At 38.9% G+C, this 54599-nt stretch carries 55 protein-coding genes, 1 pseudogene and 2 riboswitches (1 of these 58 only partly in view); of the genes and pseudogenes, 17 read left to right on the forward strand and 39 right to left on the reverse strand.

Annotated features, from left to right (window positions below):
- From AR334_RS06560 to AR334_RS06580, 5 genes are all read right to left on the reverse strand, one after another.
- A protein-coding gene (locus AR334_RS06560; RefSeq protein WP_066307085.1) for an SRPBCC domain-containing protein crosses the window boundary here: on the reverse strand, positions 1-121 show its start. The gene continues 416 nt to the left of window position 1, outside the view; the window shows 121 of its 537 coding nt (coding positions 1-121); its start codon is at positions 119-121; the stop codon falls past the left edge of the window.
- A gap of 71 nt (positions 122-192) precedes the next feature.
- Entirely contained in the window at positions 193-570 is a 378-nt protein-coding gene (locus AR334_RS06565) for a VOC family protein (RefSeq protein WP_066307087.1), read from the reverse strand.
- A 25-nt stretch (positions 571-595) separates the two neighbouring features.
- Positions 596-922 carry a helix-turn-helix transcriptional regulator gene (locus tag AR334_RS06570; protein WP_066307088.1) on the reverse strand — a complete coding sequence of 109 codons (327 nt, stop codon included), beginning with the start codon at positions 920-922 and terminating at the stop codon, positions 596-598.
- A 270-nt stretch (positions 923-1192) separates the two neighbouring features.
- The gene (locus tag AR334_RS06575; protein WP_066307089.1) at positions 1193-2170 is read right to left on the reverse strand and encodes a ring-cleaving dioxygenase; all 978 of its coding nucleotides are present in this window, start codon (positions 2168-2170) and stop codon (positions 1193-1195) included.
- 374 nt (positions 2171-2544) lie between these two features.
- Positions 2545-2931, reverse strand: coding sequence for an iron chaperone (locus AR334_RS06580; protein WP_066307091.1), 387 nt, complete (start codon positions 2929-2931; stop codon positions 2545-2547).
- Positions 2932-3088: 157 nt separating this feature from the next.
- On the opposite strand from AR334_RS06580, the pseudogene AR334_RS06585 reads away from it, so the two are divergent.
- Positions 3089-3325: pseudogene (locus AR334_RS06585) on the forward strand (hypothetical protein); the annotation flags it as partial.
- 123 nt (positions 3326-3448) lie between these two features.
- On the opposite strand, the gene AR334_RS06590 reads toward AR334_RS06585, so the two are convergent.
- The 3 genes from AR334_RS06590 to AR334_RS06600 all read right to left on the reverse strand — a co-directional run bounded on the left by AR334_RS06590 (position 3449) and on the right by AR334_RS06600 (position 6336).
- Positions 3449-4552: a threonine synthase gene (locus AR334_RS06590; protein WP_066307092.1), complete on the reverse strand. Its 1104-nt coding sequence runs from the start codon at positions 4550-4552 to the stop codon at positions 3449-3451.
- A gap of 62 nt (positions 4553-4614) precedes the next feature.
- Complete coding sequence (locus AR334_RS06595; protein ID WP_066307093.1) at positions 4615-4989, reverse strand: RidA family protein; 375 nt, start codon at positions 4987-4989, stop codon at positions 4615-4617.
- Between the two features lie 240 nt (positions 4990-5229).
- Positions 5230-6336, reverse strand: coding sequence for a D-TA family PLP-dependent enzyme (locus AR334_RS06600; protein ID WP_066307095.1), 1107 nt, complete (start codon positions 6334-6336; stop codon positions 5230-5232).
- Between the two features lie 325 nt (positions 6337-6661).
- Between AR334_RS06600 and AR334_RS06605 the strand changes: the two genes are divergently transcribed.
- On the forward strand, positions 6662-7309 hold the full coding sequence (locus AR334_RS06605) for a transcriptional regulator (protein WP_066307097.1): 648 nt from the start codon (positions 6662-6664) through the stop codon (positions 7307-7309).
- 156 nt (positions 7310-7465) lie between these two features.
- Here the strand turns inward: AR334_RS06605 and AR334_RS06610 are convergent, their stop codons facing one another.
- Both AR334_RS06610 and AR334_RS06615 read right to left on the reverse strand, forming a co-directional pair.
- Positions 7466-8125, reverse strand: a complete 660-nt coding sequence (locus AR334_RS06610; RefSeq protein ID WP_066307101.1) for a response regulator transcription factor — start codon at positions 8123-8125, stop codon at positions 7466-7468.
- Positions 8126-9319 (reverse strand): sensor histidine kinase, encoded by a 1194-nt coding sequence (locus AR334_RS06615; protein WP_066307103.1) that lies wholly within the window; start codon positions 9317-9319, stop codon positions 8126-8128.
- A 209-nt stretch (positions 9320-9528) separates the two neighbouring features.
- On the opposite strand from AR334_RS06615, the gene AR334_RS06620 reads away from it, so the two are divergent.
- Together AR334_RS06620 and AR334_RS06625 are read left to right on the forward strand one after the other, a co-directional pair.
- Positions 9529-10041, forward strand: coding sequence for a DUF1700 domain-containing protein (locus AR334_RS06620; protein WP_066307106.1), 513 nt, complete (start codon positions 9529-9531; stop codon positions 10039-10041).
- A 2-nt stretch (positions 10042-10043) separates the two neighbouring features.
- A complete protein-coding gene (locus tag AR334_RS06625) occupies positions 10044-11006 on the forward strand; it encodes a DUF4097 family beta strand repeat-containing protein (RefSeq protein ID WP_066307107.1) in 963 nt (320 codons plus the stop codon).
- Positions 11007-11057: 51 nt separating this feature from the next.
- On the opposite strand, the gene AR334_RS06630 is transcribed toward AR334_RS06625, so the two are convergent.
- Positions 11058-12632 (reverse strand): ATP-binding protein, encoded by a 1575-nt coding sequence (locus AR334_RS06630; RefSeq protein ID WP_066307111.1) that lies wholly within the window; start codon positions 12630-12632, stop codon positions 11058-11060.
- Between the two features lie 281 nt (positions 12633-12913).
- On the opposite strand from AR334_RS06630, the gene AR334_RS06635 reads away from it, so the two are divergent.
- From AR334_RS06635 to AR334_RS06650, 4 genes are all read left to right on the forward strand, one after another.
- Positions 12914-13429, forward strand: a complete 516-nt coding sequence (locus AR334_RS06635; RefSeq protein ID WP_066307114.1) for an RNA polymerase sigma factor — start codon at positions 12914-12916, stop codon at positions 13427-13429.
- A 185-nt stretch (positions 13430-13614) separates the two neighbouring features.
- A complete protein-coding gene (locus AR334_RS06640) occupies positions 13615-14022 on the forward strand; it encodes an ATP-binding protein (protein ID WP_172799168.1) in 408 nt (135 codons plus the stop codon).
- Complete coding sequence (locus AR334_RS06645; RefSeq protein ID WP_066307120.1) at positions 13982-15544, forward strand: ATP-binding protein; 1563 nt, start codon at positions 13982-13984, stop codon at positions 15542-15544. The genes AR334_RS06640 and AR334_RS06645 overlap by 41 nt, the downstream gene beginning before the upstream one ends.
- Before the next feature lie 135 nt (positions 15545-15679).
- On the forward strand, positions 15680-16375 hold the full coding sequence (locus tag AR334_RS06650; RefSeq protein ID WP_066307125.1) for a DUF421 domain-containing protein: 696 nt from the start codon (positions 15680-15682) through the stop codon (positions 16373-16375).
- Positions 16376-16418: 43 nt separating this feature from the next.
- Here the strand turns inward: AR334_RS06650 and AR334_RS06655 are convergent, their stop codons facing one another.
- Positions 16419-16868 (reverse strand): C40 family peptidase, encoded by a 450-nt coding sequence (locus AR334_RS06655; RefSeq protein ID WP_066307128.1) that lies wholly within the window; start codon positions 16866-16868, stop codon positions 16419-16421.
- 305 nt (positions 16869-17173) lie between these two features.
- Here AR334_RS06655 and AR334_RS06660 point away from each other — a divergent pair, with 305 nt between their 5' ends.
- The 4 genes from AR334_RS06660 to AR334_RS06675 all read left to right on the forward strand — a co-directional run bounded on the left by AR334_RS06660 (position 17174) and on the right by AR334_RS06675 (position 20330).
- On the forward strand, positions 17174-17851 hold the full coding sequence (locus AR334_RS06660) for an Ltp family lipoprotein (protein WP_066307129.1): 678 nt from the start codon (positions 17174-17176) through the stop codon (positions 17849-17851).
- A gap of 277 nt (positions 17852-18128) precedes the next feature.
- Complete coding sequence (locus AR334_RS06665) at positions 18129-19118, forward strand: DUF3231 family protein (RefSeq protein WP_066307130.1); 990 nt, start codon at positions 18129-18131, stop codon at positions 19116-19118.
- Between the two features lie 91 nt (positions 19119-19209).
- Positions 19210-19446, forward strand: coding sequence for a hypothetical protein (locus AR334_RS06670; RefSeq protein WP_066307134.1), 237 nt, complete (start codon positions 19210-19212; stop codon positions 19444-19446).
- A gap of 527 nt (positions 19447-19973) precedes the next feature.
- Entirely contained in the window at positions 19974-20330 is a 357-nt protein-coding gene (locus AR334_RS06675) for a VOC family protein (protein ID WP_066307136.1), read from the forward strand.
- A gap of 332 nt (positions 20331-20662) precedes the next feature.
- Here the strand turns inward: AR334_RS06675 and AR334_RS06680 are convergent, their stop codons facing one another.
- From AR334_RS06680 to AR334_RS06785, 22 genes are all read right to left on the reverse strand, one after another.
- Positions 20663-21619, reverse strand: coding sequence for a RimK family alpha-L-glutamate ligase (locus tag AR334_RS06680; RefSeq protein ID WP_066307140.1), 957 nt, complete (start codon positions 21617-21619; stop codon positions 20663-20665).
- Between the two features lie 15 nt (positions 21620-21634).
- A complete protein-coding gene (locus AR334_RS06685; protein WP_066307142.1) occupies positions 21635-22684 on the reverse strand; it encodes an LLM class flavin-dependent oxidoreductase in 1050 nt (349 codons plus the stop codon).
- Positions 22685-22795: 111 nt separating this feature from the next.
- A riboswitch (SAM riboswitch) is annotated at positions 22796-22899 on the reverse strand.
- A 209-nt stretch (positions 22900-23108) separates the two neighbouring features.
- Entirely contained in the window at positions 23109-24239 is a 1131-nt protein-coding gene (locus AR334_RS06690) for a cupin domain-containing protein (RefSeq protein WP_066307144.1), read from the reverse strand.
- A 24-nt stretch (positions 24240-24263) separates the two neighbouring features.
- Positions 24264-24764: a DinB family protein gene (locus AR334_RS29860; RefSeq protein ID WP_066307146.1), complete on the reverse strand. Its 501-nt coding sequence runs from the start codon at positions 24762-24764 to the stop codon at positions 24264-24266.
- The gene (locus AR334_RS06700) at positions 24761-25705 is read right to left on the reverse strand and encodes a fumarylacetoacetate hydrolase family protein (RefSeq protein WP_066307148.1); all 945 of its coding nucleotides are present in this window, start codon (positions 25703-25705) and stop codon (positions 24761-24763) included. The genes AR334_RS29860 and AR334_RS06700 overlap by 4 nt, the downstream gene beginning before the upstream one ends.
- Positions 25706-25725: 20 nt before the next feature.
- A complete protein-coding gene (locus tag AR334_RS06705; protein WP_066307150.1) occupies positions 25726-26826 on the reverse strand; it encodes a cupin domain-containing protein in 1101 nt (366 codons plus the stop codon).
- A gap of 14 nt (positions 26827-26840) precedes the next feature.
- A complete protein-coding gene (locus AR334_RS06710; RefSeq protein WP_066307152.1) occupies positions 26841-27680 on the reverse strand; it encodes a fumarylacetoacetate hydrolase family protein in 840 nt (279 codons plus the stop codon).
- 67 nt (positions 27681-27747) lie between these two features.
- Positions 27748-28548, reverse strand: coding sequence for an IclR family transcriptional regulator (locus AR334_RS06715; protein ID WP_066307154.1), 801 nt, complete (start codon positions 28546-28548; stop codon positions 27748-27750).
- An 85-nt stretch (positions 28549-28633) separates the two neighbouring features.
- Positions 28634-30088 (reverse strand): aldehyde dehydrogenase, encoded by a 1455-nt coding sequence (locus tag AR334_RS06720; RefSeq protein ID WP_066307156.1) that lies wholly within the window; start codon positions 30086-30088, stop codon positions 28634-28636.
- 16 nt (positions 30089-30104) lie between these two features.
- Entirely contained in the window at positions 30105-31331 is a 1227-nt protein-coding gene (locus tag AR334_RS06725; protein WP_172799169.1) for an NAD(P)/FAD-dependent oxidoreductase, read from the reverse strand.
- A 225-nt stretch (positions 31332-31556) separates the two neighbouring features.
- Positions 31557-32747, reverse strand: coding sequence for an amidohydrolase family protein (locus AR334_RS06730; protein ID WP_066307159.1), 1191 nt, complete (start codon positions 32745-32747; stop codon positions 31557-31559).
- 17 nt (positions 32748-32764) lie between these two features.
- On the reverse strand, positions 32765-33082 hold the full coding sequence (locus AR334_RS06735) for a hypothetical protein (protein WP_156431195.1): 318 nt from the start codon (positions 33080-33082) through the stop codon (positions 32765-32767).
- An 11-nt stretch (positions 33083-33093) separates the two neighbouring features.
- Complete coding sequence (locus AR334_RS06740; protein WP_066307162.1) at positions 33094-33456, reverse strand: Rieske (2Fe-2S) protein; 363 nt, start codon at positions 33454-33456, stop codon at positions 33094-33096.
- 5 nt (positions 33457-33461) lie between these two features.
- The gene (locus AR334_RS06745; RefSeq protein ID WP_066307164.1) at positions 33462-34667 is read right to left on the reverse strand and encodes an MFS transporter; all 1206 of its coding nucleotides are present in this window, start codon (positions 34665-34667) and stop codon (positions 33462-33464) included.
- 31 nt (positions 34668-34698) lie between these two features.
- Positions 34699-36429: a thiamine pyrophosphate-requiring protein gene (locus AR334_RS06750; protein ID WP_156431196.1), complete on the reverse strand. Its 1731-nt coding sequence runs from the start codon at positions 36427-36429 to the stop codon at positions 34699-34701.
- Between the two features lie 12 nt (positions 36430-36441).
- Entirely contained in the window at positions 36442-37890 is a 1449-nt protein-coding gene (locus AR334_RS06755; RefSeq protein WP_253701197.1) for an aldehyde dehydrogenase family protein, read from the reverse strand.
- A gap of 67 nt (positions 37891-37957) precedes the next feature.
- Positions 37958-39949, reverse strand: a complete 1992-nt coding sequence (locus tag AR334_RS06760; RefSeq protein WP_066307166.1) for a TRAP transporter fused permease subunit — start codon at positions 39947-39949, stop codon at positions 37958-37960.
- A 106-nt stretch (positions 39950-40055) separates the two neighbouring features.
- Positions 40056-41150 (reverse strand): TAXI family TRAP transporter solute-binding subunit, encoded by a 1095-nt coding sequence (locus tag AR334_RS06765; RefSeq protein WP_066307167.1) that lies wholly within the window; start codon positions 41148-41150, stop codon positions 40056-40058.
- A 781-nt stretch (positions 41151-41931) separates the two neighbouring features.
- A riboswitch (SAM riboswitch) is annotated at positions 41932-42034 on the reverse strand.
- A gap of 179 nt (positions 42035-42213) precedes the next feature.
- The gene (bla, locus tag AR334_RS06770) at positions 42214-43146 is read right to left on the reverse strand and encodes a class A beta-lactamase (protein ID WP_066307170.1); all 933 of its coding nucleotides are present in this window, start codon (positions 43144-43146) and stop codon (positions 42214-42216) included.
- 235 nt (positions 43147-43381) lie between these two features.
- Positions 43382-45436 carry a penicillin-binding protein 2 gene (locus tag AR334_RS06775; protein WP_066307172.1) on the reverse strand — a complete coding sequence of 685 codons (2055 nt, stop codon included), beginning with the start codon at positions 45434-45436 and terminating at the stop codon, positions 43382-43384.
- Between the two features lie 117 nt (positions 45437-45553).
- Positions 45554-47353, reverse strand: coding sequence for a BlaR1 family beta-lactam sensor/signal transducer (locus tag AR334_RS06780; RefSeq protein ID WP_066307176.1), 1800 nt, complete (start codon positions 47351-47353; stop codon positions 45554-45556).
- Entirely contained in the window at positions 47353-47742 is a 390-nt protein-coding gene (locus tag AR334_RS06785) for a BlaI/MecI/CopY family transcriptional regulator (RefSeq protein WP_066307178.1), read from the reverse strand. Before AR334_RS06785 ends, AR334_RS06780 begins: the two co-directional genes overlap by 1 nt.
- A 252-nt stretch (positions 47743-47994) precedes the next feature.
- On the opposite strand from AR334_RS06785, the gene AR334_RS06790 reads away from it, so the two are divergent.
- On the forward strand, positions 47995-48495 hold the full coding sequence (locus AR334_RS06790) for an aromatic acid exporter family protein (RefSeq protein ID WP_066307179.1): 501 nt from the start codon (positions 47995-47997) through the stop codon (positions 48493-48495).
- A 76-nt stretch (positions 48496-48571) separates the two neighbouring features.
- Here the strand turns inward: AR334_RS06790 and AR334_RS06795 are convergent, their stop codons facing one another.
- Positions 48572-48823 (reverse strand): DNA helicase, encoded by a 252-nt coding sequence (locus tag AR334_RS06795; protein ID WP_066307183.1) that lies wholly within the window; start codon positions 48821-48823, stop codon positions 48572-48574.
- A 282-nt stretch (positions 48824-49105) separates the two neighbouring features.
- Here AR334_RS06795 and AR334_RS06800 point away from each other — a divergent pair, with 282 nt between their 5' ends.
- A complete protein-coding gene (locus tag AR334_RS06800) occupies positions 49106-49717 on the forward strand; it encodes an FMN-binding negative transcriptional regulator (RefSeq protein ID WP_066307185.1) in 612 nt (203 codons plus the stop codon).
- Positions 49718-49779: 62 nt separating this feature from the next.
- On the opposite strand, the gene AR334_RS06805 is transcribed toward AR334_RS06800, so the two are convergent.
- A complete protein-coding gene (locus AR334_RS06805; protein ID WP_066307186.1) occupies positions 49780-50160 on the reverse strand; it encodes a VOC family protein in 381 nt (126 codons plus the stop codon).
- 255 nt (positions 50161-50415) lie between these two features.
- Between AR334_RS06805 and AR334_RS06810 the strand changes: the two genes are divergently transcribed.
- The 3 genes from AR334_RS06810 to AR334_RS06820 all read left to right on the forward strand — a co-directional run bounded on the left by AR334_RS06810 (position 50416) and on the right by AR334_RS06820 (position 52156).
- The gene (locus AR334_RS06810; RefSeq protein WP_066307188.1) at positions 50416-51291 is read left to right on the forward strand and encodes an alpha/beta fold hydrolase; all 876 of its coding nucleotides are present in this window, start codon (positions 50416-50418) and stop codon (positions 51289-51291) included.
- 290 nt (positions 51292-51581) lie between these two features.
- Positions 51582-51905 (forward strand): helix-turn-helix domain-containing protein, encoded by a 324-nt coding sequence (locus AR334_RS06815; protein WP_066307190.1) that lies wholly within the window; start codon positions 51582-51584, stop codon positions 51903-51905.
- Between the two features lie 20 nt (positions 51906-51925).
- Positions 51926-52156 carry a hypothetical protein gene (locus tag AR334_RS06820; RefSeq protein WP_066307194.1) on the forward strand — a complete coding sequence of 77 codons (231 nt, stop codon included), beginning with the start codon at positions 51926-51928 and terminating at the stop codon, positions 52154-52156.
- Between the two features lie 74 nt (positions 52157-52230).
- Here AR334_RS06820 and AR334_RS06825 read toward each other — a convergent pair whose 3' ends face one another.
- From AR334_RS06825 to AR334_RS06835, 3 genes are all read right to left on the reverse strand, one after another.
- Positions 52231-52695, reverse strand: a complete 465-nt coding sequence (locus tag AR334_RS06825; RefSeq protein ID WP_066307199.1) for an NUDIX hydrolase — start codon at positions 52693-52695, stop codon at positions 52231-52233.
- 117 nt (positions 52696-52812) lie between these two features.
- On the reverse strand, positions 52813-53307 hold the full coding sequence (locus AR334_RS06830) for an undecaprenyl-diphosphatase (RefSeq protein ID WP_066307201.1): 495 nt from the start codon (positions 53305-53307) through the stop codon (positions 52813-52815).
- A gap of 2 nt (positions 53308-53309) precedes the next feature.
- A complete protein-coding gene (locus AR334_RS06835; protein ID WP_066307205.1) occupies positions 53310-54098 on the reverse strand; it encodes an alpha/beta fold hydrolase in 789 nt (262 codons plus the stop codon).
- Positions 54099-54599 lie beyond the last annotated feature (501 nt).

Genomic DNA, 54599 nt, shown 5'->3' on the forward strand with positions numbered 1-54599 from the left:
TTTTGAGATGCTCAGGCTCTTTAAACATTGTAAATACGAGGTCGCGCGGTGCATTGAATATGCGCTCTAGAATTAATACCCGATCGTTCTCTACTCTCGTAATCATTGTATTATTTGACATTACAGCTCTCCTCCAATTGAAGTAGTATTGAAGTAATGCGGGCTAGATACAGCAGTTGTTGTTATCCCTTTTTAATTCCTTTCCATAACGGCGAAATAATGATCCTCATCGTCAGCAAAATTAAATACTTTTCCAGAAGGCATCTCAACAATATCTCCGACTTTGACATTTTTACTTTTTAAGTTCAAATGCAATTGATCGGCATTGTCGGTAAAGAACATCAAAGAAGGGGTACCCAAATTTAATTCTGGTTCCATTTGAGCGATGAAATCTTTATTGTGAATAACGATGCTTGTTGTTGCATTTTCTGGGGCAACTTCAATCCATCTCATACCTTGACCGTTATCCTCTTCTGCAATTACCTTAAAACCTGCTTTTTCCGTCCAAAAATCACGGGCTTGATCTTGATTTTTGACATACAACATAACTTGACCTAAATGACGAATCATTCATTTCACTCCTTAAAAATTTTCATTAATTCAATGGTTTTTTGCCCTGTAATACATTTAGATAATCGTCCAACCTATCCATCCTGTCTTCCCACAATCTCCTGTAGGAGTTAAGCCACTTATCCAGTTCTTGAAAAGGTTCCGGTTTTATCCTATAGATTCGGCGATTAGCGATCGGCTGAACCTCGACCAGTCCAGCGTCGCAGAGCACGCGAAGATGCTTGGAGGTTTGCGGTTGTTTCAATTCTAACTTCTTTGCTATTTCGCCAACCGGAAGCGGCCCTTCTCGCAGTAGGTCAATGATTTCAAGGCGGTTGGGCTCAGCCAGGGCACTGAAGGTGTCCGGGTTCATGTTGAATCCTCTCCCAACTTCTGTTTTTATTCATTAATTTCTCTGTTTGTTAAAATATACCTCATGAGGAATATTCCTGTCAAGGAATATTAATAAAAAATAAAAAAAGCTTTTGAAAGCGCTCAAGATTCAAGTCTGGTTGTATTTCAAAAGCTGGTGAAAAGGGACCCTATATTATGAAATACAATTTGCTAAGTAAGGCAAGTGAGAAACGAATAGCAAAAAAAGAACAGCAATCATATAAAATTGCTGTTCTTTGTAACATTCTTTTTATTCTTTTACAAATTCTTTTGTACTTCTTACAGTATCAATCGGGCGAACATACTTTTCGATTTCTGCACGTTTAGGCTCTAAGAATGGAGGTAAAGATAATTTTTCCCCAAGCGTTTCATAAGGTTCATCTCCCATAAAACCAGGGCCATCAGTAGCGAACTCAAATAAAATTTGCGGTGCAACCCTTGCGTACAATGACTCAAAAAAGTGACGGTTGACATAACCGGATGTAGCGAATCCAAAACTACCCATTCGTTCAATCCACTCTTCTAAAACAGCGCGATCCTCTACACGGAATGCCGCATGGTGAACCGTCCCAAAACCTTGTCGGGCTTGAGGAAGAATCGGATCATATTCCACAATGACCGAGGCACCATTCCCGCCTTCCCCCACTTCAAATAAATGGGATGATCCTTCTTTGGCAGTCTCTTTAAATAATAGGACTTTTTCCAGCATTTCTTTAAAGTAATCAAAGTTCGCAATCCGAACAAAGACAGGTCCTAAACCGGTAATGGCAAATTCGAGTGGGATTGGGCCTTTTTGCCATGGTGTGCCAGATTCAACCCCTTTATTGAATTCGTCAGAAATCAACTGATATTGTTGATCATCAAAATCAACGAAAGAGAGAGTTTTCTTGCCAAATTGTTCTTTGATGCCAGTATGTTTTACTTCTAGGCGATCAAATCGTTTTACCCAATAGTCTAATGCCGCATCACTTGGTACACGGAACGAGGTCTTTGAAATCTCGTTTGTCCCATGAACGCCTTTCGGAATGCCGGGGAAGTCAAAGAACGTCATGTCCGTTCCTGCACTGCCTTTGTCATCTGCAAAAAATAAGTGATAGGTTTGAATATCATCTTGATTGACCGTTTTTTTAACTAACCGCATCCCTAACACATAAGTGAAAAATTCATAGTTTTTTTCGGCACTGCTTGTTATAGCAGTTACATGGTGTATTCCTTTTAAATGGTTCATGATATATTCCTCCAAGTTCTTTAAATTTTTATCTCGAATTTGATTATCTTGAATCTGAGATAATAATACTACTTATACATATTCTTGTCAAATATCTTTTATTCTTATTTACCTTACTTGCCCCTTCATCGAAAATCCTCATCAATTCTAAGAACAAAGCAATTTTATTGGCTATTGGGGATCCTTTTTTATTGGATAGAGCAGTTTGGGTAGCCTATCATCGCTATTGGCGACCGGATTTTGCTGGCCAGAGCTGTTTGGGTAGCCAATCATGGCTATTGGCGACCGTATTTTATTGGATGGAGCAGTTTGGGTCGCCTAAGATCTATTATGGTATTTGTTGTTTGCCTCCCAAAAATAAACCCGTTATTAAATTATTTCTTCTTTTTTATTTTCTCTTCCGCTTTTCTTATGTTTTCAGCCACTCTAAATTTAACGATTTGACTAATCAATTCATAAGGGATGGGTTTTTCAAGAGGAAATTGGATTGCACCTTTTGAGGTCTTATATCCCGTTAATTCCTGTTTAAAAGCATTGATGCCGCTTGGAGTTGGATAGAACCCTATATGGTTCTTGAATGCAGCAAAATGCACCAAATTTCCATTTAAAACAAAAGTAGGCATTTGATAACTTATTTTTTCCACAGCATTTGGTGCTGCTTCCTTAATCACTCTTCTTATTGTTTTCAGTATTTCTTGAACTTCTTTAGGGTACTCCAAAATATACTCATCAATTAAATGAGGATTATTCGTTTGTTCCATAGTTATCTCTCCTTTTCATTTATCACTTTTAGATTCCCAAAACATGTTTTTTTTAAAAATAAGACATCCTAATAGTACCAAAGAAACAGGAAATAAGATTGCCTTTATTTCAAAAAGGCATGTAAGGTGTCCATCTGATTGAAAGGAGCTCTATTTCATGAATCTGTATCAAGTAAGAAAAGGACAATTTGTCTATTATAACAATGAATTACACAAGGTTTATGGGGTAAAGCCGATGTTCAAGCTTTCCGTTCATCTTATTCGACTACGGGACTTAACACAGCATTTAACCAATGCTGCCAGCGTGGAAAAATACAGACCAAAGGACCGTAACAGCTTTATATTTAATCATAAGGCCTATACGCTCAATGAAAATCGAAAAGCGGAAGTAGGGCCAATAGAAGAAGTATGCAACAATGATGCGGCACCTTACCTTTATCCTGACCGAAACAAAATAAAGCCCCTTAACCATGTAAGGGGTTTTTACAATTTACTTAAATACTCGATAGTAAAGTAATTATTTTGATTTAATGCCAGCTCCACAAAGAGGGATGATTATTTTTTCTTCTGGCGCTTTCTGATATTTTAAATAGCCAGCATAGTTTGCAGCTGTTGTCACTTCAACATAAAAACCTTTATCACTAAGTTTAGCACGTGCACTCAGAATCTCATTTTCTTCAATTTCAATAAACTCGCCATTGGTTTGACGAACAGCTTCCAAAATTTGTTTGGAACGTGCTGGTGCTGCAATTGATATTCCTTCTGCTAAAGTACCTGTATTCGTAACAGGTTCCGCTACTGTTTCACCATTTTTATAAGCTTTCACCAGAGGTGCACAGTTTGCAGCTTGGATCGCAATGATTTTCGGCATTTTTTCGATTAATCCGTTTTCAAATAATTCTTTGAAACCATAATATGCACCAAGGACAAGTGTACCGTTACCTACCGGAATAATTAATGCATCAGGCGCATCCTCTAAATGCTCGTAAATTTCATAGGCATATGTTTTGGTGCCTTCATAAAAATAAGGATTATACACATGGCTTGCGTAAAAAACCTTTTCTTCTTCTACCGCTTTTTGTGCAGCCGCTGCAATCTCCTCGCGGGTGCCATGAATTTGTTTAATCGTTGCGCCATGTGCTTTTATTTGAGCAATCTTTTTCGGGGATGTCTCATCACTTAGATAAATATCACATGCAATATGACAACGCGCTGCATAGGCTGCAACCGAAGTTCCAGCATTCCCACTACTATCTGCAATTACTTTTGAAACTCCTAAGTCTTTTGCCTTCGTCATTAAAACAGCGGCCCCTCGATCTTTAAAAGATAAGGTAGGCATCATATAATCAACTTTTACATAAGTATTAGGTTCTTGGGGGTCCAGAACGATTAAAGGCGTTTGACCTTCCCCCATTGTAACCGATGTCCACGTCTTCGAATCTTTTGCAAATGGCATTGTTTCAAAATAACGCCATATTGAGTTTGGATAATGACTCCAAGATGTAACATCTATTTTAGGTGTACTTTTTGCTATATCTAATACCCCGCCACATTCACATTTCCATCTATATGGTGTAATATCATGCTTTTTTCCGCAGCTGTTACAAATATATTGTTCCATCATGATCATCCTATCAAATTATTCACTATAATTTTTTATACAATGGAGGCAAAAAAATATGACTAAATATAAGCGATTGCATTAATTTCAATTTTGAATCCAAAATGTAATTCATTTGTTGGTACAACAGTTCGAGCCGGTTTGTGTTGACCAAAAAACTCTTTATAAACAGCATCTACTTTATCCCACAATTTCACATCTGGAATATATAGTGTCATACATAAAATTTGCTCTTTTTTACTTCCAGCTGCTTCTAAAATCATCACAACATTTTTAAGTGCTTGTAATGCTTCTTCTTCAATGGGGCCAAATTTCTTTTCGCGTGTCTCTGGATCAATTGCAAATTGCCCTGATACGTAAACTGTATCATGATGAACGGTTGCGAGTGCATAATGTCCATTTGACTTTAAATTTCCTACTTCAAAAATGCTTTTCATCTGGCTCTCCTGCCTAATTAGATTTATTGTTTATTTCATATGTTTCATTGCACATAGGTATATAATTTGCCGATATTTCCACTTCAACAACGACAACATCATCGGACTTCATTGGACATTTAAAAATATACTGGTTTATTGATTACCATCGGCAATATTTCGCTCAAGGTTGCAAATGATACTCGGAAGATATCCGAATTCACTGCTTACATTACTGTATAGGCACAGAAGAGAAATGATTTATTGCAGTTTCCCTTTACAATCAACTGGCAGCTCTTCTACTACTTCACCTTCAGAGATTAAGTACGCTTTTTCGTGTAAATTACAAACCGGGCAGATATGGTTCGGTATGATCTGCACTTTATCTCCTACATTTATTTGATTGCTGAAATCCTCATTGTAAATAATCGCATGTTCGTCGAAAACACCATGAATATAAACATCTTCAAATTCTTTAATACGGCCGAAGCCTTTTGTTGTAGTATGTCCTTTGCTCCTGCTTTGAGCTGTAATGCCTTTCGCCCCTACGTCTGTAATCACTCGTTCCTTTGTCGGCTTACTAATGATGGTCGTAAGAACCGATGCTGCACAACGGTCATAGGTACCGATGACATTGGCCTGTGAGGAATCCATGAGAATATAAGTTCCAGGTCTGATTTCGGTTATACCTTCCGGGATTTCAAAATTTAGCATGAACGGAGGGGTAGAACCGATACTGACAACTTTTGGCTTGAGCTCCATTTCCTCTGCAATTTTTGCAAAATCCAAGGTTCTTTTTACACTTTCAATAAAAAGCGCTTTGCATTCATCGATATTTTCTGCCTTATAGGAATGTCCGTCATGGGAAAAAACACCTCTGAATTCAACATTTTCACACCCCTTTACTACCTCTAGTAAAGTTCGGAAATCACTTTCTTCGATAATACCAGAACGTTCTTCCCCTACTTCAATTTCTATGAGTACTTGAGCCTTTTTCTCTGCGCCATTGAAAACTTCTTCTATTTCTCTAACTTGATAGGTATTATCGATCCCAAAAGAAATATCAATGGTCTCAGATAGTTTTCTAATTCGTTCAATTTTTGGTTTGCCGACAATCTCATTGGCTATAAAAATGTCCCTTAACCCATTTTTAGCCATTACCTCGGCTTCCCCGACTTTTGCTACCGTAATGCCTACAGCACCTAATTCCTCTTGCAATCTTGCAAGCTTGGGCATTTTATGAGTTTTGGTATGCGGGCGTAATTTGACTTTATTTTCGTTAGCATAATTTTGCATAAAACTAAGATTATCCATCATAATTTTTCTATCAATCAAAAGCGCCGGTGTATCTAACTCGAAATATTTCATTTTCTGTCCCCTTTTCAACTTCAAGATAAAAATTTTCATAAGGAATTAGGTATATAAATGTGCTACTACTCTAGTTGCTTTGAATTCTCCAGAACGTCATGGTATCCCCTCCTAATGCACATTCCCCCTCATGTTAAAGATAAATTCATACACAATTTCAGCTTGTAAATATAGAAAAAAATATATAATATTGTGTATAAAAGGATAAACTTAAGTAAATTATATAAAATTTTATATAAAAATCAATACATTTTCACAATTTCATATAAATAATTATATGAAATTGTTACACGGGAATGATTTTAACAAGAAGGTGGTAATCTTCATGAACATCGGCAATAAAGAGTTACAAAAGTACATTCCAATAGCAAATTTGATAGCTAAGACATTCGGAAAGAATTGTGAAGTTGTCATTCATGACTTAACCGTTCCTCAAAACTCAGTGATCTATGCCATTAATAACCATGTAACAGGGAGACAAGTGGGACAGGCTTTTGATCACTTGGTGAAGCAGGTATTGCTATCACGAAAATTTGGCGATGACTATGTTGCTGGCTATAAGACCCTTACCGAGGATGGCAGGGAAATTAAATCTTCTACTGCATTAATCAGAGATTCCCATGAAAAGGTAATAGGGGCACTATGTATAAATTACAATCTGGAAAACATGGTTAATTTCAAGGAATTTATAGACGAATTTATAGCGATTGATCAAGAAGACAAAGAAGACAAAGAAGAAAATATAGAGCTTATGGAAAATGTAGTAGAAATTGCAGATGATTTGATTGATAAAATTATCTCAAATTTTGCAAACGATGATTTGAAAAGAAAAGAGAAAATTAAATTAATCAAGTTTATGGATGAAAAAGGGATTTTTCTAATCAAGGGGTCTGTAGATAAAGTAGCAGAAAAGCTTGGCATCTCAAAAGTGACTGTCTATAGTTATTTAGATGAAATTAAAAAGACACTATGAAGCCTGTTATTATAGGTTTTTTTATGTTTAGAATGCGCATACAGCAACACCCATTTTATATATTTTTTTAAAAGGCATCCATTCATAAGGATGCCTTTTTCCTGAGACACAACGACTTTTTGATTGGCTGGAGGTGTGCCATAGCTGGAATTTCACTTATATTCCCCCTGTTAACCCCTCCTCCTTCGCCTTTAACGCCGCTTGGAATCGGTCCTTTACATCTAACTTATGGTAGATGCTAGAAATATAGTTCTTAACGGTTCCCTCCGATAAAAACAGCCTTTCTGCAATCAGCCGATTGCTTAACCCTTGGGCAATGCATTCCAGCACTTCTTCTTCGCGCTCGGTTAAGTCATAGTTGTTCTTGTTTTCTTGGGGGGCGTGCGGTTCAGGACTGTTTATTTGCTGAACGAGCAGCTTGGCCAAATCCTGTGGCAGCAGGGTGCCTCCCTTATGAATCAATTTAATGCCTGCAAGCAAGTCCTTTGGGTGAATCGCTTTTAACAAATAACCTTCTGCCCCGATGGCCAAAGCGTCTATCACATAATTGACCTCTTGGAAGGTTGTTAAAATAATTACCTTCGTCTCCGGCCAGCGTTGTTTGATGATTTTCGTTGCCGATATCCCGTCCATTTCCGGCATATTAATATCCATCAATACCATGTCGGGTTGTTGCTGCTGGCATAAATCAATGGCTTCAGCACCATTTTCCGCCAAACCTACGATTTCCATATCATCATCCATATCCAACACGATCGACAAGCTTTCGCGGATCAGCTCTTGATCATCTGCGATGACTAATTTAATGACACTCATTTAGGCCACCCCTTTTATCGGTACTGTAATCGTCAGCTTTACTCCCTGATGATTTCCACTTGTAATATCAAGATTTCCGTGCAGTTCACCAATTCGTTCCTTCATCGCGGTTAGGCCAAAACCAGGCTGCAAAGCATCGATTGGACTTCCATTGTTCTCAATGATTAAGACAACTTCCGAATCAGTAAACTGGTAATCAATCATAATTTCTGATGCACCACCATGTCTTTTAGCATTGGTCAACGCCTCTTGAAGACAACGGATAAATGCGAGTTTTATATTTTTGGAAATAGGAAATTCCTGCCCTTGCCTATGGAACTGGACAGCAGTATCTGTATTTTCTTTGAAATTAGTAACAATTTTATACAATAGCTCCGATAATGGCTGCTCATTTTCTGACGGAGCAATTTGATGGATGTGTTTCCGAATGTCCTCTAGGCCTTGACGGGAAACATTGGCCAGGTTTTCTACCTTCTTTTTAGCCCTTTCAATGTCTGTTTCTAGCAAATAAGAAACGGCATCAAGTCCCATTGTAACCGAAGTAAAGTGATGGCCAATCGTATCGTGCAGCTCTTGTGCAAGCCGGTTGCGTTCTTGGAGCAGCGTCACCTTCTCAATTTGATCTGCATACTGCTGAAGCACGCGATACTGTTCTTGGATTAATTGATATTGTTTATTATTTTCGGCGATGATTCGTTTTGTTTTCTGCTGCGATTGAATCACATAATTAAAGCAAGCTCCAAATCCTAGAAAAATTAAGATATCAATGTACTGAAGAAAATAAGTAACGGTGTCCAGGGTCCACAATGTAGGGATTGGAAATAAAATTAAAAACACGGGGAAGGTCCATTTGGCCGTCTGTTTTGTAGCAAGGTAACCTATCATTAAGATGGACATGAGGATCATGGCCCCACCAAGATTAACGTGCGATAGGACATTAAAATAGACAGAGGCTCCGCCTGCCACAATGAGCTCCGCAACGGGATAAAGGACAGGGTTCTTGTAGCCAGGTCTCCAAAAAATGTGCGGGACAATATAATAGACGGTTAATATCCCAACAAAAGCCAAATAGGAAAGGACGCTTTCACCTTTCACTTGAATAAAGAAAGAAAGAATGCCCGCCAGATACCAGCACAATCTTAGGAAAAAAATAAACCAGTCCACCCACATCCACTCATAATCTGTTTTCTTCAAACCTACACCTCCCCTTCTGCTACTATTTTCCTATACTTACCTATCTTACAAGAATTTAGGTAATTCTAATAGTCTAAAAATAAATAAATTTAATGGGTTTCCAGACGAACTCCAAAGGTAATGCAGAATTTCATGACTGACTTCACTACAGTCATATGACTTTTTCTTTGTATGATAAGGTCATAGGGTTACAGAAAGGAACGAAGGAAATGAAAAACGAAGAAATGCTGCAGGAGTTGGAAGAAAGATTAAAAGGGCTGCCACCGGACGATCGGGAGAAATTAATCGAACTGTATCAGGACCTTATTGAAGTGGCGGCGGAAAATCGCAAGGCTGATACACATTTGCCGGGAACGTTGACGGACCATTACCCATTACAGATTGAAATGAAAAATGATTCTTATCCCAATCTAGGTAGAGTCATCCTGGCATCCATCAGTTTATTTTTCTTTAATCTCATTTTTGTGCTAGGTCCGGTCATAACGGTTTTTGCCGTTTATCTGTCTCTTTGGATCGTCTCGGTCAGCTTTGTATTATCACCGCTTTTTGTCGTGACACAAGTATTGATTGGTGGCTTTACTATCATGGAGTTGTTTCTATCCCTGATTCTCTGCGGAGTGGGAATAGCGCTTGGGGCCGGTATGGTTAAGGCGGGAAAAGGCTTATACAAGATTTTTAGTACGTATGTAAATTGGAATATAAAATTAATAAAAGGAGAATAAAAATGAGAAGAATTATGTACGGGGCGTTAGGGCTCGTGGCCATTGGAATAATTGGTGTCATCATGTCAATCAACACATCAGGTGCAGAAGCTTTTACATTTAGTTCAGTAGATGTTCATCAAAATAAAGATATATCAGCAAAAGGAATTAGTAATATTGTCATTGACTCCCCTACTGTCGATGTAAACGTTCAGCCAACCAGCGGGGATAAGATTGAAGCTGATTTTTCAGGCCAAGTAGGAAAAAAGAGCAAAAATTTATATAAGCTGGATATCGATAAAGACGGTGAAACTGTTAAAATCACGATGGAAAAGAAAGATAAGTTTCAGTTTATGATGTTTAACTTTACAAAAGTCACCCTAAAGGTCAAAGTGCCTCAACAAGATTATAATTCAATTGAAATCAATGCGGCATCTGGAGATATCGCGTTAAATGAATTGAAAGCAAAGGAAGTAGCAGTCGAAACACAATCAGGTGATATTGAAGTCAGCGATGTTGCGACCGAGGATACGCTTGAACTGAAAGCTTCTAGCGGCGATATTGCGGCTAATGGAAACCGCACAAATCGGCTGGACATTGAATCGAGCAGTGGTGATATTAGGATGAAGGATAATGAAGCCAAGGAAACCGACGTCTATACTAGCAGCGGTAAAATCGTTTCAGATGATCTAGTCTCGGAAGATATCAAAATGAATACATCTTCTGGTGATATTGTCGTTACAGCAGAAGAAATGACTGGCCATGTATCATTGGAAAGCAGCAGCGGCGATCTTGACGTAAGCTTTGCAAAACCAGCCGCTTCCATGAAAGTGGATTACAAATCGAGCTCAGGCGATGGAACAGCAGAGTTGGATAAAATGAACTTTACCGAGAAATCCGAAAATCGGATTGTCGGCCAAATTGGTGACGGAAAATATAAGTTAACAGCAAGAACGAGTTCCGGTGATTTTAGCGTAAGAGACTGATGGTTATCAAAAAATGACTATAGATGAAAAAGCAGTTGATTCTAACCGAATTCAACTGCTTTTTTCATCTAAAAATCCTGATTCTATTGCACTTGGGCGGTCACCGCCACTTTGAGGGGTATCAAATGAGATGGTAAACGTGGTGCCTTGGTTTAGTTCACTCACAACATGAATCAATCCCTTATGGTTCTGAATGATTTTATAGCTTACCATGAGACCTAAGCCATTGCCATCCTGCTTTGTCGTAAAAAAAGGCTCGCCAAGACGCTTGATTTGTTCCGCTTCCATGCCCTTGCCTTCATCCTTTACCGTGATGACTACATTATGAGAGGTCCTTTCAACCACAACAGAAACATTGCCTCCACTAGGCATCGCCTCAATAGCATTTTTGATTAAGTTTATAAACACCTGTTTCAATTGATTTTTTTCTCCGGAAATCACGACTTCCTCAGTTGGAAATTGGCAGTCAATATTCACATTTTTAAGATTGGCTTCCGGCTCTAAAAATTTTATTACGCTGTGCAAAATACTTGTTATATTACAATCTCTGAACACAACCTGGTGAGGCTTGGCAAAGACCATCAATTCACTGACGATAAAATTAATCCGATCAATTTCATCAAGGATAGTGTCAGCATAGTATGGATTTATTCCATTATTATTTAGAAGCTGGACAAACCCCCTAATGGTGGTGAGCGGGTTTCGGATTTCGTGGGCAATCCCGGCTGCCAATTCTCCAATCATCGAAAGCTTTTCGGCTTTACGGATCATTTCTTCCGATTTTCTTTTTTCCGTAATGTCATATTGAATTGAGATATGTTTATAGTGCTCGCCGTTTGCATCCAAAAACGGAATAATCGTCGTATCCAGCCAATACTTTGTTCCGTCCTTTGCCTGATTTAGTATCTCCCCTTTCCAGGCTTCTCCACTTTGAATCGTTTCCCATACTTCATGGAAGAAGGAAGGGGGATGATAGTTAGAAGAGAATATCCTATGAGGTTTCCCAATTAATTCCTCTCTGCTATATTTATATAATTGGCACAGGTTATCATTTGCAAAGATAATTTTATCCTCGTGATCGGAAATGGCAAAAATCGTGGCTTCATTTAAGACTCGCTCCACGTCAGCAAGCTCTTTAAGGGTCATGGTTAAATCCTTTTCCGCATCATCTAAAGCAAGCCTGATAAAGGCAATTTCCTCGTTGTATATCTTCAAAAGCGTTTTGGACATCAGTTGGAATAATTGCTCAATCATTTTCATCACTTCAAAATAGCACTCTATTGATATCCTTTTTCCAAGTACTTCTTGTTGGAGTAAATCCAAGATGGAACCACGGGTTCTATAAAAAATATGGATCGATTGATTTAAAGTGGCATTCGTTATAATGAGCGACAGACCTAAATCTTTTACAAAAGCGATTAGATTTTGTTTATTTTCTGCGGTTTGGCTTATTAAACACTCCCCGACCAGAAGGCATAAGTTTGCCTCGACTTTCTTGGAACACTCCCGCTTATCCAAAAGAGGATTTATAAGTATTTCATTTGTAGCGGCCGAATTCAATCGTTGAACATGGTCTCCAGATAATTCTTTTATTTTTGCACCTATATACCCAATTTGATTATTCATCTTATCCCTCTTAACACAGTAATCTTCATACCTAATAATTTGACAAATTCCCACTAAGCTCCTGCATTTTGGAAAAATTATGACGAAATATAGGCTGGATCCGCATTTTTTTGGTGTAATGCCGCAGGATTTTTAGGCCAAAATTCCTATTTTAAATTTTTTCAGCCGTTCGCAAACTTTCCAGCCGTATCAAAGGTATATAGATATGTAATGTTCGCAGGAGCAACAGAAAAGGAAATAAACCGGCTCCCTTGCGATGAACAGGAATGGAGAGATGGACAATGAGCAGGATTGATATTGTGGAAGCATTTGAATTATATAGACAACGAATGTTTTATATCGGTTATTCGATTACAAACGATTGGCATTTGGCGGAGGATATCGTTCAGGAATCGTTTATAAAAGCATTTAATAAAATCGATACAATTGAGGACAACAGCAAATTAGGAGCATGGCTTTCCTCTATTACCACCCGAACCGCCATTGACTTTATCCGCAGAGAGCGGAAAAGAAAGGGGCTGCCGTTAGAGGCGGAAATGCTTGATATCCTAGGGAAACATACGGATCAGAATGTGGAGGCTGAAGTGGAGACAGTCATGCTGCAGGAACAGGTTCAATTCGCGATACAGGAAATGAATGATCACTATCGGGATGTACTTATGCTAAAGGTAAATCAGAGCTTAAACGAACAAGAAATCGCCAGCGTCCTTGGCCTCAACGTCAGTACGGTAAAAGTGCGAGTTCACCGTGGCAGAAAACAATTAAAGCTCTTATTGCATGATCAGCTTACCGCCTAGGAAAAACTTCATCAGAGAAGTCCGGATCCTATTAGACCGGCCTCTTTTTTATTCCAACAAAGGGACCCTGCCACATAAGCAAATTACTACAATAAAACAATCATAGCCTCAAATATAAGTATGTGAATCTTTTAATTTTTAAAAATATTATTTTCTACTATATCAATATGTTTTATAATCATAATATGATTAGAAAAATTACAATCACTTCCGAAAATGATATAAGGATTACCTTGAATGCCATCCGGATGTTAACCAGGTCCCTTCATTTTTCCGAAGTGGATACTCAAAAGTTAATTGTCGCCGTTTCTGAGCTTTCCAGAAATATTATTGACCATGCCGGCAGCAATGGATTTGTCTATTTCGAAGCATTAGAGAATAAAGGGATCAAAGTAATCGTGCAGGACTTTGGCAAAGGCATCAAACAAATAGATGAGATTCTTCAAGGCCAAACCAACTTTCAAAAAAAAGGATTGGGAATGGGTCTTGTGGGGGCTAAAAGATTGATGGATGATTTTAGCGTCGAAACTTCAAAGGAAGGAACGAGGATTATTGCCGTTAAGTGGAGAACCATACCATACAAACAAAGATAACAAGGATGACATAACACTTGATCGTTTAGCAGCAGTAGGACAAATCGCGGCAGGAATTGCTCATGAGGTTAGGAACCCTTTAACCACTGTTAAGGGTTTTTTACATTTATTGAAGGAAGAGCAGCCTCATTCCTACTTGGACATTGCGGTTGAGGAATTAGAAAATGCGCTACTAACCATGCAAAACCTGTTGAATGTATCGAAGCCTGACCTTGATGACGAAGGTCTTTCCGATATCAACCTATCGACTGAAATTGAATCCATCTTATACCTGTTTCAAAATCAAATCTATCATGTTTCCATTGAAAAGCAATTACAAGATACCCATGTAACCGTGTATGGCAAGCGGAATCAACTAAAAAAAGCGCTGTTTAACCTCATTAAAAATGCGTTTGAAGCGATGCCCGAATCCGGTACCATCACAGTTAAACACTATATGGAAAACGGGAAATTATTGCTATCAATCCAGGATACAGGAGTAGGCATACCGGAAGATAAACTTGGAATCCTTGGGACGCCGTTCTTCACTTCAAAAGACGACGGGACTGGTATGGGCTTAACCCAGGTTTATTCGACGATTTACGAACATAATGGAAAAATTACCGTTTCAAGCGAGGTAGGCTTAGGAACAAATTTTACGATGGAGTTTCCTGTTCGGAAGAAGAAAGATGTAGGGGTGTTGGAATTGAATCTGCCATATGTTGAAAATCAGACCTTTAGTGATTTTTATACTCATAATAAAGAGAACTTTATGGAACTGCTCAGAGCACAGGGAAAAACTTTGTTTGAACATATTAATGGGGTCAAGCATATTGATGAGCAGTATGTTTTAAATTCAGCGCATCAGATTGTCACATTGTTAAATGCGTCAGACGAGTTTGGCTTGGTCATGCACGCTAAGGAGCATGGAAAGACTTGGGCAAAATTGAAATTGGAGTTAATTGTTAAGCTGGAGTGGTTTCAAACTGTTCGCCAATGCTATTGGGATTTCCTATTTAATTATTATGATCATATTGACATAAGCAAAAAGAAATTCTTTGAAATCGAACGAAACATAAATTTTAACCTCGATACCTATGTAACACATTTCTCATCCAGTTATTCGGAATACAAAAGTTTTCTCATCGAGGCACAAAACGAGTTAATTGAGGATTTGATTGTTCCGATTATACCATTGACCGATACAATGGCGATTTTACCGATTATCGGAATGGTGGATACAAAACGGGCCAAAAATATTCAATTAAAGGTTTTGGAAAGAATCTATCAGCAGCATATCAGTTACATTATTATCGATCTTTCAGGTGTATCCTATATGGACACCGCTGTCTTAAATCATTTGTTTAACATCATTAACGGCATCCGGATTCAAGGCTGCGAGGCTGTGTTAACCGGGGTTCGCCCAGAAATAACCAATACCATTGTGGAATTGGGAATCGATTTGCACGCAAAAGTATCAACAAAAGCTACTTTACAACAGGCCATCCAGGACTATAACAAGCTGCATCTTGGAAACCAATAAATACATTCGTGTGATTAGGCTTTCGGCAATAATGCTGAAGGCCTTTTATTATATTGGGGAAACTGGAAGGAATAATTCACCTGCTGACAGAACATAATATTTCCAATTGCTTGTTTTTTACAAGGGAGAACCGTTATGTCAGTACCTTTAGAAATAATCTTTAGAACCCTTACATCCTTTATTCTATTATGGATATTTGTCCATATGCTGGGGAAGCAGGTCATTTTTCAAAAATCCTATCACCTCTTGATCGCGACAATCACGATGGGAACGATAGCAGGAAATCTAGCATTCAATCTAAATATTAAGTTCCGATATTTTATCCTGGCATTTATGATCATGGGCGCCATCATTTTCACGTTGAACACCCTGTCTGTCAAGAACCATCGTTTTAAGAGATGGATTGAAGGGGAACCAACCTTCTTAATCCAAGAAGGAAAAATCCTGGAGGAATCACTTAAGAAAATTGGGTATTCATTAGACATGCTGACACAGGCGCTACGCGGCAAAGACATCTTTAACATCGATGAAGTGGAATGTGCGATTCTAGAAGTGAACGGTTCGTTATCGGTATTAAAAAAGGCGGAATATCAAAACGTCCTGAGGAAGGATATCCATTTGACTCCATCCTCAAGCAAGGCCCCCGTAGAATTGGTGTTTGATGGAGAACTTTTGGAGGAAAATCTCTCTGATCATGCTCACAACAAGGAATGGTTCCTGGCCCAATTACAAAAGAGAACCCTTCAAGTATCTGACATTGCATACGCGGTCGTAGGATCGAATGGGAATTTATATATTGATTTATTTCGGGATCATGTAGATGAAAAATAAAAGCTGAAAACATACAAAAAAAGACCATCGATTCCGATGATCTTTAAATCCGCTTGGCTCCAATATATCTAGCATGCCAATATGGGTTGTTTGTGTTAGTTATAATAACACCTTTTGATGAGGATGCCATAATCATTTTGCCGTATCCCATATAGATCGCAACATGGGTTGGGGCACTTGCTTTATTCGGTGCATAGAATAGTAAGTCACCGATTTCCAAATTAGATGGTCGATATCCGTTTCCATAGTACATTTGGGCAGCAGTGCGATTTAGTGTAATTCCCGCTTTTCCGTAAGAATATTTCACGAGGCCTGAACAATCAAATCCGCTCGGCGAAATTCCGCCCCATTTATAAGGAACCCCTTGATTTGCTTTAGCAACCGAGATTGCTTTTGTATGATAATATGCCGCTTCTGCTATATCACCCTTGGCGGCGAACAAAGTGCCACAAGAAGCTAAAATGGTAAAGGCTATGATGAATTTCTTTAGCATGATTGTTTCCTCCTCGTGTGATTTGATAGTTTCACTATACTAGAAAGGTATAACAGACTCATCACAGCAATATGATAATTTCATTACAAAGTTATTCCGATATAATTTAAAGACAGTATACACTTAAACCAAGCATCACCTTGTATTCAGTAGGCAAATCTAATGATTAACAGAACCCCCCAAAAAAACGCTCTTCGCCAGATTAGGTAATATTTATTGTCGTTATCCTGTAAACGTAATACTTTCTTACGATAAATTACATGCTATAAATGTAATCAAACTGACATAAAGGGGACAAGTTGAAAATGGCAAAACAGGAAAAACAATCAAAGCCAAAAAAACCGTTCTATAAAAAATGGTGGGTATGGCTAATTGCAATCATCGTAGTTGTGAAGATTGCTTCTGGTGGGGATGATACTAGCGAGGATACCCAAAAGGAAAACAACACAGCTGATACTCAGACCGCGAAAGAAACACAAGAAGAGAATAAAGAACCAAAAGAAGAACCCCAGGCAGAGGATAATGTTCCAAGTGAATATAAGTCTGCTTTGAAAAAAGCCCAATCGTACGCAAAAACAATGAACATGTCCAAAAGTGCTATTTATGACCAATTAACTTCAGAATATGGTGAAAAGTTTTCTCCTGAAGCAGCTGATTATGCAATGAGCAAACTCGAATATGACTGGAAATCAAACGCTTTGAAAAAGGCTAAATCCTATTCAGATTCTATGCACATGTCAAAACAAGGCATCTATGATCAACTTATTTCTGAACAGGGAGAAAAATTTACTGCAGATGAGGCACAGTACGCAATTGACAATCTGAAAGCAGATTATAATAAAAATGCCTTGGCTAAAGCAAAAAGTTATCAGGAATCAATGAATATGTCACCTGCAGCGATAAGAGACCAATTAACCTCTGAGCACGGTGAAAAGTTTACACAAGAAGAAGCCAATTACGCAATTGAGAATTTAAATAAATAAAACGCAAAAACTCGCCCTCACCTTTTCTTTGGTAGAGGGCTTTAGAATTAGAGCTCCCTCCGCTAGTTGAAAAGAAAAATTAACGATTTTCAAATATCGTCTACTTTGATATGTGATGTTATCAAATCAACAAAAGTAACTTCTATATGGTAAACCCCATTTACCTTGTTTTGTCCATAACTCATATTTTTCTTAATCATTGTAGAAGCTAGGAGAGGATGAAAAAAATATTGGTGAGTGGTTTTTATTGAACAATGGTAAATTGGAGGTATTTCTTTTGGATTTTTTCAAGAAGACAAAAACTGACACTTTAACCGCTGCCGAAGTATCTGCTCTTTGGCTACAATATACAGGTGATAGTATGGCGATCTGTGTTTACAGATATTTTCTTACCATTGTTGAAAACGAAGAGATAAAACCCATTATGGAAATCGCATTACAGTTAGCTGAGAGCCATGTTACAAAAATCACCGAATTCTTAAAAAGCGCTAATTTCCAAATCCCATTGGGATTTACAGAGAATGACGTGAATGTTAATGCTCCTCGTCTTTTTTCTGACCAATTTTTACTTTTTTACTCCTATACTATGACCATACATGGTTTAACCGCATATAGCTTAGCTATTACGAATTCTGAGCGACAGGACATTCAAAATTATTTTTATGAATGTATGGGTTCTGCAAAGGACTTGTTTCAAAGAATTGTGGAATTGGCTAAAGACCAGCCAAAATATAAAAGTGTTCCCTCCATTCCTTCCCCTCATGGGGTGAAGTTTATGGAAACGCCAGGATTCATTTCTAATTTAATTGGAGACAAAAGACCATTAAATAGTTCGGAAATCAGCACTCTATTTTTTAATTCAACGAAAACTGGATTTATCAGTTCGTTAAGTTTAGCTTTTAGTCAGGTAGCAGTGCGTGAAGACGTTCGTAATTTCATGTTAAAAAATGTGAAATTAGCAGGGAAAGATGCTGATAGCTTTGATGCAATCTTACAAGAGGATCATTTACCAATCCCTGAGAAATGGGATGCCGAGATTACTGATTCTACCGTAAGCCCATTTTCTGACAAGTTAATCATGTTTCATGCAAGTTTTTTAGTCAATGCTGCCCTTACTTATTATGGTGCTTCATTAGGTTCTAGCTTCAGATCGGATATACTCTTAAACTATACGAAGGTATTTACCCACGCTATGGAGGCTGGTGCTATTTCTTACAATATTATGGTAAAACATGGATGGTTAGAAAAACAACCAGATTCCGACTAATAGAATGTTCACTGGTACAAGGATGATTTAACAAAGAGATGACAAATTAAACGAACAGGGCATATCTCTAACTGTAAAAGGAGATGAAGTAATGGAAAAGGTCGCTAATATTGTTCATATAGGTGAATTAATAGCTGTCTCTAAGGTCTTTGAGGTAAACCCTTTTCAAATGGTAACATTAATTGAAAAGGGTTCAATGGAAGTATTCGAAACGAAGGAAGATTTTATTGCAAAATACGGAATCAAGGATACTTATGAAGAATTAGAAGATTGGTGTGAGTTAAACAATGGGAAGATTTTCACTAAACCTAAAATTCCCCGTCAATGACGATTGTCTTTCAAGAATCCCCCCATAAGTACAATACTTCACAAATTACCTTGTTGCTTTGAAGCATACAGAGGATTTGCCACTCTCACCAAATCTGCATATTACACTTTTAATTCTTCAAATGCTTTTAATACATCTTCAGGAATATCAATGTGAGCAATATAATTTTTTCCGTTCGGGCCGTATCCACTAAGTAAAAATAACCGCAGCGATCATTAATCTTACAAAAGCCTCCACTAATTGATTATTTTCTGGGTGGTTTTCATCCATAATCTTCTGCCAACAAAACTCATAGTGACTAAACAAAAGCACGCGTTCCAACAGGAACCCTAAATTTTCGAACTCTCAATAGTATATTATCTCCGGAAATTTATGAATAAGTAAGTCACATCCAACCAAAGTTGGAATCAAGTTCATCAATTTGATTGATTAAATATGTTTTATCTCCATTTATAATTTAAATAAATCATAATTATGAAAAAAACAACAATCACCAGTAACTATCACTAAGAATAGGAGTATAACCTATGAAACTAAATCATCTCAATCTCACGGTCACTGACGTTAATGCAGCTCGAGAATTCCTTGTGAAATATTTCGACCTGCAAACCAAGAGCACGCATGGCGATTCATTCGCTGTACTGACCGACGAAAACGGATTATTGCTCGCCTTAATGAAAGGTGCTCAGGTCAGCTACCCCAAGAGCTTTCATATCGGCTTTTCACTGGAGAGCGAAGAGCGAGTGAACGAAATCAATCAACGCTTGAAAGATGATGGGTTTGATGTGAAACCCCCACAAAGGTTGCATGGTTGGACATTCTATGTTAAAGCACCGGGTGGATTTACTGTCGAGGTTCTATGTAGAATGAGGCACATTCAATAAAGGCTTTTTTTCCAGCAGATTGTTCCTTTTTCAACTGGATTTAGTGGGCTTGATGGCAGTTCCTTTTTTTAATCTACATTCGGATTCTCTTTTAATTTTTTCTCTGATGTAAATTACATCTAAACCGAATGAAATACCTAATAAACTTTTTCTTAACCATACTGTCATGTTAGTCTAATAAGATAAATATAACCGCCGAAACGATCATTAATCTTAACAAAAGCCTCGATAGTTAAATAAGCATCTATCAAATAAATATTATGTTGCAAACAAAAAAAGCCGCCAAATAGGACAGCTCAGTTTTACATTAATCTATATTTACTTGAACCAAATTACACCGTTGCTGCTGCTGCGTACTTTTCTTCCAATGTCTTCTTTAAAAATAAAGCCACTTCAAGCATGCCATATTTCCCAGCTTTTGCTTCTGCATCAGAATTATAGTTTGTGTTTGTATTAATATCGTACGTATAAATTTCACCATCCGCATTTCGGATGAACTCGATTCCTGCCACTTGAATACCATTGCCAGTCAGGACCTTTTTATATTTTTCTAAAATTTCGTCCTCAAACCCGTCGATGATTTGGAACTTCGGTTTCTCTTCTACTTCTTCTCCTACCGGACAGAACAAATCGCCAATCTGGCAGGCGTCCGCCGGGCAAAGCTGGAATCCTTCCGAAGTATCCACCTTAACGGCATACACAAAGTTTCCACCGACAAACTCACAGCGGGTGATGTAGCTTTCAGGAGATACAATATATTCTTGAATCAGGGTAATGCCATCGACCGGTTCTTCGAAAGTTGGTCCTTCCACATAGGCTTTTAATGCTTCTACACTTTGGAATAATTGAACACCCAAGCCCTTACCGGCACGGTTATGTTTCGTAATAAAGGGTTGTCCTGCGAATGCTTCTGCAGCCTTTAGGATGTTCTCTTTGCCTACCGCTGCAATGGTTTTTGGCGTCTTCACACCATACTTGTTTAACTCTAAGTATTGCAACACCTTGCTTACTTCCAGCTTTAGGGCGCTCGTCCCATTTAATACCGTACGGCCATGAGCCTCCAGCCAAGCCAATACTTGTCCAGTAAATTCCGCGGCAAACCGATGGTCACGTGTATGGGAGGAAGCACTCATTCGGCTATAGAAGATGCCTTCCGGCGGCTCTGCCGATAAATCCAGAGTCCCTTCGTCCAAATGCCATTCTTCATACGGGACTCCCAGTTCTTCCAACCTTTTTGTTAAGTGGACAGTCCATTCACTATTTTCATGAATCACATATACCTTGCTCATGTTCACGACCTCTTTCTAGTTCTTTAGTAAACTGCGTTTTTGTTCCACTAATGGCATAACCTGCTCCGCAAAGCGTTCCATTTCCTCTAGCTGTGGGGAAAATTGCAATAGCAACAAATCTAAGCCAGCTTCTTCATATTGTATAATTCGGTCGGCAATTTGCTCGGGTGTTCCTACCAGATTTGGCCGCAGACCGCGATTGGAAACGGAGTAATCCTGCAATTGGATTTGCTGCTCCAAATGTGATTTTGTTGTGAAGTCTTTAAAGCCGGCATAACCGCTGGAGTCCTTCACCTTCGTGATTTTTTCAAGCTCGACGAGAGCCTCGTCTTCCGTATCACGGCAAATCACATAAGCAGCCATTCCAAAAGATTTAAATGGCCCATTGCCTGTTTGTTCGCGACGTGCCTTCATATCGGCTATTTTCCGCTCAATCTCTTCTACTGTTCCACCGTGCATCACATACGCATCGCATTTTTCCGCAATCGTTTGCTTGCCTTTTTCACTTTCACCGCCTGCATAAAGGATCGGGTTTGGTTGTTGAACCGGCTTCGGAGCAAGCTTCGTGTCTTTTAGGTCGTAAAATTGGCCGGAAAAACGGAAGTTTTCTTCTGTCCATAACCCTTTTAGCACATCAATAAACTCCTCGGTCCGGGCATAACGCTCATCATGCTCGGTAAAAATCCCGCCATATTGCCGCGCTTCTTCCGCCCACCAAGCAGAAACAACGTTAAGCGTAAAACGGCCGTTACTGATGTGATCAATATTGGCGGCCATTTTTGCTGCCACGGCAGGATTGTGAAAACCGGGGCGAATCGCGGTCATAATTTCAATTTTTTCCGTCACGGCAGCAAGTGCCGCTGCTGTCGACCAAGCTTCAAGTGAATCATGCTCTGGACCTTTAATATCATTTAAATATAATTCAGCGATTAACGTCGTCGAGTAACCCCATTTTTCGGCCGATTGAATGACTTTTTTCGCATACTCAAACGTTGGCGGCATGTGTTCATCATCCACATTCCGTAACCAGCCTCCAAAAATCGGCAACCAAAACCCATATTTCATCTCTGTTCTCTCCTCTGCTAATCTTATTATCTAGTTTTCCTATTCCCTAAGTTGGATTTTACGAATAAATAAAAAACTCTCCTCATAAGAAGAGAGTTTAATAAAACCCTCTTCTCATCTTTCAAGCGATGCGCTTGATGGAATTGGCACAGTATTCATACGAACCTGCTGCCGAGGCTTCAAAGGGCCAGTCCCTCCACCTCTCTGGATAAGAAGAAAAATGTACATTCAATTTTTTCATTAACTAATGCGATAATAGTGGAAATTCAGTGAATTGTCAATCAATTATTTCGAAACTCTAAATGAGCAACTTATACTTAGAATCGGAATGCGTCCTAATAATCAAATATATATTTAACACTCCTTACGACTGCCCTTCGTACAAAAAGAACCTAGAATTTCTAGGTCCTTTTATGTTTTAGAATTAAATTGTTGATGGAATGGACTCGGGAACAAACTCATTTTTAATTTCCTGGTGACCATTATTTTCATTATATATTTCTTCTCGTTGTAATCCGAACTTCTCAATAACTGGGATATCATGTACGGAAAATAGGTATGCATCTTCTTTTGAAGTCACAACATGTTCATGCCATGCCCAGTTAGGAACAACGAAATAATCACCTTGTGACCATTCAAATTTCACACCATTGATGACGGAGTAACCGGAACCTCTGTAGACTTGATATACAGTAGAACTGGTGTGACGATGTGCCTTTGAATGGTAACCTGAAGGTAATTTTTGCATCCATGAAGCAATATTCGGATTGGCTGTTTCGCCAGTAGACGGGTTAATATACTCTACAGCAAATCCATCAAACTTATCAGGTTCAAATTCACTTAAACCTTCGAGTGCAGTATGAATCTGGGACCATTTAAAGGAAGCAAGCGGTGCAACTGAAGTTTTGCGGTCGCTGATTGGTCTTACCATACCACCTTTATATCTCTTAATAGAATAATCATCCGGTATACTGGGCTTTTCTATATAATCCGGATGACCCTCAAAAAATGTCCCATTTAAAAAGTAAATGAGCGGAATATCTAACGTATCCATCCAAATTACCGGCCCGTCGCCCTCATGTCCATGTCCATGCCATAGTCCTTTCGGAGTGGTAAGGAAATCTCCTTCTTCCATCGTTATTTTCTGACCTTGGACGATTGAATAAGCACCGTTACCATTGGTAATGAAACGCTGTGCACTTTGAGTATGGCGATGGGAAGGTGCTACCTCCCCTGGCAAAATTAATTGGACTGCCACGTAAATCGTGGAAGTAGCAGAGGCCCATCCCCAAGGTTTCCGGTCTTTTAATCCTGGATTTTGAAGGTAGATTGCCCGTCTTTCTCCGCCGCGTTCAGGAGTAAAAATGTCTTTAGCCTTCATTAATTGATCATAAATTTTATCCCACTTCCATAAATAAGGGATGGCTTGTGGGGTAGGTTCCTTACAAGATAGTTCAGGAATGGCACTCCACAACGGTCCAAGATGATTTCTTTCTAATTCTTTATTAAAATCTAAGACTTCCTTACTTTGAAAAAAAGAATTACTTTCCGCCATTCGGCCAACCTCACTTTTTAAAGATTAGGTATTTATATGCTGTTCTTGATATTGTTTTTTTACACGTTTAATCTGAGTTATATGTTTCTGCAAGTGCTCTACCAGGAAATGCTCCACTAAAAAATGCATGTTTTTCGAGCCAAATTTCGGATTTCGATGAGGGGCTTCGATTGCTAGATTTTCTTCTCTTATTTCATCGAACGCTGAAAGTGCATGTGCTGTTGCGTCTAAAATTCCCGCTTTGACATCTTGGTACTGTCTGCTGTGGGCTTGGCGTACTGCCTCAAGCCTTGCCGGGGCATCCATCCCTCTTCCCCATGGCCCAGGTACAGCAATCACCCGCTGAAGCTCCGTTACCCAATAATAAATAATTTCTTCTACATGGGAGAGAACCTCCATGACCGACCATTCATCGTTGCTTGGCTTCCAAGCTAATTGGTCTTTAGGTGTATTTTCAGCAAGACTGATGATTTCATTGATCCCTAACTCAATTTCAGACTTATATTCTTCAATCGTCCGGCTCATGATAAAACAACTCCTTGCTTTACAGCCTTCACTTTATTTTCAAGCATACCAATTTCCTCAATTTCAATTTTTACCACATCTCCATCTTTTAAGAAGACTGGCGGTTCCATAGCAAAACCGACTCCGCCAGGCGTACCTGTACAAACCACGTCTCCTGGCTCTAAAGTCATGATATGGGAAAGAAATTCTACAAGATATGGAATATCAAATACGAGATTTTCAGTATTTGATCTTTGTCTTAGTTCACCGTTAACGGTGAGTGAAATCTCCAGTCCAGACGGACTCGGAATTTCATCCGCCGTTACCAAATACGGCCCCATTGGAGCGCTTCCATCCAGATTCTTTCCTTGGAACCACTGAATGGTACGTCGTTGTAAATCTCTAGCAGTGACATCATTTACAATGGTATAACCAACAATATAATCTAGGGCATTTTCCTTTTTTACATTTTTTGCCCGCTTTCCTATGACGAAAGTAAATTCTGCTTCATAATCCAGTTTCTCAGTAATCTCTGGCAGCGGTATATCATCGTACGGTCCGTTGACAGCATTGCTAAATTTGGCAAACACCACAGGGAATTTTGGAATCTCCCTTTTCATTTCTAAGATATGTTCACGGTAATTTTGACCAACACATAGAATTTTTCCCGGATTTGTGATTGGAGCACGAAGTAATACTTCTGAAAGATTGTATTGTAAGCCTTCGCTTGGATTTTCTAAGGCAAATTGAATTGCTTGGTTGGCAGCAATCTTACTTGCTTCCCCACCTTCCAAATATTGAACCATGTCAGCAGGGAGTAAAGAATCGGCAATTTCCTGGCTGCGCTTTATTCCTTGTAGATTTAATAAAGATTGGTACGATTTATTTAGATCAATGACTCTTTCGGCTATTACTGCACCAATTTTTTCAGTACGCTCTTTTTGAAATGTAACTAAACGCATTTCTTATTTCCTCCAAACACCTAATATAATGGTTTAAACACTTCGATAATATCTTGGTGACCATTATTTTCCTGGTATACTTCTTCTCTCTCAAAATTGAAAGCTTCCATAATCGGCAAATCATTTGTAGAAAAAAGAATGGCATCTTCTGTTTCTGAAATATTGACATGCTCATGCCAAGTCCAGGATGGAATCACGAAGAAGTCCCCCTCAGACCAATCAAATCTCACTCCATTCATAATGGTATATCCTTTTCCTTTAAAAGCATGGTACACATTACTATGAACATGACGGTGGGCTTTACCATGGAATTTTGGCGAAAGCTTTTGCAATCTTGCTCCAATGCGGTTATTTGCGTCCTTACCTGTACTTGGATTGATATACTCAATCGCAAAACCATCAAATGCATCTGGTGGAAATTCGCTTAATCCATCCAAACTTTTCTTAGCTTGACCATATTTATATCTTCCTAATGGAGCGATACTTGGATTTCTATCCGATATTGGACGTACCATACCGCCACTATAACGTTTAGAACTGTAATCATCCGGTACCTCGAGGCGCTGCTGTTTCTCTGGGTAAAATTCAGTAAAGCAAACATTCATAAACATTGTGAATGGGACATCCAAGCAATCCATCCATAAAACCGTTTCATCACCAAGATTGGCATGGTCATGCCAAGTCCAAGATGGTGTAATTAAATAATCTCCTGCTTCAAAATTAATCTTCTCTCCGTTTACCCTGCCTTCGGCCCCATTTCCCTTCATGATAAAGCGAATGGCAGTAGTAGTATGCCGGTGGGCTGGCGCAATTTCACCAGGCTTTACAGCTTGAACGGCGGCATATAATGTTTGGGTAGCTCCTCCCCAGCCCAATGGCTGGAGATCCTTCATCCCAGGATTAATTAAAAATACTGCTCTGCGGTCGGCCCCATTCCCTACCTCCAGTAATTCTTCGGCAATTTCCAAATTCTTTTCAATTAGCTCTTTCTTCCATAAGTAAGGAATTGGCTTTGCTTTCGGCTCAACGGTATTTAATTGATGAATTGATGACCACAACGGCCCTAGGTTTTCTTTTTCTAACTGTTCATGAAATTCAGATAATTTATCTGATACTTTCATACTTAGCCCTCCCCTTATTTAAAATCAACAGATACAGTAAATTCACCAATTCGATCAATTTGAATGCGAACCTGATCACCTTTTGTGATTGGGCCCACCCCTTCTGGTGTACCGGTCGTGATTATATCACCAGGTTCAAGCGTCATGCAGGCTGATGCAGTTTCAAAAAATTTATAGCAATCATAAATTAAGTTCTTTGTATTGGCTGACTGGCGAAGTTCGTCATTCACCCATAAATTAAATGCCAGTTCATTCGGATTTTCGATTTCGTCCGCAGTAACAATCCAAGGCCCAATTGGGGTAAATGTATCAAAGGATTTCCGCCATGGACGATCTTCTTTTCCGCGAACTGTCATATCCATTAAGGCAAAGTAGCCGAAGATATAGTTATGTGCTTCAGAGGCCGGAACATCCTTTGCCCGCTTGCCTACAACGAAAGCAAGTTCCGCTTCATGGTCGGTTCTTCTCTCCTTAAACGGAATTTTCACAGTATCCCCCGGGCCAATAATGGAAGAAGGAGATTTTAAGAAGAAGCCAAGATTTTCAATCGTATATTCCGCATTATTAAACTGCTCATTCATTTCATCTTGGTGTAAATAATAGTTTACTGGTGCTGCCACAATTTTTCCGGGCTTTGGAACTGGTGGATTCAATTTTACTTCAGATAGTCGGTAGGTTTTTGTATTAGATAATGAGTCTATTATTTTTTGTTTTAACTCATCAAAGTTCTGGATGATTTGTAGAAGTGATTCTTGAGGTTTTTGCGCATTCCATGCAACGATATCATCTATTTTGTGAATATACTGATCCACCACAACGCCAATATTATAATTGTTAAACAATGCAATTTTCATTTTCCTGCCCACCCTTTGTATACTATGAATTTATCACACTGTGGAGGAATTTCCTCCACAGTTCTTATCAAAACGTTCCTACTCCATCAACTGGCATTGGACCTTTATACCCCAATTCTCTGGATATAATTTTGCACTTTTCCAGCAATCTTTGATTGGAAAGGGAATTTGGTGAAATATCATTCTCTCCTTTAATACCAACTATTGTTAGTGCTGCTGCTAATGAACCATCAGGATAAAAAATCGGACTGCTGATGGCGGCAATACCTGAAACAAGACTTGCTTCTGTTGTAGAGATACCTGTTTTCCGAATGCGTTCAATATCCAGGTCATACTCTTTCGGATTGAGTTTATCAGGAAAAATAACTTCCTTTTGATAAAGCTCATTTGTGATCTCTTCAGGAAGAAATGCCCGGAATATTTTCCCCGTAGCTGTAAATATTGGCATGTAAGAACCCGTTCCAATCTCTACATTAATGATTTTGTTGGTTTTTTCATAGCGAACAAAAAATGGTCCGCGATCTCTCCAAATACTTAATGCCACCGTTTCATTCAATTCATTCTTTATTTCTATTAAATGAGGTGCTGTCAGTTTCGCAACATCAAAGGTATCAAAGGCAGCACTGCCAAGGGAGATTAATTCAGGTCCTAATCGCCATTTTGGATTTTGATTCTCTTCATTATCCCTGCTTAATACACCTAAATGAACAAAGGAATTGAGGTAACGATAGATTTGACTCTTATGCAATTTCGTTTCATGGGCAATTTCACTTAGACTAAGTGGGCTTTTCTTTTCCGCGAATACCCTTAATATGGAAAAACCGACTTCTAGTGATTGCACCCTTTTGTTTTTACCGTTATCTTCCATTATCTTTCCTCCAACACAATCAGTCGTTAACATCTCGTTAACTCAAATATATTGATTGAATGTTCATTAGTCAAATTAATACCCACTACAAATCTCTGCGGTGGATTAATGCCTGCAATTCCATTTGCTCACGTAATGCTTCGACTCCATGACCTCTACCAATCCCGCTCTGTTTGAACCCTCCAAATGGCATGTTAACTGCAGATGCTCCCACTCGATGGATATTCACAAAGACACTGCCAGACTGGAGTTGACGGCCAATTTCAAAACCCTTTTCGATATCCTTTGTCCAAACTGAGTTTCCTAAGCCGAACTCAGTATCATTTGCCATCTCTATAGCTTCCTCCACTGTTTCGTAAGCAAGAATCGGTATAACAGGTCCAAATTGTTCTTCCTGAACAATCGGGTGATCTTGAGTTACGTCCGTGATGATTGTCGGTAGTACATAGTATCCGTCCGATGGGTTAACCCCTTCGACAAATTCTCCAACTGTTGTTACCTTTGCCCCACTCTCCATCGCCTTTTGGATTAATTGTTTGACATTGTTGTATTGTGCTTCATTATTAACCGGCCCCATGGTAGACCGCGGATCAAGCCCAGGACCCACTCTTATGTTGTTTGCAGCTTTAGTAAACTTTTCTACAAATTCTTGATACTTTTGATGCTGTACGTAGATTCTTTTCACTCCGTAACAAATTTGACCACTTGCACTAAATACGCCTTGAATTAGCTCATTTATTAATCTTTCATCCATTTGCGCATCTTCTAAAATAATTGCAGCGTCATTTCCTCCGAGTTCCATGCTTACGTTTTTGATGGTTGCAGCAGCACTTCTGATAATCCCTGCTCCTACCTCAGTGCTCCCAGTAAAGGTGATTTTTCGGACCTTTGGATGATTCGCCATTGCCTCACCTACGGTAGAACCGGAACCAAGAACGATATTGAGAACACCTGGTGGGAGTATTTTCGCCATCCCCTTTAAAATTCTTGTTAGGGCAAGCGGACAATACGTAGAAGGTTTAATAACCACCGTATTTCCTGCCATTAAAGCCGGACCTAACATCAGACAAGTCAGGTATACCGGTGAATTCCAAGGAACAATAATAGAAGTGACTCCCATTGGTTGGCGAGTGAGGATCATTGTCCCTTGTTGATTTTCGATTACTTCCTCTTTTACGACTTCCTCAGCTAAAGAGCTGTAGTATCGAAGAACATTTGCGCCGCCTAGGATGTCACCTTTGATTTCACCCTGCAATCGGCCATTTTCCCTTACCAGCAATTTGACAAAGGAATCATAATGACTCTCAAGAAAGTCACCCATTTTCCTTACATAATCTCCGCGTTGGAAAGCAGAGACTTTTGCCCATGCCTTCCAGGCGTGGCCTGCTGCTTTGACAGCCTGATCTACATGCTCTGCTGTTCCTTGAGCAATTTCTCCCACGCATTCATTTTTTGCAGCAGGATTGTAGATTTTTGATACTTTTGTAGATGTTATTTCTTTATGATTGATAAAAAGGGATTCGCTATAATAGGTGATCATAAAAGCCTCCTATTCATTAATGGTTTTGTTTCGCTTTTGGAGGTTCTCCGATTCCTTGTTCACGTACGGCTGAGATTAGGGCTGCACGGAGAAGCCATTTTCTTGCTAATTCAGGATCTGCAGCCTCTTTTGCCAATTCCTGCTGCATTTTCAAACGATACTCAGAATCTTTTTCTTTCATTAACTGAGTATTTCTTTCGGTAATTTGTCTTACATAGGCCAAGGCCACTTGTCGGCGGACATTGCTGTAAACCTCCAATTCTTCCTCAATGGTTGCTTGAGGCTGATTAGAAAAAATACGAATTAATCTTCTACTTAAGTCTACAGCATCATGGATTCCACTATTTAATCCTAATCCTCCTAGAGGGCTGTTAATATGTGCGGCATCCCCCATTAAAACAACACGTCCCTGATGGAACTTTTCAGCCACTCGTTGGTGGACACGATAAATCATTCGTTCCACTATCGGAAACTCGTCTTCTGTTTTTAGCGCTCGTTTAAAGCCAGCTTGAATGCTTTCATCACTTAACGCTTCTTCATCGGAAACGGAAGGTGGAATCGGATACAATAATCTCCATGCTTCAGGGACTCTTAAAATAAATAAGAATTCATCAGGGTCAGAAATGTAATTTACGTATGCGAGGTCTGGAAGGTATGGTTCGAACGATTTCGGTGTACCGGAAAGCAGGAAACGTTCTTCGAGTGTATAGCCTTCAAAGGATAGGCCTAAGAGTTTTCTAATGGAACTTCTTGCTCCGTCTGCCCCCAGTAGGAAAGGTGTTCTAAATGTTTGTTCCACTCCAAAGGTTTGGACAGTAACAGATACGCCATTTGGGTCCTGAGTGAATTGAACCACTTCTGAATTAAAGAGTACTTTCGTATTGGTGCGTTTTTGTAGGCGTTCATACACTACCTGAGTATATGTAGATTGCGGACATTGTAAGCGGAAAGGATATTTCGTCTCATCTGAAATCAAAGTGGCATCAAATTCAGCATAGAGTCCGGTCTGACGATCACGATACTGAATCACCGGTGCTTTCAGACCCCTTTTTAATAATTCTTCTGTTAATCCTGTTGTCTCTAGTAATTCCATTGTTCCAGGATGAAAGGTTGAAGCTCTCCATTCTTTATTCGGAGAATCATTCTTTTCAATAACTAATACTGGGATTCCTTGTGATGTTAATATTTCCGCTGCTGTTAATCCTACAGGTCCCGCTCCCACAATAATAATTGGATTTTCCAACAAAGTAATTCCTCCTCTAGTCATTATCCACATGTTAACGCTATAAACACTACGTTAACGTTATAAATAACATATCACCGTTTTCAGTTTGTAGTCAAGTGTTTTCGGCTACAAAAATTGAATTTTCACTCAACTTAAAAAAATTAAAGCTGCAATCATAGAATAAGGACGCCTAAAAAAGTCAAACCGGCGTCCTATTTTTGATCTATTTATTCTGGCAAAAAATTATTTATAGATTTCCAATCCTCGTCTTGCATATAATTGCGGGTCCTTAATACCGAAAAGCTCTAATGCATTTTCCCCAAGGATTTTCCGTTTTGCTTTTTCACTTAAAAACGGCAGATCATAAATGGTGCTTGGTGTATCAAAATCCTGATGAGGATAATCAGATGCATATAATAATTTATTTTCTGCATCGAAAGACTTAAAAACCATTTCCATTTCTTCCATATTTTCATAGTATTCCAATGGCTGTGAAGTATAGTAAAAGTCCTTGATATACTCACTTGGAAGCCTTTTTAATAAAGGTGCTTCAGAAGAACGCATCATATAGTCGCTATCAAGTCGTCTCATAATAAATGGAATCCAGGCAACCCCTGCTTCAATAAAAATAAACTTTAGCTTTGGAAAGCGCTCTGGGATACCGTTTATCACAATATTGGTTAACTGAATCATGTTATATAACGGAAATCCCAATGCATGTGCAGATAAGAAATTATTAAATTGGGTAAATGGTTTCTCCTGCCAATGGGATACGGTGTGGAACCCTAATGGCTTCCCCTTTTGTTCAAGTAATTCGTACAATGGCATATAGCTATTATGGTGGACAGGTTGATAGCGGACACTTGTTACCATAAATCCGATAACGCCTTTTTTATCTGCAAATTCCTCTACAAGTCTTACACAGGCTTGCGGGTCAGAAAAAGGCAAGTATAACATGGTGGTTAAGGAATCATCATATGGCAGGATTTTTTCTGTCATCCAACGTGCATAGCCAAAGGCAATCGCAACCTCCATATCGGTTTGCGGGTGCAATCCTAAGGTTAATAAATCGGTTGGAAAGACAATACTGTAATCAATCCCCATTTTTCGAGAGCTATCAATAAGAGGATAGATTTGTTTTGGTATATCTACCGTATCCGGTTTAGGAAAACTATTAAAGTGTTCCTTAACTTTTGTTCTGCCTCCAAGTGTTCTATCTCCCAAATCTGCAGGCAAGGTGGTCGTTGCTGCACCAACACCGGCATACATTAAACGATGTTTCCACGGTTCATCCACATATTCAGCAATCTCTCTTAATGGCGTGGAAAAGTAATGACAGTCTGCATCAAAAATCGGGAAATCATAAAACCCTTTTTTAAGAGCCTGTTTTTGTGCGTTATCTAAAAAATTATCCTTTAAATTTAGTGATGACATGGTCCTATCCTCCCTATTTATCTCATGCTTCTCCACATTTGCAACTCAAACACTTCAATCTCCATTTGTTTCAATAGTTGATCGATAAACATAGCGGTTTCTGTTTGCGTTACTTGAACTTGAGAGGGCAAAGGCTTAATTTTATGGGTTATTTGGTATTCATCATCATTTTGAATCTTGGCTACATATAAGCGAATCACACTTTCGATTAATTTTTGCATCCGGGAATCTTCAATCTCATTTAAATTCCCTTCAAGCCGTATATTTTCTAATAGGTTTGCCAGTTCTGATAGGCTTTTGTTTAGAGTTTGCACAGCATTTGTTGATGACATCATGCCCTCCCCCCTTATATTTCAACATAAACTTCATTATTTTTTACAAACGCGTAAAACTTGCGAAGTTTAAATTTCGCGCTAAAATCACACTCACCTGTCTTAAGGTCATATTCAAAACCATGCCAAGGGCACACGAGTCGCAATTCATCTTCAGCAATACATTCTTTCACAACTGTTTTATCCTCATTTAGTATTAAGTTGACCTTGTTAAAAACACCGCCAAGACAGACCGGGCCTCCAATATGGGCACATGTATTTTCATATGCATATAATTGATCGTCCCATTTAATAATTCCTACTTCGATTCCATCGACAGCAACTGTATAAGGCTCTCTTTCTTTTAATTCATCGAAGTAACATACCTTTACGTTCACATCTTTCACTCCCTCTGAATTGATTCCCTGTGCTTTATAGGAATGGCTACATTCTTCTTTTGTCGATTTAAAAAGGTACAGTACGAAAGAAAATAGACAATGACAAAAAATAGTAGTAACTTATAGATTGCAGCGTATTCTATCCATTTTGCCAATAAACCTACTAACAGGGCTCCTACCCCGACACCAATGTCAAATGCAGAGAAATAGGTAGCTGTAGCCATCCCTCTTCTATGCGGTAAAGCACGGCTAATTGTCCAAGCTTGTAATGTTGGCTGAATGGAACCGAACCCTATCCCATAAAAGAGTGCTGCTGCTACTAAAATGGCCACATTAGCAGAAAAGGAAAGAAGTATAAGACCGATTCCGAAGGCAATTGCTCCCGGGATTAGAACGTAAACACGGCCCTTTTGGTCCGCAATCCTCCCTGTAATGGACCGTGTAATCATCATCATGATTGCTGTTGCCATAAAAAACCACCCAACATTCTCGAGTCCTGTTTCTTTCCCGAACAGCGTCAGAGAGCTTAAAATTCCTCCATGTGACAAGGTCACAAGCATAATTAACAATGCAGGTAATAGACTACTTTTTTCTATAAACGTTGTTTTTTCTAAATTACTTTTCTTGTTCAGATTTTTGGGGAAATGAATAACCTTACTTAAAGCCATGCTAATCATAACGGAAAGAGAAGCAATCAAAAAAACATAGGGAAAACCATAGTTAATCATCAACCAGATTCCCAATAGCGGTGCGCTTGCCATTGCAAGATTAATAGAGAGACCAAAATATCCCACTCCCTCCGCTCGTCGCTCAGCAGCAATTTGATCCGTTATCATTGCGGCGTATGTAGTGGATGAAATTCCCCAGCCTACTCCTTGAACAATACGAATAACAAGTATTAATGTAATAGAAAATAGCCAATTAAAACTTATCAAAGCTGCTGTAAACACAATAAGACCAAATAACAGAACCTTCTTTTGGTCTATCCGATCGAGTGCATGACCAGCAAAAGGACGTATGATTAAAGCTGTGACGGTAAACATCCCCACTACTAAGCCAGCCTCAAGTTTATCCCCGCCTCTTTCAACCACAAAAATTGGCAATGTTGGCGTCAACATATGAAAACTAAAAAATATAAAAAAGTTGGACAAAGAAGTTAAGATGAAATCCTTTGTCCAGAGACGTTTATTACTTGAAACCGAGTCGGTCATTCAAATCCCTCGCCACTTCATAGAATGCTTCTTAATCCCTCTGATAGGAAATTTGAGCAATCTTGACATCAATTACAGCTGTTCTGCCTGCTTGGACGGCTTCTAAGCCTTTTCTTAAGGCACCTTCTAATTTCTCAGGATCAGATACAGTTAGTGCCAAGGCACCACCCGCGGCTTCGGCTACTTTGGCTAAATCTGCCGGCTGATGGAAATTCACAAAAAATTGATCATCTCGGTTTGCAATACCATCAGGATATATTTTCAACGTATTGTTTTTCGTCGCATTCCAGCCTTGGTTATTGAAAATAACAGTTAAAAAAGGGGCTTGATATCTGCGTGACATCCAGTGAACCGAAGCTGGTACACTAAATAAATAAGATCCGTCCCCTGTAAGGCTGACCACCGTTTTATCCGGTTTTGCGAGTTTAGCGCCAATGGCTGCCCCTCCATTCCACCCCAATGATGAACCTCCATTGCCAAACATCGTCCCCGGTTTACTTCTAGGAATTTGTCTTGATACTGCCATCGCATTTGTGATGGTTTCGTTTAGAATGATGGTTTCTTCGTCAATTACTCTATTAAGGCATGCTGCCACCCAATCTGGTGTAATGACCCCATCTGCTGGGGGGACGTCCAATCTTTTCCAACTTTTTCGTTGCTCAATATGCAGATGACGTATACGTTCAAATCGTTCCTGCTTTCTACTATTATTTAAGTTAGTTTGGTTTGCATACTCATTCAGTTGAACCAACGCTTGGAATGAATCTGCCTGGAATAAAGCTTCAGCGGGTACATAAGCTAATGGAATATCCTTTTTAATCGGGTCTGGATCAATATAGAATACTTTACTTTTCTCACGAGGTTGATTTAGTGTTGGAACCCAAGGAACGTCGGAATCAATTACAAGCACTACATCTGCTTTATCTAGTAGTTCTCCGCCGTCAAAGCCCAAATGTAATGGATGTTCAGTTGGAAAGTTCATATAGGCAGCATTTGCCTCCACAACTGGGATTGCAAGTTTCTCGCAAAATTGGACTAAGAGGTCGACACTTTCTGTATTTCTGCCAAGAGAAGATGTAATTAAAATAGGATTTTCAGCGTTTGCCAAGGCGGTTACAATTTGTTCTACCCCTTCATTTGATAACGGCAATTTTTCTAGGGGCTTCCATTTATCAGACATGTCTTGTATTGGAGTAACTTCTTCTTCAAGCACTTCTCTTGCGCCGGTTAAATAAACAGGTCCTTTGGGCTCAGAGTTTGCTAGTTGCATCGCTCGGTAGACAAGTTGTTTTACGTTTTTACCTGTGCGGATATCATATTCCCATTTCACATATTCTCTAACAATTCCACGCTGGTCATAGACATTTTGCAAATAGTTAATATGAGAGTTCCGGCTTCCTGGCAATTCCCCTTCCATTGTGGAAGGCGTTTCTCCAGAAAAGATGAAGACAGGTACTCTTGAGCGGGCTGCATTATGTAGACTTCCTCCTAAGTTTTGGGTACCTACATCGGTATGGACGAAAACCCCTTGCGCCTCTCCGCTTGCAATATAGTGACCGATAGCTGCGCTCAAAGCAACATACTCGTGAGGGCAAATGATTACTTTTGGGAGTGGACGATTTAAGGCTTTTGCTTTTGCCAAACCTTCTATCACGGCAGGATGATCACTTCCCAAATTACTGAACAAGTAGGAGATACCTGTCTCCTGAAGTGCCTCCAGTAAGGCATCTGCAGAAGTATACCTCTTCAATTTTTGGTCCACTATTTTTTCCTCCTATACATTTGTTTTGTGATAATTGATCCCGTGGGTTTCTGTATACTCATCAAAAATCATTTCTGAATTTTCCCTTCCGATACCGCTTTGTTTTACCCCGCCAAAAGGAATATATTTATGTCCTAATGGAGTTTGCCCCGCACCATTTATAAATGTCATTCCGGCTTCAATGTTTCTAGCAATCTTCAACGATCGTTCAAAATCAGAGGACCAGACAGAAGATCCCAAGCCAAGTTCACTATTGTTTACCATTTCGATGACTTCCTCTTCCGTACGAAAAGAAACAAGCGGAATTATAGGCCCAAATTGTTCACAAGTTACTATGTCGTGGTTAGGGTCCACATCACGAACAAGAATAGGTCTGAGATAATAGCCATTCTCCCAATTGTCAGGGTCAAGCTTTGTTCCAAGTTCAACTATTTTTGCGGAACTGTTCTTGATCCGTTCAATTAAATCTCTGACATTTTGAAATTGTTGCCGATTATTGATTGGACCCATGGTAGCCCTTTCATCCAATTGGTGTCCAATTTTATATTCCTTCGTGAGATCGACCATTTTTTCAAATATATGGTCATACATTTCCTCGGGAGCGTAAATTCTTTTTATCGCATAACAGAATTGGCCTGAGCGCCTGAAAACAGCTGTGACAATTTTCGGTACTACTTCCTCTAGATTCGCATCATTCAGAATAATGGCCGCATCGTTTCCACCCAATTCGAAATGGATACCCTTGAGTGTATCAGCTGCTGCTTTCATTATGTGTTTAGCCGTTGCCCCTCCACCGGTAAATGAAATTTTCCGAACAAGCGGGTGTGTAGTTAGAGCAGCCCCAACATCTCCTTCACCATGAACTACATTAATTACACCTGGCGGAAAGAACTCTGCAGCCAGTTTCAAAATCTCGGTAACACCCATTGGAGCAAATGGTGAAGGTTTAAAAACCATCGTATTGCCAGCAATTAAGGCAGGTGCTAATTTCTGCATAGTCAATACAACGGGTGCATTCCAAGGGACTATACCGGCAATGACTCCCATTGGTTTTTTCTCAATAGAAACCCAGCCCGTTTCGTCCTCTAGTACTTTCGGCATGAAAAAATTTCTTGCAAGTTCCGCAGCATTTCTTATTCCGGATACTGCCATCCCAATCTCAATTCTTGTTGCGGTAAGCAGCATCCCATTTTCCTTCGAAACAATCCTAGCAATTGAATTAGCTTCTGCCTCTAAGCGATTAGCTACTTTTAATACAAGAGAAATTCGTTCATCTAACGGTGTTAGTGCCCATGAACGAAATGCCTGATGTGCGGCATTTACAGCTTGATCGACATGTTGTAATGTACCTTTAGCTATTAGACCAACAATATCACTTAAGCGTCCAGGATCCCGAAGTTCTGTATATTCATTGGTTTCAACCTCTTGGTTATTAATAAATAAATTCGTTTTCAGAGTCATCACCATCTTTTATTAATTAAAATAACCCGTCGAAACACTCGACTTTTCAAGACGGGTTATTTTTAACTCATATCGTCTGCCCAATGGGCAATCCATTTTTCTTGCCTTGATAACTTTTCCATTCTTTCAACATAAAGAGGATTGCTGCAACCAAAGCAACGATATTTATAAACGTTGCAAATTGGAAGAAAGACACGGGAATAAATAGACAAACTGCCAATAAACAAACGAATAGTCTTTTTCCAACACTTAAACGCTCGAACAAGAATCCTTCTAATGACATTGCAAGTAAGTAACAGGCAATAAGTGTTGTGGCTATCGTTCCTGCTGCCGCTGACCACGGTACGATTGGCTCCAAGCGAATTAACATTTCAGGTGCATAGACGAACATGAATGGAACCAGGTATCCAATTATACCAAGACGCATTGCCTGGTAACCGATTTTGGTAGGGCTCTCTTTTGCAATCGGTGCCGCCGTAAAACAAGCCATGGCAACGGGTGGAGTGAAATTGGAAATTATGGAAAAATAGAATACAAACATATGGGCACAGAGCGGATCAACTCCCAACTCCACTAGCGTTGGTGCGACTAATACAGACACTAGTGCATATGCGGCTACCGACGGCATACCCATTCCTAAAATAATAGAAACAATAGCGCTTAATAATAGAAGGAAGAATAATCCATATTCTGCAAAGCTTGCAAGAATTAAACCTAGATTGAAGCCTAGTCCCGTTACCCCAGTAATCCCTACAACCAATCCAGCTGCGGAAAGAACAATACCAATTTCTAACATAACTTTTCCACAATCAACAAATACTCTAGGAAATAATCTCAGCATATTTTTTCTAACTGTTCTATCAAACGATAAGAAAATTACTGCAATAACGGATGCGTATAAACCTGCAATTGATGGTGAAGTTCCTAGGAAAAATAAGAAATAGATTAAGGAACCTAGGGTCGGAACAATCATCCAGCCCTTCTTAAGAACTTGTTTAAATACAGGAATGTTCTCTTTACTTAAGGCAAGTATGCCCTTACGTCCAGCAATAAAATCAACTTGAAAGAACAGACAGATATAAAACATTAATGCTGGGACAAGTGCTGCCAAAGCTACTTCCGTATAAGGTACACCAAGGGTTTCAGCAATAATGAATGCTGCAATCCCCATTACTGGCGGCATTATTTGCCCACCTGTTGAGGCAACAGATTCTACTGCACCAGCTTCTGCAGAACTATATCCACTTTTCTTCATTAATGGAATGGTTACACTTCCTGTAAGAATTACGTTTGCCACTGGACCGCCTGTAATGGTACCTACAAGACTGGAGCCAAGAATAGACGCCTTTGCAGGACCTCCACGAAAACGTCCAAAAGCCGAAATGGCAATATCATTTAGGATATCAGCACCACCAAATAATAAAAGAATTTGACCAAAAAAGATAAAACTCAATGCGATAGTTGCCGCTACATTCAACATGCTGAGTAAGCTGTTTGAATCTAAATACATATAATTAAATAATTGATCAATAGTTGTGCCGGTTCCTCTGAAAACTCCCGGAAAATAAGGTGCAAAATAGCCATATGCAAGAAACACCAATACTACAATCAGCAATCCTTTACCGAGTACCCTTCTAATTGCTTCTAGAATAATAAGTATCGCAATAACACTCATGATAAAACGTCCTGTGGATACCGTACCAATATCCATTACAATTGTAGGATAAAAGATTGCAAGATACAGACCGGCTGTTAATCCTAATCCTGACAATATCCAGTCATACCATGGCACCCTATCTTTTGGAGAGCTTTTACGTAGAGGAACACTTAAATAAATGGCGGAAAGAAAAAGTCCAAGGAATAATCCGATATATTGTTCTGCATATATACTTAACCCGAGACGCTGATGTATACCAAGAATATAGAGGATGCCAGATATGGGAATTAACGCTAATAGCGTAGACCACAAGTATTTTACTGATTTATTCTTAAAAATCCTGTACTTTTGAAAATCCGCATCTGGATTTATTGGTATATTAGCTGCTTGCTTTTCACTCATTACTTCAACTCCCCTTGTAAAAAAGTAAACTATTATTCTTGATTAGGACTTTGCATAAAAGGTTATGCAAAGTCCCGCTTTTTTGTTGAATACTTCATTTTAAGGATTAGGATTCAGCTATTTTTAACAGTTCCTGCTGTACTTTCTCTGCTTCATCATTCCATAGACCTTTGTCCTTAAAGAACTTCACGGCACCATTATGGTAAGGAACGGTAGGATTTGGATCAAACATGGTTTCTGGTGTCCATGTCTTCAACCAAGCATGAATCGGTTGAAGTTGCTTATAATTTGCCCATAATGTTTCCATAATTTCATAAACTGTGTCGTCGTTAAGATGAGAAGATGCCACCAATTGAGAGGGGTACTCAATGCCCACTTGCTCTTCTTGAATGTAGCCTTGAGCTAGAACCTTTGTTAAACGAACGCCTGGGACAATTTCATTAATTTTATCTATTACGGACTTTGGTACAGAGTCAATCTTGTCGGGAGTAATACTATCTAAGAAGTTAATAGATTTTAATCCAACTGAATTATGAACTTCCTGAACGACTGGTGTTGTCGGTGTTAAAGCAAATGCTGCATCAACCCTGTTATCCTGCAGTGCTTCAATACCTGCAGCTGTGGTTGGAATCGGTACTTGTTTGACATCATCCCAAGACAGGCCATTTACAGTTAAAGCAGCCTCTAATACCTTTTTAGCAATCGCTGATCCAGGATAATCGGAAGAAAGTCTTTTACCCTTTAAATCTGCAATCGACTTAATATCAACGTCTTTTCTTACGACTGCACCTGTAACACTTAGATAGTTACCACGTACAAGTAAACGCATATTTTTAGTTGGCTGGTAACCGTTTTCACCTTTGAACGCCCAAGCCATGTCTGGTCCAGATCCAACTCCTAGTTCAATTTCCCCCTTTTCTAATTGTGGGCCCCATGCGCTTACACCATTAGAAGGTTTAACTGAGATTTTAAGAGATGAATTAGTTGTAATTACTTTTGCTAGTCCGTTTCCAATTGCATTGTAAGAAACCCCAACTGGTGTTGTCCCGATACTGAGTACACCGCCGCTTTTTTTCGCGGGTTTTTCTTTTTCTTGCGTTGAGTTATTTGCCTGATTGCCGCCGCAAGCTGTCACAAATAACATAACAAGTACAATAGTCAGCAAACTAAAAGCAGATTTCCCTATTTTCCTTATTCCCATCAGATTCGCCCCTTTTCCTCTTTAATATGTAGTAGATTTAGATTAAACGCTTCCATTAAATAATAAAATTTTCAATAATTACCATTTCTTTAATCCATTCGTTTTTCACAGATTTGGGTTTATACTGTATATAGTAGATATAAAGTAAAGCCCCCTTTCTTTGATAACAATACGTTAACGCAATTAACTAGTTGTTACTAATAACAACATTACCATAGTGTAAATATAATTGTCAAAATATTTTTAAGAATTTAAATATTATTCCTTCTAACAAATCAAGTGGTAGTTTCTGGGCGGTAAAGTTGGAAGCAAAGGAGGGATTTATTCACAGCTCTTGTAAGAGAGATTGATGTGGAATTGAAATGTAGGGTCGAAACGTATAAAGCAATTTTTAATGATAACACTCATGAATATGATGATTTTAGATTTAGCGACCGTAGGCTTAATTTGCAATATAATTAGGATTAGCAATATGTCCTGCATCCTGTGGTCAAAACCACGTCGGCCCAAGGTCAAATTAACCTATGTCAGGTCTGTTTGGATCAATAGCACTCAAAATCCAACCACCAATCCTATCTCTAGCCTCTATAACCCTACATTTATGCCTTGTTCAGTAAGTAGTGATGCAGGACGTATGCCACTCCACCCGCACCAACTATGATTACAGGATTGTTCATATTTGTCCTCCTTCTGATTGTGTTTATGTTGTTTAAATTTTCCTATTCCCTAAGTTGGATTATGGAAAAAAACTCTCCTCAAAAAGGAGAGCTTAATAACCCTCTTCTCATCTTTCAAGCAAATGCTTGATGGAATTGGCACAGTATTCATCAGAACCTGTTGCCGAGGCTTCAAAGGGCCAGTCCCTCCACCTCTCTTGATAAGGAGAAAAATGTACATTCAATTTTTTTCATTAACTAAGGCGATAATAGTGGGAATTTAGACAATTGTTAATCAAATAGGTCTGAATAAAACATCGAGAATCGTCTCCGGGAATAATAAACTCGATTTGGTACCAGCTGTAAAAAGAAGAACGCCCCCCATATTATTGGGGTGATTTATCTGTTCACTTAAGAGCATTAAGTGCAACCTTTGCAGCTTCTGCGATTAGCGTATTGTCATAGGTGGCATTCTGTGTATCCCGGCTGGATAGTACTGCGATGACAATCGGTGCTCTATTTGGCGGCCAAACAATGGCAATGTCATTCCGCGTTCCATAGCTTCCTGCCCCGCTCTTATCATCGACTACCCAGCCTGCTGGCGCACCAGCTCGGATCAATGCATCTCCGGTTGCATTTCCCCTCATCCAATCTGTCAGGATCGCACGTTTTTCAGTTGGGAGCAAGTCACTGACCGCGAAAGCCTTGAGGCTTGTAGCTAGTGCTTTTGGTGTGCTGGTGTCACGATTGTCTCCAGGAATAGCTGAGTTCAAATCCGTCTCGTAGCGGTCAACTTGGGTAATATTATCGCCAATCTGCCGCAGTGCTTTTTCAAATCCCTCAGGGCCTCCCAGTTTTTTTAATAAAAGGTTCCCTGCGGTGTTGTCGCTATATCGAACCGCAGCCTCGGCAACTTCCCGAAGAGTCATCCCGGTATCTACGTGAAGTTGTGTTACGGGTGAATACGAAACGATGTCCTCGCTGTTATATGTGACCAACTCGTCAAGTTGATCAATGGAGTAATGCTGCAGCAATGCGCCTGCGGCTAGAGCTTTGTAAGTAGATGCGTAAGCGAACCGCTCTTGAGGCCGATAAGAGACTTTCCGATTTGTACCTGTATCGATGGCGTAGACTCCGAGCCGGGCATCATATTTGTTCTCGAGTTCTGCAAACTCACGGTGGAGTTGGGGTGCTGGTGTTTTCGCGACTGCCTTTTCGGGCTTGTCCGAAAGATTATGGGTGCTCATCGACCAGCCGGCGAGGGGTACAATGGCAACCACTAGCACAAGCAAGGCATATATAAATTTTTTCATACTGAAAATATTATGTGTTTTCTTCAAGATCATAACCTCTTTCTATTAATTTTTAGATGTCCTGAAAATAGAATCAGCGGGATTAATCATTTTTTAGATTAACACCGATTGGCCCTTAACCAGCAGATCCTAAAAATGCTGGGGAAGAATTTCCTCCTTTCTCCAATCTGATTACATACGTAATAATAGATTAGGTTGATAATACTACAAGTGTAGTATTTGTTGCACGTTTAATACTACACTTGTAATAAATAGATGTCAATCATTTTGAAGTTTGCTGCCCTTTTTTATTAAGATCAAAATATGCCCGAAAAACCCGCTGGCTGATGATATTAGCTGCACTGTGCGGCTTGGCATAACCATCACGGTAAGCATTTGGCACAATAACGGCAATAGCAATCTCAGGATCATCGAATGGAGCATAACCAACAAAAGATTGATTCCAAGTCTTCACCCCATTTTTATAGGATTCTGAGGTCCCGGTTTTACCCGCGGCATTGTACGGTTCGTCTTTAAAATAACCTCTTGCTGTTCCTTTGGAGCCATGGGTAACCAGCCAATGGCCTTGTTGAACCCGCCTAAGCATCTCCTCACTCATATCCACCCGATTTAGTACCACTGGTTCGATTTCATCGATTACGTTGCCTGGTTCATTGCCATTCTTATTAGGTTCACGAATCTCCTTCACCAATTGTGGCTTCATCCGGTATCCTCCATTGGCAATCGTTGTAATATACTGAGCGATTTGCAACGGTGTATAGGTATCTAGTTGTCCAATCGCTATTTGAAAGTAGGTGCTTGGATTGGTTCCTTTAATTCCCGCCGTTTCATTATCAAACCCAATACCGGTCGGGATGCCCAAACCAAATTGGTTGAAATAATAGCGGATGGTTTCAATTTTTTTCGGATTAATATTCAATGTGCCATTAGGGACATACTTGCCCCCCATAATTTCAATCGCGGTTTTCCACATATAAACGTTTGATGAACGCTCTAATGCCTCTAAATCGGTAACCCTGTTCATGACTTGGTAAGAAGAGAAGGTTCCCGACCCCTTAAAGCGCATGACTTCATCCAGCTCGGTTTCCCCGAAATCCCTGACACCGGTTTGGTATCCGGTTAATACGGTGGCCCCTTTTACAACGGACCCCTGTTCAAACGCATAAGTGAAGGTTCCCGGTGTAAAATCGGTGAACTCCCCGGACTTCCTGTCATACACTTTTCCTGACATTGCAAGAATACGGCCTGTTTTCGGCTCCATTGCCACAACAAAGGCAGTGTCAAGGGTATCCGTATGCGGCTTTTGGATGGCACTTACCAACTCTTCCTGCATAATTTTTTCCACTTGGGCTTGAAACTCCATATCAATGGTCAGAACTATATCCTTGCCGCTCTCCCCTTCCGATACAGTCTCTGTACTCACCACATTTCCATTTTGATCTGTCACTGTTTTCACTTTTTCCTTTCGACCTTGCAACACACTATCGTAAAGCTCTTCAATATAGCTTTTGCCGACGCGATCATTAAGTTTGTACCCTTTAGTCATATAGTAATCTACCTTTTCTGCCGGAAGGCCTTCATCTGCACTCGTCACTTCCCCAAGCATATTCCAAAACGTTTCCCCATAGGTTCGGCCCCTCTTCCAATCAGTCGAGACATCCACTTCCGGCAGGTTATCCAGATTTTCATTGACCTTTGCAAATTCTTCCTCTGTTACATTTTCATTTTTAATCATCGTCGGAGTTAAAGCGATCGCGGACGAAAGCTTCCGATAGATGGCCGCCAGATTTTTGTCCATTTTCTTCAGATCGCCTTCTGTAATGCGTTTCAATTTTAATTGATATAAATCCTTGTCATTCAGCATTTCCTGTTCGTATAATTTCTCCTCCTTCTTTGTGATTAGATCCGTGCCATTGTTATGTTCTAGCAGCCAGATATCTTTCAAATCCCGATCGGTTACTTTATTGATCTCTTTATCAGTCATGACCAGGAAGGTATTTAACTTTTTAGCCAGTTCAAGCAATTCGCTCGGCTGCGGATTTTTCGGCGGTGTATAGATAATCGCCTTTTCCGGAATATTGTAGACTACTAACTTATGATTCGTATCATATATTTTTCCACGCGGAACGGAATAACTGACGGGTGTCACATCTGTCTTCTCTGCCTGAGCCGCATAGGCTTCCCCTTTAATAATTTGGATAACGCCGAGGCGGAGAATCAGGATAGAAAAAAGGACAAAGACCATGAAAAAGAGACCATTCAATCTCCATCGGATTGGGTTTTTTACTATATTTTCTTTCTGCTTTTTCCGCTTCAAAACACATCAGCCCTTTCATACTGGGAAATTTGTGTACAAGTTAGCACCGAATACTACAATTGTAGTATTTGACCCAATAAAGTCCCAAAAAGGAAGTAAAATCCTTTCTGGGGTTCATTATGAATATATCTTTTTATGATGCAGGATCTGCTTGGCAATCTCCGCTGCCGCGCTTCCTTGGGCATGTCCATCTTTATTTTGAATATTAATGGCAAAATAAAAACGATCGTCACCTTTATCGACAAAGCCAATAAACCAGCCATTTACATTCTTTCCATTAACCATACCGGTTCCCGTTTTACCGTACAACCGCTCATTCTTTTGAGCATCTATTAAAATTGCATCTTTTACCGCTTTGATATTTTCCGCTTTAAAATCCCAGTGATTTTCTGCGAATTGATATAATAATTGGACTTGTTCAATGGGTGATATTTTTAGGGAAGATTCCATCCAGTAACTATCCAAATTCCCTGAAAGATCCTCATTCCCGTAGTTTATTTTGTGAAAATAAGCTTGCAGCGGCTTTCTCCCTATCTCTCGATCAGTATTCTGGAAATACCAATTCACGGAACTGCTTAAGGCAGTCGCTAAATTTTGATTTTGATTCCATTCTGGAAAGGGATAAATTCCCCCATCCCAAACCTGTTTATTGTTATTCGGGGAAATCACATTGGATTCTAATGCAAATAAGGCAGAATATATTTTATAGGTGCTATCAGGAGAAGTCCTCTGTTCACTCATCTCTCGATTATATATTTGATATTGATCTTTATTGGGATCATATAAAACAAAGCTGCCCTTGTAGCCCTTAAAATAGGAGCTTAAATCTTCATAGACCGCATTCTTCCCGCTAAACTGATACACATTATTTGGGCTGGCAATTACGGTGGTGATGGGAGCAAGGAATAGAACAATAATTCCTAATACAACACAGATGACCTTGCTTTTCCATTTCAATAATAGAGAATCTCTAGAGTAGCTTGCAATGCACTGGATTCTTTGTTTGATTTGTTTTTTTGTCCCACCTATACCTGGAGCAATCTGTTTAAGGGTACGATCATACTTTTTATCTGCAAAACGAATGAGGGTATACCCATATTCGATATATCCGCTCTCATCCAAGAGATGTAAAACGGATGCATCACAGGCCAATTCCCGATCCATTCGAATCCTTTTTGAAGCATACCAGACGACCGGGTTGAACCAATAAATAATCTGAACCATCCACATGAGGTAATTCACAAACAAATCTTTGCTTTTATGATGGTGCAGCTCGTGCAAAAACACGTATTTTAATTCATTTAAAGAGAATTCTTCTCGCGTTTTGCTTGGTAAAAAAATAAAGGGCTGAAAAATCCCGAACGTGATTGGCGAGGAAATAAGCGAGGTCTCACGCAACCTTATGTTTCTTTTCACCCCAACCATCTCTTTGCACACTTCTAATAGTTTGTTTAGCTTTTGGTTATGAACAGCCGCAGCAGACTTTTTAAGTTGATAAATTTGATAATTTGAATAAACAGCAACCCCAACAAATAGAACCATTCCAATGACCCACACTGTAAAAAAAGTATGGTAGACGAAATCGGGCGCTGACGTGTTTACCGATACCGTGAAATCATGTAATATATCGCTGTTTGGCGCCTGAGAGGCATCCACTCCATTAATCCTTTCACTCTTCGAAGGCCCGTTTCTATGAGAAAAAAGTAAGCTTTTAAAATACTGAGTTCCTTCTCCGAGGCGAAAATAATTCCAAGGTAAAAAGGCAGCAAGGATTGGAATGCATAGAAAAAACCAAATATGATAATGTGCTTTCACTGTCATATGATTGTTTAATAGCTTTTTGATTAACTGAATGATGAAAATTAGGAGGGATACCACGATTGTACTTACTAAAATCCGCAACAAAATGGCATCCATTATTTCTCCCCTTCTTTCTTATCCCTCATCGACAATATTTTCTTTAATTCTGTAATATCTTCATTTGATAACTGATCATTTTCAATTAAATTTAATACCATTGAATTTAATGTACCGCCGAAAAACTGCTTCAGAAAGGATTTACTTTTTTGCTCAACATATTCGTGCTTTTCAACAAGTGAAGTATAAATAAACATTCGGCCATCTTTTCTTGCGTGCAAAGCGCTTTTCTTGACTAGGCGCGCTAGCATGGTGTGAATAGTATTTGGCTTCCAATCACTCTTTTTCGATAATTTCTCCACGATCTCCGGAGTCGAAATCGGCTCATAGGTCCAAATAACCTTCATCACTTCAAATTCTGCTTCTGATATTTGTGGAATCTCCTTCATGATCCCCCTCCTACTTTTACAACTGTAGTATTTATTATAGCAAGAAGGTCCAAGTATATAAAGAATGTTGGTTACTATAGCCTTTGGTAAATAATCCCCCAGTATCCTGAGAATTTATACTGATACCATTCACATTATTTGAGATATAGAACAGATCCTTACTAAAAGAAGGATCAAAATGCTTACTAATAAAAAATAGATCGTAATACACACTAATAAAGATAAAAAATGGCAAATTATACTGAGGTGAATATGAAGTCACAGAAAACTGCGATCCAAAATGAAAATTTAACTCTTCTTATTTGGAAATTAGCAATAGGCTCTGCTTTATCATGGGAGTTATCCAAGCTGTTTGGTTCCGACCATCCTTATTTAGCTCCACTATCCGTCATCCTCACGATTCAATCAACAATGGATAAAACCGTGAGCCTGTCGATAAAAAGGGTGATTGGAACCGTGATCGGGATATCGGTTACTGTTTTGATAGCAAGGTATTTTTCCGTAACTGGATGGAATTTGGGACTTTTAATTTTATTTGGATGTTATATCGCTAAGTATTTAAAGTTTGACAAGAAAGTTCTCCATCAGGTTGCCCTTACGATATTATTTGTCTTTGTATTTGAACACAAAACAAAACATTATGCGATCGACAGAATGAGAGATACCCTTATCGGTGTATTGGTTGCAGAGAGTATTCAGTTAATTTGGGGTCGTCTCATTTCATGGAAGCGTGACAGGCTAATTAAAAAGTAGCTTGGCGCAAATGCCAAGCTATTTCAATGCATTTTTTTATTCCTTATTTTAAAAGCCAGCGTTATTTTAATAGATATTACCTATCTATATTTTTCTTTTTCGTATTAAATTCGTCATATTCTCCCCAAATAATATATCCTATTCCAATTATCAATGACAGTAAACTGAGGGTACTTAGAAGGCTTCCAACATATTCTAACATTCTATTAAACAACTGCTCATCCCAACTAACAACTCCAGAACCAAATATAGCAGCACTAATATATTTGGTTGAAATTAAAAAAGCTGCAATTGCAATAAATGCGACACCTGTTCCTCGTCTTTTCAATCTTATCAATCCTCTCTTCATAACTTTTGTTAATCAAATCATAAAAAGTATTACTATAAATATATTCCATTCCGTTAATTAAATCCTCCTTATACAGTACTGCCCCATTCATACAATCAAAAATATAGTCCAAACAGTTATACTTAGAGAATGATTCAAAGTAATTAATAAACAACATGTACAGTTCCATTACGCCAAAATATTCTTAATCTAGTACTGCACAAAGGAACCACATCATATAAAATAAAAATTAACCTAATGACTATGTTACGGGGGTGCAAAATGTATATTCCAAAACACTTTAAACTGGATGATGAAGAAGTTATTTATGATTTTATCGAAACGTACAGCTTTGCCACTTTATTTTCTCAGCACAATGGTCAACCTTACGCCACCCATCTTCCACTGATATTAAATAAGTCCGAAAATGCGTTATATGGTCATTTTGCTCGTCCGAACGAACAATGGAAGGATGCTGAAAATCAGCAAGTTCTGGTGATTTTTCAAGGCCCGCACTGCTATATTTCCCCCTCTTGGTATGAAACAGCGAAGGCAGTACCGACATGGAATTATGTGGCTATCCATGTATATGGTAAATTGGAGATCATCGAAGATCCAAACGTAATAGCGGAATCTTTACATGATATGGTAAACAAATATGAACAACCCGATAGCCCATACAGTCTAAGCGATGTGGATCCTCATTATATCGAGGGAATGACTAAAGGAATCGTCGCTTTCAAAATAAACATTACAAAAATCGAAGCAAAAGCGAAATTGAGTCAAAACCATCCGGTGGAACGACAAGAGTCAGTGATTAAGAATCTGGAAAACAGTTCAAAACCAGAAAACATACAAGTAGCAGCTCTTATGAGGAAGAATCTGCAGAAATAGTAATAAAAAGAGCTTGGCTGCATGCAGTGCCAAGCTCTTTGATAGAAAGACTACCCTTTTTATTAAACTGTCAATTCCAAGAGATTGCCTTCCGGATCTTCAATGACACTCTCATAATAGCCGTCCCCCGTCACACGCGGGCCATTCACAAGGCGGTAGCCATCATGTTGCAAGCGCTCTGTCAGTTCATCAACAGCTTCCCTGCTGCCGAGAGAAATGGCAATATGGGCCCAGCCAATCCGGTCGTCCCGATCCGGCTGATCAATTCCTCCCTTGCGCATGATCTCCAAACGTGCCCCACCCTCAAAAGTAAGAAAATAAGATTCAAATTCCTTCACTTTATTATGATATTTCTCGTTTGCTTTTCCATTAAAGTACGTTTCATAAAACGTCTTCATCGCTTCTAAATCTTTGACCCAGATGGCCACATGCTCGATTTTCATTTCACTGACTCCTTTAATATAGTTCTTTGTATCTTCATCTATTATAAGACAACGCTGCATTTACTCAAAATTCTCAAATGCAAAGTTCATAGGGACTTCGCACCGCTTGCAACGCAAAACTCATCATCCTACGATCGTCCTCCTCTCTTTCTTTTTCACTATCAATATTGTAAATTATTAGTAATAATCTATGTAATTTTTTCCATCATTGTTTTTATCCAAAATTAAACCATTGAACCCATTAAGGAGCCAAAGATGACAGCAAACTTATCGATTTTCAAATCAAAAACCGGAGAAGAAAAGTTCCTAAAAGCTTATGATGAAGTAATGAAGCTATGGGACGTGGCTTTCGAGGAAGTAAAAGTTCCTACAAAGTATGGAGAAACACATGTCATTATTAGCGGACCAAAAGATGGGATTCCCATGGTCATGTTGCACGGTATGACTGGAAATTCGAGTTTCTGGTATCAAAATATCACAGCCCTGCAAACCTATCGGGTATACTGCATCGACACATTGGGGGATTTCGGAAAAAGCCTTGTGCAGACTCCATTGAAATCAGAAGAAGACTGCGTTCTATGGCTTGATGAAGTATTTACTGGAATAGGTATCGATAACGTTCATTTAATCGGTCACTCGATGGGCGGATGGCTCTCTTTGACCTATGCAAGAAAACGCCAGGAGAACCTAAGAAAATTAGTGCTCATTGCACCGGTTGCTTCCATCTTACCCATTCCTTTTTTAAAACTTGCTTGGTTCATTTATCCTTCTATGCTATTTCCATCAGAAAAAAGAATTAAAAGAGGATGGCACTGGTTCTGTGCAAAAGGATATGATATTCACCCGACCGTCATGCAGCAGATAATTACAGCTTATAAGCATTGCAAACCCCTTCTTGCTGCTATTCCTAAAAACTTTTCAAAAGAAGAACTAGGGGATGTGAAAATTCCGGTATTGTTCATCGTCGGAGAGGAAGAAAAAATTTATCGTGCAAATAAGGCAGCAAAAACAATGAAAGAGAAAATTCCACATGCCGAAACCACCATCATTCCGAATTCCGGTCATCTATTAATTACCGAGCAAGCTGATCGAGTGAATGAGGCGATCGTTGGTTTTTTGAGGGAAAAATAATAATTTGTATCTTATCCACCAGGAACGCAGGAAAACCCTTGGCCAGTGATCGTCATTACCCCCTTTGGTCAACTTGTTCAAATTGAAAAATTAATACTTCCGATTATTTACATCCAATAGTTGATTTTCAAATTAAAAAGCAGGGTGAATTCATTTGCAAATGAATTTCCCCCTGCTTTTTCACGTGTTATTTAGTATTCCTCTCTGCTTTTTGCATCATCATTTATTAAAATTAAATTTTTTATTAAAATTGTTGCTCTAATATTTCATATGTAATAAAATACTTACATATGATACATTTTAATTCTGGCAATGAGTTACTTCTGGTTTTAGAGGCTTTATCCAATCCACACCGTTTAAAGATTATTGCTGTTTTATCAGAGGGGCGGCAATATGTTAGCCACCTAGCTCGAGAGCTTGGCATTAGCAGACCACTTTTGTATCTGCATCTTCAAAAATTAGAGGAGGCGAAAATTGTTTCAAGTGACACGGAAATTTTAGAAACAGGCCAAGCGGCAAAATACTTTAAACTAAACGATTTTCATTTTGAACTAAATGAAAAAATCATTCATGCTCTTTCCTCTTCATTAACTGTTAAGAAAAAAAATAACTAATTGTTCGAGGTGCTCACAATATGAGTTCAGTTTCGCTATTCGGATTAATACCTTTATTGTTTTTATTGGTTCCCATTATTTTTATATTACTTGTCGTATTTTTCGTCGTTAAAACGGTTAAACGATTTGAGAAGCGCGCCGATGAGAAACTTGCCTTAGAAAAGGAAAATACACGAATTCTTCAATCAAAAGTAGTGGCTTTAGATGAAAGATTAGGTGTTATTGAGAAGATGCTAAAAGAAGTGGAGTAGCAAAAGGGCCAAGCACATTTTATGTGTTTGGCCCTTTTTTATTTCATCATTATCCTTCTTTGATCAACGTACCGTTAATAGAACAATTTAGTAAGCTGCTCATTATACATACTCATGGAGTGTACATTCTCTTTTAATAAGTTATTAATAATTTGCTTCAATACACTTGGTTCTCGCAAGTCATTATTGTCGAATTGTTCAAGCTCCTGCAACTTTATCCACTGACAATCAGAAATTTCTTCTTCGAGATGTATTGAACCTCCAGTAACCTCACCAATAAAATGAAATAAAATCACTTGATCGTTCGTACTGCTAATAAAATTATATACACCAGTAGTGCCAATCAGTTTTACTTCCAACCCCGTTTCCTCGTTCACTTCTCTCCGAGCTGCATAGAGAATGTCCTCACCATATTCAATATGACCACTTGGAAAGTTCCACTTATTAACAGCAGTTGGTTTGTTCTCTCTTATCAGTAAAACTTGACCATCACGAATGATGGATACACTTGCCACTAAAACAATTCCCTCTTGCGACATCCATTTCTCCTCAATTCTCTTTGGACCTTACTTTGGACCTTATATTGATCTCTATTATAGCGCTACGTACACCCTCATAAACAACCGATGAGGTCAATTTTTTTAGGTTGAAAAGATTTAATGGCATTTCCTTTGAAATAATTTATGAATGATTGAACTTGTAAAAGACCCTAGTACAGCACTGCCTGCAATATCAGAAGGATAATGATGACCTACCCAAATTCGCGATAATCCCAATAAAAACGAGAACCCCATCATGATGGAGCCAAGGGCACGTTGATAAAAGAGGACAGTTGTTGAAATAGCAAAAGCAAGAATAGTATGTTTGCTTGGAAAGCTAGAATCGAATTTAGAGGGAGTAAGTATTCCTACTTTCCTTTTTAAAAATGGACGTGGTTTAAAATAAAACAACTTAATAATAAATTGTATGAATAACGAAATCACAATAGATACTACTGCTTCAAAACTCGCATTCCTTTTTCTAAAAAGCATAATAACTAAAATAAACAAGAAAACAAATCTCAACTTGTTGGAAATAAGTATCATTAATCTATCTAAAAACCAATAACGTCCTGAAAACGAATTTATTGCACGAAATATTTTGACATCCAAGCTTATTCACCCCATTTGAAAGAATGATTTTGGATAAATTGATAAATAAGTTTATTCAATTCGTTTGCTGCTTTTGTTGGGACTTGATGTTTCATATCTTTAACAAAGGTTATTTCATTTTGATTCAGTTTCTTTTGCAATAGTTGTGCATAAGGGGAAAATGGTTTATCCATTTCGCCATAAATAAGGGAAATTGGCTTATCGATTTTTTCAAGTTGCTCGGTACAATTATAATTCAAACAATAATTATAATATTGCAGGATGTTACTTGCATTCCCTTTTTTGGCTTCTAGTAACATCGTCTCGAACAGCTCTTCTGTATCTGAATTACTTTTAGATATTGACCGAGCCAAAGCAGGCAATGCCCCAAACTTAACAAGGGTTTTAGCAATTCGTATTCTGTTTCTTTCGCGCCAATCACTTACCTCAGACATCCCACTAATGATGATCCCACCTAAAGCAAGCTCGCTTGAAGTTGATAACAAAAATTCCAATACGATTGATGCCCCTGCTGAATAGCCACATAAAAAGGCTTGCTTTATATCTAGATAGCCCATTATTTTTTTTATATCCTCTACAATTAGAGGATAGGTGACAGGTTGGCTTGAAAAAGAACTCCTGCCATGTCCTCGTATATCAAAGGTAATGACCTGAAAATAACGGGAAAGTTCTTCTGACTGGTAAGTGAAGTTTGTGGAAGTTAGGACAGGCGGATGAATAAATATGATAGGAATCCCTTTACCTTTAACTGTGTAGTAAAGGCTGCTTCCATCAATTTCGAGGATGGGCATTTAATCACCTCAAATTATTAAAACCTCGCTGTTATTATTTGCATTTTTGTTCGAATCATCCATTTTAGCTTTATTCGGCAAAAAAGTTTCCTTTTTCAGGGTGGTGGTTTTCTATTGATTTTGAAAGTGGAAATTTGACTAAGGGGTCACCTGTTTACTAATTCATTGGTAAGCATTTTTCACTTAAAAACAGAAAGTACAGTGGAGCTGCCGCTGTATTTTTGAATAGATTTTCCCTTCATTTATTCATATTTCTTGTTTCACTATTCCGCCCGTTTGAGGATTTACAGTCCTTTGTGTCTAAAAAGGATATAGTATGCCACAGTGCAAGTCTACATGGGCTCTTTATAAAATAAAATCATAAATTATCGCTTTAATTTTAATGATTCCCCATTAAACAACAAAGGTCCTTAGAAGGACCTTTCAGATTGTAGACAAAAGGCATTTTGAATTTCACGATTTTGGTGTCTTTTTCCATATTCAAGCTTATTCTGTTTGATT

Source organism: Bacillus sp. FJAT-29814 (genome assembly GCF_001510715.1).
Lineage (GTDB): Bacteria > Bacillota > Bacilli > Bacillales > Cytobacillaceae > Neobacillus.

Coding starts and splice junctions, on each gene's coding strand:
- AR334_RS06565 (WP_066307087.1), bottom strand. CDS start 570: ATGATTCGTCATTTAGGTCAAGTTATGTTGTATGTCAAAAATCAAGAT.
- AR334_RS06570 (WP_066307088.1), bottom strand. CDS start 922: ATGAACCCGGACACCTTCAGTGCCCTGGCTGAGCCCAACCGCCTTGAA.
- AR334_RS06575 (WP_066307089.1), bottom strand. CDS start 2,170: ATGAACCATTTAAAAGGAATACACCATGTAACTGCTATAACAAGCAGT.
- AR334_RS06580 (WP_066307091.1), bottom strand. CDS start 2,931: ATGGAACAAACGAATAATCCTCATTTAATTGATGAGTATATTTTGGAG.
- AR334_RS06590 (WP_066307092.1), bottom strand. CDS start 4,552: ATGGAACAATATATTTGTAACAGCTGCGGAAAAAAGCATGATATTACA.
- AR334_RS06595 (WP_066307093.1), bottom strand. CDS start 4,989: ATGAAAAGCATTTTTGAAGTAGGAAATTTAAAGTCAAATGGACATTAT.
- AR334_RS06600 (WP_066307095.1), bottom strand. CDS start 6,336: ATGAAATATTTCGAGTTAGATACACCGGCGCTTTTGATTGATAGAAAA.
- AR334_RS06605 (WP_066307097.1), top strand. CDS start 6,662: ATGAACATCGGCAATAAAGAGTTACAAAAGTACATTCCAATAGCAAAT.
- AR334_RS06610 (WP_066307101.1), bottom strand. CDS start 8,125: ATGAGTGTCATTAAATTAGTCATCGCAGATGATCAAGAGCTGATCCGC.
- AR334_RS06620 (WP_066307106.1), top strand. CDS start 9,529: ATGAAAAACGAAGAAATGCTGCAGGAGTTGGAAGAAAGATTAAAAGGG.
- AR334_RS06625 (WP_066307107.1), top strand. CDS start 10,044: ATGAGAAGAATTATGTACGGGGCGTTAGGGCTCGTGGCCATTGGAATA.
- AR334_RS06630 (WP_066307111.1), bottom strand. CDS start 12,632: ATGAATAATCAAATTGGGTATATAGGTGCAAAAATAAAAGAATTATCT.
- AR334_RS06635 (WP_066307114.1), top strand. CDS start 12,914: ATGAGCAGGATTGATATTGTGGAAGCATTTGAATTATATAGACAACGA.
- AR334_RS06640 (WP_172799168.1), top strand. CDS start 13,615: ATGATTAGAAAAATTACAATCACTTCCGAAAATGATATAAGGATTACC.
- AR334_RS06650 (WP_066307125.1), top strand. CDS start 15,680: ATGTCAGTACCTTTAGAAATAATCTTTAGAACCCTTACATCCTTTATT.
- AR334_RS06655 (WP_066307128.1), bottom strand. CDS start 16,868: ATGCTAAAGAAATTCATCATAGCCTTTACCATTTTAGCTTCTTGTGGC.
- AR334_RS06660 (WP_066307129.1), top strand. CDS start 17,174: ATGGCAAAACAGGAAAAACAATCAAAGCCAAAAAAACCGTTCTATAAA.
- AR334_RS06670 (WP_066307134.1), top strand. CDS start 19,210: ATGGAAAAGGTCGCTAATATTGTTCATATAGGTGAATTAATAGCTGTC.
- AR334_RS06675 (WP_066307136.1), top strand. CDS start 19,974: ATGAAACTAAATCATCTCAATCTCACGGTCACTGACGTTAATGCAGCT.
- AR334_RS06680 (WP_066307140.1), bottom strand. CDS start 21,619: ATGAGCAAGGTATATGTGATTCATGAAAATAGTGAATGGACTGTCCAC.
- AR334_RS06685 (WP_066307142.1), bottom strand. CDS start 22,684: ATGAAATATGGGTTTTGGTTGCCGATTTTTGGAGGCTGGTTACGGAAT.
- AR334_RS06690 (WP_066307144.1), bottom strand. CDS start 24,239: ATGGCGGAAAGTAATTCTTTTTTTCAAAGTAAGGAAGTCTTAGATTTT.
- AR334_RS29860 (WP_066307146.1), bottom strand. CDS start 24,764: ATGAGCCGGACGATTGAAGAATATAAGTCTGAAATTGAGTTAGGGATC.
- AR334_RS06700 (WP_066307148.1), bottom strand. CDS start 25,705: ATGCGTTTAGTTACATTTCAAAAAGAGCGTACTGAAAAAATTGGTGCA.
- AR334_RS06705 (WP_066307150.1), bottom strand. CDS start 26,826: ATGAAAGTATCAGATAAATTATCTGAATTTCATGAACAGTTAGAAAAA.
- AR334_RS06710 (WP_066307152.1), bottom strand. CDS start 27,680: ATGAAAATTGCATTGTTTAACAATTATAATATTGGCGTTGTGGTGGAT.
- AR334_RS06715 (WP_066307154.1), bottom strand. CDS start 28,548: ATGGAAGATAACGGTAAAAACAAAAGGGTGCAATCACTAGAAGTCGGT.
- AR334_RS06720 (WP_066307156.1), bottom strand. CDS start 30,088: ATGATCACCTATTATAGCGAATCCCTTTTTATCAATCATAAAGAAATA.
- AR334_RS06730 (WP_066307159.1), bottom strand. CDS start 32,747: ATGTCATCACTAAATTTAAAGGATAATTTTTTAGATAACGCACAAAAA.
- AR334_RS06735 (WP_156431195.1), bottom strand. CDS start 33,082: ATGATGTCATCAACAAATGCTGTGCAAACTCTAAACAAAAGCCTATCA.
- AR334_RS06745 (WP_066307164.1), bottom strand. CDS start 34,667: ATGACCGACTCGGTTTCAAGTAATAAACGTCTCTGGACAAAGGATTTC.
- AR334_RS06755 (WP_253701197.1), bottom strand. CDS start 37,890: ATGACTCTGAAAACGAATTTATTTATTAATAACCAAGAGGTTGAAACC.
- AR334_RS06760 (WP_066307166.1), bottom strand. CDS start 39,949: ATGAGTGAAAAGCAAGCAGCTAATATACCAATAAATCCAGATGCGGAT.
- AR334_RS06765 (WP_066307167.1), bottom strand. CDS start 41,150: ATGGGAATAAGGAAAATAGGGAAATCTGCTTTTAGTTTGCTGACTATT.
- AR334_RS06780 (WP_066307176.1), bottom strand. CDS start 47,353: ATGGATGCCATTTTGTTGCGGATTTTAGTAAGTACAATCGTGGTATCC.
- AR334_RS06785 (WP_066307178.1), bottom strand. CDS start 47,742: ATGAAGGAGATTCCACAAATATCAGAAGCAGAATTTGAAGTGATGAAG.
- AR334_RS06790 (WP_066307179.1), top strand. CDS start 47,995: ATGAAGTCACAGAAAACTGCGATCCAAAATGAAAATTTAACTCTTCTT.
- AR334_RS06800 (WP_066307185.1), top strand. CDS start 49,106: ATGTATATTCCAAAACACTTTAAACTGGATGATGAAGAAGTTATTTAT.
- AR334_RS06805 (WP_066307186.1), bottom strand. CDS start 50,160: ATGAAAATCGAGCATGTGGCCATCTGGGTCAAAGATTTAGAAGCGATG.
- AR334_RS06810 (WP_066307188.1), top strand. CDS start 50,416: ATGACAGCAAACTTATCGATTTTCAAATCAAAAACCGGAGAAGAAAAG.
- AR334_RS06815 (WP_066307190.1), top strand. CDS start 51,582: ATGATACATTTTAATTCTGGCAATGAGTTACTTCTGGTTTTAGAGGCT.
- AR334_RS06820 (WP_066307194.1), top strand. CDS start 51,926: ATGAGTTCAGTTTCGCTATTCGGATTAATACCTTTATTGTTTTTATTG.
- AR334_RS06825 (WP_066307199.1), bottom strand. CDS start 52,695: ATGTCGCAAGAGGGAATTGTTTTAGTGGCAAGTGTATCCATCATTCGT.
- AR334_RS06835 (WP_066307205.1), bottom strand. CDS start 54,098: ATGCCCATCCTCGAAATTGATGGAAGCAGCCTTTACTACACAGTTAAA.